Below are 57,671 nucleotides of genomic sequence, written 5' to 3' on the forward strand. Positions count from 1 at the left end.
GTGTTGTATCTCGCGGGATAACTTGGGTTGGTGTTGGTTTTGTATCTCGCGGGATAACTTGGGTTGGTGTTGGTTTTGTAGCTGGTGGGGCAGTTGGTTTTGTATCTGGTGGCGTAGTTGGAGTTGTATCTGGTGGCGTAGTTGGAGTTGTATCTGGTGGCGTAGTTGGAGTTGTATCTGGTGGCGTAGTTGGAGTTGTATCTGGTGGCGTAGTTGGAGTTGTATCTGGTGGCGTAGTTGGAGTTGTATCTGGTGGGGCAGTTGGGGTTGTATCTGGTGGCGGAGTTGGGGTTGTATCTGGTGGGGCAGTTGGAGTTGTATCTGGTGGCGGAGTTGGGGTTGTATCTGGTGGTGGTGTTGGGGTTGTATCTGGTGGGGCAGTTGGGGTTGTATCTGGTGGCGGAGTTGGGGTTGTATCTGGTGGTGGAGTTGGAGTTGGGTTTGATGTTGGTGGTGCGTCTGGCTGAGGTTGGGCTAAAGACACCTGTAAATATGGTTCTAAAGCAATAACGAAACTGCTAATAGCAACTAAATAAGCTTTAGAAACTAGCAATATCAGTTTGATAAATGGTTTTTGATTCATTGTCCACTCCTCTAAAATATCAACACTTAGCAAAGATGTAATATGCTCATTATCCAGGGTAAGCGCATCTTGTCAATAAGAACCCCTCAGTATCAATAAAACTAAAAAATATCGCCTTAAGGCTTGCGGCTTGCTTATTGACAAAATATTAGGCGTAGGCGTAGCCCGTCGTAGGTCTTACCCTGAGTCCTACGCCGTTCGCCGAGCGCGATGCCCTGAGCTTGCCGTTCGCGGAGCGTCTCATAGAGAAGGGTCTCGTAGAGAAGGGCATCGCTTTCAACGTTGGAAAATCAATCAAACGATAAATCCTGATTGTTTCGTTTATATATAAACAAAAGCAAGGCATCAGAAAGCGCTAGAACTAAAATGGCAGTAAGCTAATCGTCATTCATTTTTCCAGAATGATTCGCTTGTAGTAAGGACTTCAGCCCTGCTTTTATGCAACTTAAATGCTCATTAGCTTAGTTCTATACGCTCATAATAAGTAAATTTACAATCTTTAATTGATATTATTATAACAACTTATTTATTAATTCAAAAATATAGGAATCCTAAATCATTAAAAACTTTAACTAGGCTGGGCATTGCCCATGCTACTAGACAGAACAAAAAGTTAAAAATAACATCAACTTTCCTCGTATTTTATGATAATTAATTAGCGGGAATTAACTAGAAAACAGACTTCTGAAATAACACACTAGTTGCAGCAAGTCTGATTTTTTCCTTGCAATTTACCCTGATGCCAAATTCCACTTTTATGGATGCCATTCTGAGATATACAGGTTCCTTGACCATCAAATTTACTCTGCTTGAATTCACCTATGTATTCGCAGCCATTTATATAAATAAATTTACCTAAACCTACGTAAGAATTATTATTGAACTGACCTACATAGCGACTTCCATCTTTAAATATGAAGGTTCCCATACCATCATATTTACCTTGGTTGATTTTTCCTTCATATTTATTACCATTTGCCAAAATGTAAGTTCCACAACCGTTGGGCTGTCCATTTTTTAGTTCTCCATAATATTTATTATTATGATTTTTCTGATCTACCCAGTTGGGTCGAGTATTTGGGACTGGAGATATAGGTTCTGGGCATGTTTCTGCATCAGTTATAGGTTGTTTTATACCTGGTATTTCTGGCGTTGTCAACCCTGGCTGGGGTGTAAGTTCTCCTGCATTAGGTAATGGTTGTTTTGGAACGAGTGTCGGTTGTTCCGAATTAGGTATAGGTTGTCCCGAATTTGGAATACGCGTCAGATTAGTTGTGGGTTGTCTTGAAAAATTTATAAATAATAATCCGATCCCAAAAAGTAGACTTACTAAGACTCCGGCGCCAATCAAAAGTCTCTGGTTTGCTATAAAAAAATGTGATGGTGGTGAAATTGATGAAGGCGGTGGTGTTACCTGTATGGATTCAGATGATGCTGCTGTTAGGGCTTGCAACGCCTCACCTGCTGTTTGATAGCGTTCCTTAAAGTTAGAACGTATCATTTTATCTAACACATTTGCTAGAAACGGGCTAACTGAAGCCCGATCTCGCCAAATTATTTCAAAAGTGTCTGGATTTTTCGGTAGTTCTTGGGGTCTAATCCCAGTTAAAGCGTAAATTCCCAACATTCCCACTGCATAAACATCGCTGGATAACTTGGGATACCCATTTAACTGTTCGTTAGGCATATAGCCAGAAGTGCCAATAACAACAGAGACGTTGGTTACTTCTTGAGGATTGACTGTTAATTTGCTAATTTCCTTAACAGATCCAAAGTCTATTAATACTATTTTGCCGTCACTATTACGGCGCATTAAGTTTTGTGCTTTTATGTCTCGATGAATGATATTTTGATTATGAATAATTGTTAATACTTCTAAGATTTCTTTTAAAAGCTGTGTTACATTAGCTTCACTTAACTTATTACCAGAGAAAATTTCCTGACTCAAATCATGTCCATCAATATATTCTTGTACTAGATAAAATTCACCCTCTTCTTCAAAGTGGGCAAAAAGTTGTGGAATTTGACTGTACTCACGACCTAAGCGATATAAAGCTTTCGCTTCCTTGTTAAAAAAATTAATAAAGATTTGTAACTCTTCTGGGCTTTGCCTTTGCCGAAGATTTTTGACAACACACAGAGGATGGTCAGGTAAATCTAAATCTTCAGCTAAATAGGTGATTCCGAAGCTACCGCTTCCCAATAGCTTGATTATTTTATAGCGATTGCGGAGAATATGACTGGCAAGCATTGAATTTAACCATCAGTAAAGAGAAATGATGTTTTCATTTTGCCATACTTAAACTAACTAACAACTGTTCTCTAAACTCGCAGCTTTTTGCTATCTTTAATCAATCCACTGTAAGCAGACCCAAAGCGCAGTGCTTTATTTTTAACGTAGGGGTAGCCCACCGTACGCATCGCCTGTAAAAAAATATGTACTCAATCGTGATGCATTGAGTGGAGAATAATCATAGAGAAAAGAATATCCCTAAACTTCCTTCAATCGATGTCCAATATGAATACACTGTCGGAATCGAGAGTGAAACTTTATTTGTGTCGCACTGTACCAGGACTTACGCAATTGAAGAAGAATACATTCGTCAGAATTCAGGAGTCAGAATGCAATCAGTGGGGGATTCAGACCCGCCACTGATTGAAGACCACCAAATTTTCTTGTTTTGTGGGGGTCTTAAACGCCGTTTATTCATCCACCAGTCGCACAAAATACCCAAGTGAATTCTGGCGACTGGCACCTTTATTCTGTTTGATAACTACATGAATTGCCCTAAAGCGCGTGTAGTTTTGCGTAAGTCCTATATACTAGTGATTCAGGACTTTTGCGACGGTTTGCACATCCTTGTCACCTCTGCCAGAGCAATTGATGACAATGCGGGGGCTGCCTTCTAACTGAGGACAAAGGGTTTCTAGATAAGCGATCGCATGAGCAGTTTCCAAGGCTGGAATAATCCCTTCTAATTGCGAAAGCCTTTGAAATGCATCTAACGCCTGTTTATCGGTAACACTGTAATATTCGGCGCGACCAAGATCCATTAAATAACTATGTTCAGGGCCAACGCCGGGATAGTCTAATCCTGCGCTAATTGAATGAGCTTCGATTACTTGACCATCATCATCTTGGAGTAAATAGCTCATTGCACCGTGCAATACACCTATTCGCCCTTTTGTCAAGGTAGCAGCGTGCTTTTCTGTGTTTACACCTTCACCTGCCGCTTCCACTCCGATTAGGCGCACCGAAGGTTCATGCACAAAATCATTGAATAAGCCGATCGCATTGGAACCTCCACCCACGCAAGCCAGTAGAATATCTGGTAATCCTCCCCATTTTTCTAGAGACTGAGCGCGAGTTTCTACACCGATTATCACGTGGAAATCACGGACAATCATCGGGTAGGGATGGGGCCCGGCAACAGAACCCAGGATGTAATGGGTTGTTTCCACATTCGTCACCCAATCCCGAATTGCTTCAGAAGTTGCATCCTTGAGAGTTCCCGTACCTGCCTCTACTGGACGAACTTCTGCCCCCATCAACTTCATGCGAAACACGTTCAGGGCTTGGCGTTCCATATCGTGGACGCCCATGTAAATCACACATTTCAAACCAAACCGCGCACATACAGTTGCAGTCGCAACCCCGTGTTGACCTGCCCCTGTCTCTGCGATAATCCGTTGCTTGCCCATGCGCTTGGCTAGCAACACTTGAGCCAAAGCATTATTAATTTTGTGAGCGCCTGTATGATTTAAATCTTCGCGCTTTAAATAAATTTGCGCTCCCGTGCCATCTGGTCTAGCGTAGTTTGTTGTCAGCCGTTCAGCAAAATATAATGGGCTGGGCCGTCCCACATAGTCACGTAATAAGTTTTGCAGTTCCGCTTGGAAACTCGGCTCATTGCGATATTGATGAAACGCCGCTTCCAACTCAGTTAATGCAGGCATTAAAGTTTCTGGGACGTATTTACCGCCGAATTTTCCAAACCTACCCAAAGAATCTGGTTGGACAGTTGCAGCCGAAATCGTAGTGTTGATATCTTGTATGCTTACCATTGATTAAAATCCTTTTACGTTCAAGTATTTTTTACTCTCGTTCTAACTTTTTAGAACTTATGCCACATATGAAAAAACTTATGCCACAGATAAAATTCTCTTCCCGCTTTCTTTTCAAAGGTTTCGTAAGTATAGCCCAGTTTTCTGTGATTCAAAACGTCTATAGGCCGCACCAAATCGTCCGAGTCAAAATTTGGTAATAGAGATACTAAATCTCCTAATGCCGTAGCTTTAGGGGTAGACATACCGCCGTCCCAAGGCCACATTCGGTCTTTAAGATTGTGTCCATAAGGCTGACCATCAGCAGGATAAAAATCGCTACCTTGATGACCGTTGTCTTGCCATTCAGCCCAGAGGCGGTCTATATTCGCATGATGCAACCAAAACACTGGGTCATAAGGTGAACTGGGGATATTGCTCATTGTACCTAAAGGCTTAAACTTTATGGGTGTCCTACTCGCGTCTATCTCTACCCCACCAACTAAACCATGAATGTAATTGTGTATGAATCCTCCTGGGGTAATTTTACCTTGCTCATCTACAGAGATAAATCCTTCCAAAGCAGGGCGAAATAGAGAATAGTTATTAAGAGCAAGGGCACGCTCAATATCTTTTTTGGGCAGAGGGTAATCACTGGCAGGAGGTAATCGTAGAAAGCGTACAAGTGATGTACCTAGTGATATGTTGGTATCTGGGTCAATGTTTAAGACTGGATTCATAACCCAGCCATTTGCAGCAGAAAAAGCCCCAGACTGTACAGCGCCGCCTGTAAAATTTCCCTGATTTGGAATTTTGATGGTTACTCCTTGACCGTTAGAACCAAGAAAGTCATCCTTAAAAATCACATCAAGTGCTATGGGGTCAGTCAAATCCCAGTATGGGAGGCTAACAGTTGGGTCTACTGCTTGCAGAGCTTGTTCAAATCTGCGGATATATTCTCGATGCCAAGGGAAAAAGGCGGCATTTTCATGAGCAAGTTCCTGAACCGAACCATCGGAATGCCCTTTATGGTTATGAATCAAGCGTGTTGCCCCTAAATGTATGGCAACAAATTGGTCGTAAATACTGACCTTGCTACCTGCGGGAATTATCGTTTTTAAGGTTTTGATAGCCTTAACAAAGGCTGTTTTTTCTGCTGGTGTCAGGTCAGTTGCGTTCTTTCTGACAGCTTGGTGAGCCTGTTGTGGTGGAAAATTGTAATGCCAATGATATTTGTATTGTCCGTGATCAGTGCGATCGTGGGCAAAGACTGTAAGGGCGCAGGCGCTAACTAAAAGTACGCTATAAATTAATATTTTGACAGATTTCAGCAGGAGTTTCATTGTCTTAGGGATTTGCAAGAAATAAATTATCCAAGAAAACGAACCACAGAGGCGCAGAGAAGCCAGTGCGTTGCGGTGAGGCAGTCGCTCAGAGGGGGTTTCCCCCGTTGTAGCAACTGGCGCGGCACGGAGAAAGGAGCAAGAAAGAGAAATTAAGAAGTCAGAATTTAGAACTCCCTAAGTTGGGCAAGGCTGTTTCGTTCCCTAAAAAACTTTAAAAATCAAGGGTTATAGCAATTAAAAATTAGTTATTTTGTTACCAGCGTGCCGATAAAATGAACTATCTTACTGATATTTAAGTGCTTAAATGTTCATCTCAGGGTCACTTTTACTTACAATTTTCTCGCTAACCATCTTGACAAATCCTGTTTGAAAGGGAATGAAACAGCCCTGCCTATGTTGGGGGGTAAATTTATCTCACCTCTTGAAGAGATGGACTTTCGCGCCGACTTTCTGTAATGGCTGTTTTAAGTTCTTGACAAAGTTTTTCTACTGCTTGCAGTCCTTCAATTGGGCTACCTTCAGCTAACCGTTTAACAAAGGCACTACCAACAATCACCGCATCTGCACCCCATTCCATTACTTGGTGTGCTTGTTCTGGATCTGAGATGCCAAAACCAACGCCAATGGGTTTATCGGTGACACTTCGCAAATCTGTAATTAAATGCTTTACGCGGTTTTGGAGTTGAGAGCGGATACCTGTAACACCTGTAACGCTCACCAGGTAGATAAAACCCTGAGATTGACGAGCGATCGCTTCAATCCTATCTTTGGAACTGGTAGGAGCTACGAGTAAAATTACCTCAATTCCGAAAGATGCGGCGGTTTGTATTAATTCTTCTGCCTCTTCTAAGGGTAAGTCTGGCACTACCAGCCCTCGCACCCCAGCAGCGGCAATTTTTCCCAAAAATGACTTAATACCCCGGTGCAAAATGGGATTGTAGTAAGTAAATAGAATTATCGGCGCTTTCAGGCTAGGACTCACCCTTTGTAACATCTCTAGCACTTGCTCTAATTTAGTGCCTTTTTGCAAAGCGCGGGTTGCTGCTGCTTGAATCACAGGCCCATCTGCAAGAGGATCGGAGTAAGGAACGCCCAACTCGATAAAGTCAGCACCATTGCGATCTAAAATGCGTAAAGCCTCGGCGGTGGTTTCTAAGTTAGGATCGCCTGCTGTGATAAAAGGGATTAAAGCACACTGTTGGCGATCGCGTAAAGTTTGAAAGGAAGTGGAGATAAAAGTCATGCCGAAAAATAGTTAATAGTTGGTTAATAGTTGTGGAAGAATCAATATTTAGCAATCAGGGATGTCCAGCCGACATTTTTTGTCGTCGAGTCTTTGAACTCCATTAACGAGTCTTTGAACTCCATTTAATGAGTATCAGAGCTTTATTTTTTTGGCTCCCTTTAGAACTCAGTATTTAAAAGACTATGCACAGCTTGTTCTACATCGCTTTGTTTAACTAAGGACTCTCCGATTAAAACTGCACGGGCGCCAGCCTCAGCGACAAAAGATAAATCAGCAGGTGTATATAGTCCAGACTCACTGACGACGGTGATATCCAAACTTTGTAATTGTTGTTGACGTTCTGCTAAAAGTTGCTGTGTTGTTCCTAAATCAAGGGTAAAATCTTCTAAATTGCGATTGTTGATTCCTACTAAATGTAAGTCGTCAAGCTTTAGCACTCGATCGAGTTCCGCTAAGGTATGGACTTCTACTAGTGCATTCATCCCTAAATCGTGGATCACTCGCAAAAAATTTTGGAGTTCTTGATCTGATAAAATCGCAGCAATCAACAACACTGCATCTGCACCTGCTGTCCGTGCTAAATAAATTTGATAGCGGTCAATGATGAACTCCTTGCACAGTAGGGGTAATGCCACTTGCTGACGCACATTACGCAGATTATCAAAACCGCCCTGAAAAAACTTTTGGTCAGTCAGGACTGATAGACAAGCCGCACCGCCTCGTTCATAAGCTTGAGCAACAGCTACTGGATCAAAATCTGCGCGGATAATCCCACGGCTAGGTGATGCTTTTTTTACCTCGGCAATTAAGCTAGGTTGGTTGGGATTTTCCTGCAAAGCAGTCAGGAAATTTCGCACAGTCGGGGCTGCATTTAACTGTTTTCGCAAGGAGGCTAAAGGCAATTCTTGCTGCATTTGTGCAAGTTCTTGCTTTTTATGCAACACAATTTCTTCGAGAATATGGCGGGAAGTAACAACTTGGTTAATCATAAACTGCTAGGGAAGTGGCAGGAGATGGGTAAATCACTAATTATCTTGTATTCTTGTTATTCTCGTTTCTCGTCGGTTTCTCGTTCCCAGATTCCATCTGGGAATGCCTTCTATGCAGGCTCTGCCTGGCTGATACGACTAAAAACACTCTTAAACCAATTCGCAATTCGCAATTACGTTTTGTGACGGGGATTTTAATTAGGGATCAAAACCTGCTGCCACAAGAGGCAGGGGAATTAAACTGAACATACTTTGTTAATCTATGAGGCGGAGCCTCAAGGATGGCATTCCCATGCAGAGCATAGGAACGAGGCAACTCTTGACTAATGACTAATGACCAATGACTAATGACTCTTTAGTTTGCGTATATGCATACACCACATTTTTAATGATTTCCAAACCGACTTCTCCGGCTAAAGTCATGATTGATTCTGGATGAAACTGAACGGCAGCGATGGGAAGTGTCTGATGTTCAATGGCCATAATTACGTCGTCGTCAGAAATTGCTGTCACCTTAAGTTCTTTTGGCAAACGTTGCGGTAGGGCAAACAATGAGTGATATCTACCCACTGCAAAGGATTCTGGTAAGTTTTTGAAGGTGACAGAATTGGAATCGGTGACGAAAATACGTGAGGATTTACCATGTTGAGGATAGTTGAGAACTCCCAATTCTCCACCAAAAGCTTCAACGATGCCTTGCAGCCCCAGACAAACTCCGAAAATGGGAATTTGGCGATAAAGAAGAGCGCCGACAGTCTCTGAAACCCCAAAATCACTTGGTCTACCAGGGCCAGGAGATAAAACAACTAAGTCAGGTCGTTCTGTATCAAAAAGTGAATCAGAGAACCCGTGACGTAATGTGGTAACGGTTGCACCAGTTTGGCGAATGTAATTGGCTAGGGTATGAACAAATGAGTCTTCATAGTCTATTAATAAGATGCGTTTGCTAGGTTTTACACCTGGGATAGGTTTACTTAATTTTATAGACCTGGACTCATCAACTTTCTGACTCGTTTGCTTAACACGACGAATCGTGTCAAATAAAGCCGCAGCTTTGGTAATTGTTTCTTGTTCTTCTGCTTGTGGTATGGAGTCATAAAGGACAGTAGCACCAACTCGCACTTCGGCGATGCAGTCTTTTAATCGAATTGTCCGCAGAATTAATCCAGTATTTAAATTCCCATTGAAATTTAAATAACCAACTGCTCCACCATACCAACGTCGAGCGCTCTTTTCATGCTGTTCAATAAAATCTATTGCGGCTTTTTTGGGTGCGCCAGTGACTGTAACTGCCCATGTATGTGAGAGAAAGGCATCTAAGGCATCAAATTGCGATCGCAGTGTACCCTCAACATGATCCACAGTATGAATTAAGTGGCTGTATAATTCAATTTGGCGACGACCAATGACTTGTACTGAACCAGGTTCGCAGATTCTAGATTTGTCATTGCGATCAACATCAGTACACATGGTCAACTCAGCTTCATCTTTGTGAGAGTTGAGTAACTGACGAATTTGCACCGCATCGTCAAGAGCATCTTGTCCCCGGCTAATAGTGCCACTAATTGGACAAGTTTCTACCCGCTTACCTTCAACCCGCACAAACATTTCTGGAGATGCACCAATTAGATATTCTCCACCTAGATTAAAAATAAACCCATAAGGACTAGGATTTATTTCCTTTAAAGTTTCAAATAGCTTGCTGGGTTGGTCTTCATAGCCCTCAAAAAAGTTTTGACTGGGAACTACTTCAAATAAATCGCCTCGGCGGAAATAATTGAGTGCAATCTCAACTTTTTTCGCATATTCGCCTATTTTATGGTCAGCAGTTTGATTCGGTAAAAGATGTTTTCCGCGATAATCTACAGACTCACCTGTTCGAGCTAGATTCTTAGTGCTACCATGCACTGTTTCAAATTCATATTTTAGACAAAATGCACGTTGCTGATAGTAGTCAACAACTATCAATTCATCAGGTAGATAAAGCACTAAATCTCGCTGATCTGTAGAACGTTCCAAACGTTGATTAATTGGTTCAAATTGGAAAACTAAGTCGTAACCAAAAGCACCATATAATCCTAAATGTTCGTCTTCTTGACTAGAAAAAGTATGTAGGATTTCGCGGATAACTGTAAACGCTGAAGGTTGTTTACTCCGTTCTTCTTCAGTAAATAATTTTTTCGTAGGTTTAACAAAGCCTACAAGATAGTTATTATCTTGAGTAACTTTCTCAAGTTGTTTTGATTGGGATAAGCACTCTAAGAGGAATGGTAAAAGTACTTGCCCGCGTTCATTTAACGCTATGAAAGTAAAAGTATTTTCCTGTGTAGTCAATTCTAACGGTGGATTGACAAATCCGATGGCCCACCTCTTGTATCTCCCTGGATATTCGTAGCTGCTCCTTAGCAAGCCTCCACGCTGAGAATTTAAGTGGAACAGAATATCTTCGAGGGCAGTGTCCATCTTAACTTCTCTGATGGAGCGAGAAACGTTTACACCACCAAGGGTTTTGTAGGAACGGGAATCAAAAATCATGGGTAATTTTTCTGGAATATTTATTAGTTAGTCATTAGTCAAAAGCCATTACTGATTATTGGTAAGTCTCTTCAAATTAAAAATAAATCAAGATTAGGCGATTCCATTTAATTGAAGTTATCCAAATAGGCATATTCTTTTGAAAAATTGTCATGAAAAACTTTTTACTTCTTATTTAAGACTACTAGATATCAAGCAGATAATACATTGAAAAATTTTTCGATTAGGTGTCAATTTATTCGCTTTTTATACTACTTTTCTAATATATTTATTAGCAACGCTATTTGCAATTCGCCGCCTCCCTCAAAGGTAATAGATTATTTCACAAGTTCGCATCAAAACTCTACGCTACTGTGCGCTTTTATCTGCTACCTGGAGCATTTAAAATTCCACCCTTAATTCTCGCAACAGCGATATTGCTTTCCTGTACAAAAACAAATCCACCTCGTGAACTTCAATTGCTTTTCCAATGCGTTGTAGCAACGTTAAAGTCAATTCTCCACCCAAGTGTTCGCGGAACTCAGTTAAACCTCGGAACAAACAATGAGGATGTTCCAATTGTGATAACTTATCAGCTAGTTCTGGCACATACAACGTGAAACCCAACGCTGATAAAGTATTTAATATCCGTTGCCAGTCTGAATAATTCAGTAGTCCTACTAAATAGGAATAGGTGCTATCCAAAGCGATACCGATCGCAACTGCTTCACCATGACGCAAGCGATAATTTGTCAAATGCTCCAGTTTATGAGCCGCCCAATGTCCAAAATCCAGAGGACGAGACGAACCCATTTCAAAAGGATCGCCACTGTTGGCAATGTGTTCTAAGTGCAACTGAGCGCAACGATAGATGATCTCTTGCATAGTGTCCATATCTCGCTGCACAAGGGCTGCGGTGTGGAAATGGATAAAATAAAAAAAGTTAGCATCCTTAATCAGCGCCACTTTGATTGCTTCTGCAATTCCAGAACGCCAATCGCGATCATCTAGAGTTGTCAAAAAGGCAGAGTCATTTACAACTGCATAAGGTGGCGCAAATGTGCCCAGAAAGTTCTTTTTACCAAAGGCATTGATGCCGTTTTTTACTCCAACGCCGGAATCATTTTGTGCTAATACCGTCGTCGGAATGCGGATAAGGCGAATTCCTCGGTGAGCAGTTGCAGCAGCATATCCGACTAAATCCAACACCGCCCCACCGCCGATCGCTAATAAGTAGGAATGGCGACATAATCCGGCGGCTTCAATCAGTTCATGGATTTGCTCTAGCAAAGTGCGATCGTTTTTAGCAGCTTCTCCTCCCGAAATTATCATCGGTTGGGCTGCGATCGCTAGTATCTCTGCATAAAAGTTGGTATACGCTACTAATTGCTTAACCAATTCAGGTTGATACTGCAATATTCCTGCGTCTATTACTGCTACTACTTTCTTCGGCTTTGTCTCCCCATCTGCCGTAATTACTTGGGCTAACGTGGGGTTTTTCAACTCAAATAAATTTTGGGTAAAGTAAACCTCGTAGTTAAAAGTAACCGAAACACGTTGATGAATTAATGTACTTTTTTGCTTTATGTCAATCACCATATTTTTGCTGATATATCTATAAGTGCGGCACCATTCAAAGCTTGAAGGAACATTTCTACCGAGTCAGAACCATCTACCTTGACTTTATTATTGATCATGAAGAACGGCACACTGTTGATGCCATTTAACCGAGCAAATATGGATTCAGCCACAACTGCATCACCCACATCAGAATCATTTAATTGTAGGCGTAATTCCGTAGAATCCATCTGGTATGCTGTACCGATGGCAACAATAACGTTAATATCTGCGATATTTAAACCGTCTTCAAAGTAAGCTTTATAAATAGCTTCTACGACATCGTGTTTTACGTTTGCGGGTGCAAGTGCAATCAGTTGGTGAGAAAGCTTAGTATTGACAGCCAAACGGATTTTGTCAAAATCTAGCTTGATTCCAGCCGCCTCACCTGCGCGCCGCGTACTATCAAACAGATGTTGCAGTTGTTCCGTTTCGATACCTTTTCTGTTTTGCATAAAGCTGCGAAATTCGTAGCCGTCAGCAGGAATAGTATTGTCTAGAAGAAAGGGATGCCAGCGGATATGTACTTCTTCTTCTTGCCATTGTGCCAGTGCATCAAACAGATGCTTTTTGCCAATTCTGCACCAGGGGCATACGGTATCGTGAAAGATGTCTATCAGCATACTTTTTCTTCTTTAAATGCTAATATTTGTGTGCATCTGTGCTTGAAAATCTCGTTGAACCGTTTTAGAAGTTGTGTTTAAAGGCTGTAAAAAAGTTTTAATTTTCTCTTCAAAAAAGCTTTGAGTATTTTCAAATTCTTTAATTAATGCGTCTCTATCCTTCTTCGCCACCAGTCTCGCCAAACGGCTGTAAGTATTAGCTAAAAAGCTAATTGCATCACACCTTTCTTCTGTAGCTAGCATAATATCCACACATAAGTGGGGGTTTTGAGAAAACAAACGTTTAACAATGTCAAGTTCTTGTCGGTAGTTATGAGTTGACATTGTTAAGCTCTGCTCTATGTCAATTCTTGCATGTGCCAAGAAAACGCCAAGACTAAATCTACAAAAGTGCTGCGTTGCTTGAACAATCACCATCATTTTATCATGTTCTTCAGGTGTGCAAACAATTAACTCTCCACCTTTACTTTTAATAAAGTCTAATAACCATTGAAATGAATCATCGTTCCGACCTGGACACACCACCACTTTTTGTCCTAAAAACGATTTGATATTTGGCCCAAACATGGGGTGTAAGCCCATGACTGGGCCTGAATGGTGTTCGAGCATTGCTTGAGTTGGTTGTGTTTTAATACTCGTGATGTCACACAAAGCTGTAGTTGAGGCAAGGTATTTAGCTGCACGCTTGATAACATCAACCGTATGCTGAATGGGAACGCTTACTAAGACTAATTCTGCCTGACTCAACAGTTGATCTGCATACTCCCAATCCTCGTGTTCAAGAACGCTAACATTATGACCCACTATCGAAAGTTGCTCTTTGAATAATCTTCCCATCCTGCCGCCTCCACCGATGATCGTAATTTGTCGGGGACTGACATGATTTGTTGCATATTTAGGAATTAGAGTGGCATGACAACTCTTGAGCACACTTGCCCAAACAGACTCAGGAATACCAGCTTGAGCAAGTAGGGGAGCCACATCAGCCAGTTGTTCATCTAAAGAAGGAAGTTCTGATACTGCTAATAATGATAGGCGATCGCTCAGTAAGGCGATCAAGCTTTGGTCGTTTTTTTTCAGCTGATCTGAATAAGAGGATTTCAAAGGCATTTTTCCTGTCCCCAATTTTCAAATATCAACAAGTGATTTTTTAGAATTCATTTCGGGCAAGATATCCAAAGTTGTTGCTCCTTTGGCAATCACATCAGAAAATAACTCTTCATACCGATTTAACGCTTGCTCAAAGGAATAGTTTTCTACCGCAAACTTTCTTCCTTCACGCCCTAATTTTGCTGCTAATTCTGGCTGATTATATAAATCCAATACCGCAGTCGCCAAAGCATCTGCTGACTCTGGCTCAACGATAATACCACCGCCACTTTCTTTGATAGCTTTGGCAGCAGTACCAGTGGCGGGAACTGAACCCACAATTGGGCGACCACTGGCTAACAACAGTGGTATTTTAGAAGGCATATTGAAGGAAATTACATTGCGTTTTTGCACAATCAACCCGACATTCGCGGCTGTCAACATTTGCGGTAGTTTTTCTCGCGGTTGCAATGGTAAAAGTAAAACATTATTTGCCCCACAAGCAAGACAATGTTTTTGCAACCTTTCGAGAGCTTGAGATTCTCCGGCTACGACAAAAACAATTTCTTTTAGATGACGCAAGCGAGCTGCTGCTTCTACTACTGTCTCCAAACCTTGCGTCAGAGCAATATTACCTGAATAAAGCACTACAAATTTACCATCGAGTTGATGAGAAGCTCTCCAAGAGTTATTCTCTTTCGGTAAAGGGCGGATAAAATTTAGATTCACCCAATTTGGAATGCAGGCAATTTTATTAGCAGGTACACCTTTATTTATTAAATTATCTACAAAGCCATCCGCAATCACGCTAATAGTATGTGCAGTTCGGTAGGCAAATTTCTCTAGAGCTTCCAGAGTTGAAATCATCAACTTATTTTTAATAAGTCCAACACGCACCGCAGCTTCCGGGAGGATATCTTGCACATTCAGCACTACTGGGCAGTTGTATAGCCAACCGATTAAAGTTGCAGGTAAGCAAACTAGTAGCGGCGGAACTGTTAAGAGAATCACATCAGGTCGCTGTCCCTTGAGAGCTTGTGGCAAACTCGTAAAAACAAAGCTCAACTCTAGCAGTAGCCGATCTATAAGGTTAGGTTTAGACTTAATCCGCAGATAACTACGCTGAATTTTAACACCCTTTTTATGTTCAGTAACGTATAACTTACCCCGATAGCGATCGTAAATCTGACGCTGAGGATAGTTAGGCATACCTGTGATTACCCGTACTTGGTGCCCTCGCTTCACCAGCCCTTCTGCTAGTTCAGTCATCAAAGGTGCAATACCAATTGGTTCTGGATGATAGTTGTATGAATAAATCAGAATGTGCATGAGCTGTTAATGTCCTGGAAGCACCTTGATAATGTTGGCTTTGTTGTGTTACCCAGTTTTTATCTCCCTTGTTTTGAAAATTTCTTAGGAGAGCCAGTAGGGTGTGTTACGGCCGAGAGTACGGCACCAAAATTATTAAGATGGTGGGTTATATCCTTGGCTAACGCACCCTACGAAACTGTTACTCAAGCATCAAAACTCAGCACTGTTTTTGCAGTTCCTTCTCTAAACTGAAGACTGGCTTTTGTTGCCCACGTTTCTTCAATGTAACGGTAGCAGCCCCAAATCCGAGCAATGCTAAACCCAATATTGAACTAGGTTCAGGTACTTGAGTTGTGCCCTCTACATTTAACACTTGGACGCGACCTTGGAAGAAATCGCCCACATAAAGCTTGCCATCTTTGAGGCTTGTACCACCCGTCCAGTTAAATCTGCCTGGAGTGAGGTCAAGGGGATTGCCAAATGGGGGGTCAGTTAATCCTGGAGGTGGGACTGGTTTGCCTGATGCATCTAGGGCTGGTTGACCGTAGGAAGTCAGAAACTTACCGTTTTTATCAAATACCTGAACGCGGCTGTTGATAGAATCAGCTACATAAACATTATCTTGGTCGTCCACTTCGATGCCAATTGGCTGAAGAAGCTGTCCAGGTCCGCTACCTGTTGAACCAAATGCGTACAGAGGTTTACCATTTGGATCGAGTACTTGAATGCGGTTGTTATACTGGTCAGCTAGAAAGATATTTCCACTAACCGGGGAAATTCTTACACCTGCTACACCTTGAGTTTCTCCAAGTGCAGTGCCCACCTTGCCACCAATGACACCAATTTGCTTTCCGTCTGGTGTGAATTTAAGGATTCTTTCGCCGTTAAAATCACCAACGTAAACGTTGCCAGTTTTGTCAAATGTTACACCAGATGGCCCAAAGAAAAATCTACCTGGTATGAGACCGGTAAAATCTCCATTTGCAAAGGATCTAATAAACTTACCCTGAGAATCGAATTGATTCACACGGTTGTTGTGAACATCACCTGCATACAAATCCCCTGTTACGGGATTAAAGTCTACAGTTGTTGGCTCGTCAAACTGTCCTGGCCCTGTGCCGCCGGAGCCAATTGCTCCAATATACTGACCACTAGGACTAAACTTTTCAATTTTGTCACCAAGGTTGTAGTTAGGAGTACCATCCGGGTTAACACCGCGTCCATTAGCTATGTAGGTATTCCCTTGGCTATCCACCGTTATGCCTTGAGGAACAAACAGTTGTCCAGGGCCGAAGCCAGGACTGCCAATACTTGTGTCGTAAGTTAATGTTACAGCCTTGGCTTGGGCTGCTGTTGCCAACACCAAGAATCCAGTACCGAGAATGCCGATTGACAAATTTTTGACTAAACCCATGAGTTTAAAGTCCTGATTGTATGAGTTATACTCTTTTCTAGACTAATTTTGTTCCCAGTCCCAGTTTGGGAAATCGGAAATTTGGGCTGCTGCCTCTTGTTTGAAATACAACTTTCTGTGTGAGGCAGCAGCCTATTTTGTAAGCATTCCCTGACAGAGCCAGGGAAAGAGGAATTAGACAGTCTGTGCTTTGGCTAGCAACTCTTCATCCAACTTTTCTTGGCGTTTGCGCTTGGCGCGAGCAGCAGTTGCGCCTACACCAGCAAGTGCTAATAAGCCAACTATTGAACCAGGTTCGGGGACTACTCGTGTAACGATACCATCTACCCGAACAACCTCCCCTCGTCCTTTGCCGACACCCTGATTGGTAATATAAATCTTGCCGTCAGGGCCAATAGCAATTCCATCAGCCGAATCTAGCCCTTGACCGGCTGCAACGAGTGTTGTGCGAGTGCCATTAGGAGCAACTTCGATCAGAGAACCGGGTAGATCTGTGATGTCACCCCCTAACTGGGACTTGTCGCTGAACTGTAAAACTAGCAAATTGCCTTTCTTATCGAAGGTTAGGTCTGTGATGTGCGTAAACCCATCCAGAAAAACTTCTGGTTTATCATCCTTACCGATGCGCCAAATCCGTGATTTACCTGCTGGATAGGGAAAACCCGTATATTCGCCAACGTATAAAGCTCCATCAGGGCCAATTGCGCCACCAGTAGGTACTGCTTGAATTGCTATTTTTCCTCCTGGAAGCTCATCTAATAGCCCAGGAGGTAATTTTAATCCTGGTGGCAAGGCGGAGTTACTAATGATATTTTTAGGAATTGCGATCGCCTCAGACTTACTTCCGTCAAGTTTAATTTTGTAAGCAGCGTTGCCGCCCCCGTCAACGACATAAGCATTATCGCCATTAATAGTCAGGTCATAGGGATTGGTAACTACATCCCCTTTGTCTGGATTTTTGGTGATTTCATTCTTGGCAAAGTCAAAAATACTTTTGAGAGCTCCGGTCTTCAAGTCAACTTTGTACAGTTGTGCTAAAAGCGGGGTATTCAGTACTTTATCGGCTGTTGATGGCGGGAAACTACTAAGTTGATTTTGTGGGATAGGGGATTGAGTACCTAGTTTAAATGTTTCTGGATCACGGTTTCCTGGATAACCAGCATACCCAGTCAGAAGATAAGCATTCCCTTTAGAGTCGAATTCCACGTCTTCAATACCGGCCCCCTGATTGCCTGTAGGTTGTTCTGCTAGAGACTCAAAGTTATTAAGTAGATGCTGTGTGGTGCCGTCTGGTGAAACTTTCACGAGTGAACTAGTGTTACCAGCACAGATAGGCTGAAACAGAGTACTCGGAGATGGTTGACAATTTCCGTTACCGCCGATACCTGGCTCTGCTACGTAAAGACTGCCGTCAGGGCCAAAGCTAACACCCCGTGCATTACTGACTCCATCGACAATTGTCGTTAGGGTTGCAGCTTGTGCAGATAGTGTTCCACAAATAGCGGTAAAACAAAATGTAACAGATGTAAGAGCAAATGACTTGAGTTTCATACCTTTGGAGATTGAGAATTAAGTAATTTGTTTGTGGAAACTTTTATGGTTTTAAAGACAACGAATCCCAGTTTTGAGAAACGCAGAGTAGACAATGCCCCTTTTGAGAGGCACTGATATTGGTTTGAAACTCTTTAGTTGAGTGCCACAACTCTATCTATCTATGGGTGGTTGGCTAGCTCTCTTCTTGTGCAACAAACCAACGCCCAAAGCCCCGATCGCTAATATGCCTAAAGCAGAATCAGGTTCAGGGACAGATTTGGTATTTTCAATTCTGAGAACTTGTCCCTGTCCTGGACTATCGCCTCGGTTAGTGACGTATACTGCACCATCAGAACCAATAGTTAGGGAACTAAGTGACTCTAATCCATGCCCACTCAGAAGAGTTGTGCGTGTCCCATCGGTAGCAATTTTGATTACAGAACCATCAAGATTACCCTTCCAGGCTGACTGATTGGCGTACTGCAAAGCATACAAATTGCCCTCAGGATCAAATTGCAAGTCTGTGAGTTGGGTAAAACCATCTGCAAAGACTGTTGGTTTCCCATCAGCACCAACTCGATAGATTTTTGCCCCACCTTCAGGGAAGGGAAAACCAGTAAATTGGCTGACATAATAAGCACCATCAGGCCCTTTTACCACACTTGAGGGTACTGCTTGAGTTGCAAACTGTGATTGCGCCGCTTCACTTTTAGATGGCACCTGTGCTGGTTCATTGGATGGGGTATCAGAAGGTGGAAAGATGGGATTAGTCAATATGTCTTGTGGAAATGTGGTAATAGCTTGCAAACTTCTGCCATCAGTGTTAACACTGAGTAAATCATTTGCACCTGCATCAGCTACAACCAATTTCTTGCCATCTATTAGCAAACCCAAGGGATTGCTATCGACATCACCACCATCGGGATTGTTGGCGAGTTCGTAGTTAGCTAAATCAGCAACAGTCGTCCAGGAATTGGTATTAAAGTCGGGAGCGATGATTTTACCAAGGTCAGTATTACCTAAATTGCGATCGCGAAAGGCAGGATTAGCCCCATACCCAATCAGAACATAAGGCTTACCTTTAGCATCAAATTGGATGTCACGAGGACCAGCGCCTCCAGTACCATCTGGTAATGCTAAGGAAGGAAGTCCTGTAAGTATCCGCTCGGTCTTACCATTCTCAATTTTGGTAACTGCACCACTCGTGCCATAACATAAAGAATCCCCTTGACCGCTTGGTGGTGGAACACAAGCTCCACTTCCTCCTATTCCCGCCTCTGTAACATAGAGATTACCATCAGGGCCAAAGCTTAGACCACCGGCATTATATAAACCGTCGGCGATTACCGAAAATGATGTAGCTGACGCAGCTTTCATTCCAGAAAAAGCGGCAACACAAAAAGTGAGGAAAGTAATAGTAAGTTGTTTCAGTTTCATGTGTTGCAATATAGCTTTGGGTAAAATCGTGGGGAACTGAGGGGTGAGTTTTAAATGCAGAGGAACACTAGGGGAAGCACAGAGGAACGCAGAGGTTTTAATTAGTAACTAGTGGCTCTGGAGTTTTTGGTAGATAGCTCATTCCCCGATCAAATGATTTGAGGTTGCCAGCTTTGGCTTCCAGTAAACGTTTGATGTTCATGCTCTCAGCCCCAAAGTCTTCAATCTGAAGTTTGCCGTGGGTTACAGTTCCATCTGCTTTCCAGAATGTGATCCGATGCAGAATAAAACCAGAAGCTTCAGGATCAGCGAAAGCATAGGCGGTTGGGATAAGTAACGCTACAGAGCGCTGATAGTATTCGTAGTCTGGATAAAAGTGTTCCTGTTCAAGCAAGTAGTATTTACTCAGACTATGAACCCGCACAGAAACTTTTACCTTCTGGTCATATTCATCTTTGAATTCACCTGATTCAAGACCAATCTCGCCATTTAGTCGTAATAAATGCGCCCATTCATCTATATTTCGTAAGTCTTTTAAGTATTCAATGCCACTTTCAATTGGGGCATCAACATAAATGGTGTCAGTATCGATAAAGTGGCTTCCTTTGGCTGCTGCGGTCAGACCAGCTTTGCGTTCCAAATTACCTTTGAGGGAACGACACTCGGAAGTGTGTACTGTATGAATTCCCTGCATAATCATCTGAGTCTGCCGTTTTGGATCGACAAAGCTCAACCAGTGAAAGTACACGCCCTTTTCATCTGTCCCCGGCTCGATGTAGTCTGTAGGAAACAGCAAAACAGGGTAAACCTGAAAATATTTTTGATACTCTAATCCGCAGTGCCACTCAATGCCGTAGAAAAGCGGGTTTTCTAGTTTTTTAACGTGATAGTAAAGATTCTTGTGATAACCAGACGCAGTTCCCAGCCAAGTATCTTCGTCAATTTGCTCTTTCATCCGGCTATAAAGCGTCCATTCATCTAAGTTCTTTAAACTACAAAGGTAGTCAAAGGCACTCTCAGGTGAAGTAGCAATGTAAGCTGATGTTGCAAAGGTATTTTTTTCCACTTTTCCCTCCCTAAGATCATAAAAATTAAGCTGCGATCGCTTTAGTTTTGTTTCGCTTACCCCTCTGAATGCGGTCTTCTGCTAATCGTTTAGCAGCATCGTTGGTAGTAATTCCCTGCTGTTTGGCAATATCAAAAATTGCTCGGAGTGTGTCATAAATGTTATGCACTTGCTTAAAAGCTTTTTCTTCGTCATAACCAATCATTTCGTTGTAAACATTGATTAGCCCTCCGGCATTAATTACATAATCAGGGCTGTAAAGAATCCCTTTTTTGGCAAGCATTTGACTATGTAGTTGCTCATTCTCCAATTGATTATTCGCTGCACCAGCAATAATAGAAGCTTGGAGGAAAGGAATTGTATGACTATTAAGAATTCCTCCTAAAGCGCAAGGAGCAAATATATCTACATCAAGTGAGTAAATTTCAGTTGGTTCTACAATAGTTGCGCCAAAAAGCCGTTTTACCTCTTCCGCTTTTACTGGATCTAGATCGCTAACAAAAAGCTTGACATCATGCTCATGTAAGTGCTGACAGAGATTTTTACCTACATTTCCTAAGCCTTGAACTGCAACTTTCATGCCATCAAGTCTTTTGCTTTGCCAACGAGACTCTACAGCAGCTTTAATTCCGAGAAAAACTCCTAGTGATGTTATCGGAGCAGGGCCACCAGATTTTTCTGATACCCCAACAACATATTGAGTTTCTTGACTGATTGTCCGTACATCGTCAGGAGTAATATTTACATCTTGTCCGGTAATAAAACGTCCATTGAGACTATCAACAAAACGTCCATAAGCTCTCAACAGATCATCGGTTTTATTTTCAGGATTAGCGATAATAACTGCTTTGCCGCCACCAGCCGGAATGTTGGCACAAGCGGCTTTATATGTCATCCCACGACTCAGACGAAGTGCGTCTTTTAAAGCAGCTTCTTCGTTGACATAAGGAAATAGTCTTGTAGCTCCCATCGCTGGGCCTAAGCTCGTATCATGAATAGCAATAATTGCCTTGATTTCGGGATTTCTACCATGACAAAAGAGAACTTGTTCATGACCCATTTCTCTAACAGTTTCAAATAGGAGCATCTTGACCTCAAAGTAATAACCATTACAAAATGTAAAGATATAGACACAAAACCAGTCTCGACTATTAAGATAGGATGAAGTAAAGATAAAGTGCTCTTCAAAAATCAAAAATTTGAAATTCCAGTTTTTCTAGGTAGTTATTGGCTGGGAAAGGATTTTTATCGCTTCTAAATTCGCACTTTATCCTTACTGTTTTGATGATTAGACTAAGACTGCCGATGTAACAATCCAACCGATGTTTTTAAGTCGGCTTGATTTAGGTGTTTTAGTGTCTATAACAATTGGATGAGATTGCCAGCTTTTAAAATCAAACCATTGGAAACGAAACTTGCTTGGCTACACCTTTCGCCGGACTTGATTTAACTCCTTGTGCAGCCAAACTCTTATTACGTCCACCAGAAGGTGCTGGGCGATCAGCGTCAATCACGACATCGATCAGAAAGGGAACAGTTGATGCGATCGCTTGTTCTAATGCTGCTTCAATATCCGACTCTCTGACGACCACGATCGCTTCTGCTCCCATACCGCGAGCAATCATGGCGAAGTTAGTTGGTGGAAGTGTTGCGTCTGCGCCCTTTAATCCCAAGATTTTCATCCCTTGATGGCACATGTTGTAACGCGCATCGTTGAGTACAATCCAGATTGCGGGAATTTTGTATTTCACAGCCGTGCTGATTTCGTTATTCATCAGCATTGCTCCATCGCCGACAATACCTACAGCCTTGCTATTGTTCGCCAGTGCTGCACCCAACACTCCGGTGACGGCGTGACCCATTGCTCCAACTCCAGTGCTGACTCGGTAACGATTGGCTTGGGCAAATTGCAGTAGATGAGTTGACCAAGTAAAGGAGTTACCGCACTCTGCCATTACTATCGCATCGCTACCCTCAACAATTATCTTTTGAATTGCTGCCATCAAAACTTCTGGTCGCACAGGATAGTCTACGTCTGGAGCCGGTTCAATTGCTTTGTGTTCTGGACGAGGTAGAGAGATTGTGGAATGAGGAGCTTCTGGTAACTGCTGCAACAACTCTTGCACAAAAGCTTTAATGTCAGACCTAACCCCAAAAGTTTCAACGTGTGGATAAGCCACTCCTGGCACTTCCGGGTCAATATCTACATGTACAAAACCCGCTTTGGGAACTAACGCCGAATTCCAGAAGGAAGTCGGTTCCCCAAGGCGGGTTCCTAATACAAGTGTGCGTAGTGGAGGTTGCTGTTCCATATAAGTGAAGACGGAAGCATGACCGCCTAAACCTGTAACACCCACAAACTGAGGATGATCTTCGGGGAAGATACCCTTACCACGGGGCGAACACATGACGGCTGCTCCAGTTTTTTCTGCGAGTTGGCGGATTTCGTCTGCTGCATCACGCGCACCGAAGCCAACCCAGATGGCAAAGGGGCCAGATGATAATAACTCTACAGATTTAGCGATCGCTTCTTTTGAAGCAGTCATCGCAAAAGGCGAAACATCAAGTTTGGGTAAAGCTATATCCTCAACTAAACTTGTTTGCACAGCAGTGGGAATGCTCAAATGGGCAACAAATCCGCCTGGTTGTGCCAAAACTAAAGCCAGTTTGCGAAAAATCTGCGGGAGTTGAGCCGCAGATTCAATAGTGATTGCATAGTTGAATAGCGCTCCTGAGGTAAAAATTCCCCCACTCGGCAATGTGTAAGTGCTGGTTTCTTGAATTGCCCAGCGTCCACGCTGCGGTGCTGAAGTGCAAGCCGACAGCAAAATTACCTTTGCACCTTCACCACGAGCCGCAAATAATCCAGTCAGAGCGTTGGTGATCCCCGGCCCTGCTGTGGTAAAAACTACAGTGGGGCGACTATTGGCAAAGTATGCCTCGGTCGCTGCAAATGCGGCTCCTGCTTCATGGCGGAAGTTGAACACCTCTATACTGCTATTCGACAGCGCACCCCAAAGGCTTGCCATCGCACCACCGGCGACACCAAAAGCGTAGCTTACTCCCAAATTTTCCAACATTTGAGCGATTGTATCGGCAACTGAGAGCCTTGAGGCTGTTTCGTTGGGTAAAAAAGGCTGAATTCCGTTGTTATTCTCCGATTCATCAAGCTGATGCGAAACGTCAGACACAGACTCTACATATCTGTTTGATGGAATTTCCTTGTATGGCTCAGTGGTGATTAGAGGAGAGTTTGAACCAGTATAGTTTTGACTCATTGGTTTCACATAATTACATTAAGTTACACAAAGGCTCTTTAATTTACAATCACAGCAGTGCAATTTTTAATACAAACAACTCTGTTGTTTTTGACAGTTCTGAACGAGCTTCGTCGGTAGTAGAAATGGTTGATCACTGCTGACTGATGCTTATGAGCGCAGTACCAAAAAATTTTTGCTAGAAGCATAAACAGCTAAGGCTGTGCTTCTTGTAACCACAATAAAGGAGATAAAGACCGATGTGCAATCAAAAATCTTTTGATGAGGGTGTCAAATTTTTCGCTTCTGTTTTTACTGTGATCACTACAATGCTTAAATAGGTTGGCGAGGAAAAACTAAATCATCTAAAGGTATTTAAACTAGCAAATAAGCTTATTTGACTAGTTCTCAGAATCTTTACAAAAATTCACATACTTAAGTTTAATAATACCAATCTATTTGTTGACCCGCGTAGGAGGTTCTTAACTTATGATGATCACTGTGATCAAAACCTATTTGCAATGAAAAATCTTTTGATGGGGGTGTCAATTCTTTCGCTTTTAGCGTGATTGTGAGATTTTCAACTTAGTCACTCTAAAAAATTGATAGTTTGCGATCGTAGCTAAGATGCATTACCAAATTTACAATAGAAAATCTTTTGATCTGGTTGTCAATTCTTTTGCTTTAGGACTTAGACAACTTTTATAGCTTTTCCTAAAGGTTGTTTAGGGAAGCCAGCGCCCTAATCAGACAGTCCGGTCTTCTTCCAAGTGACTCCTCAAAAGCGACTGCCTGTTTAATAACAGATAACACTGTAATATATACTTAGTACATTACAATGTTTCTTTATGAAAAAACAAACACAATAATATACCTAAAAATATACGTATTTTTTTAATACCAATGTACTCCTTAAGACGGATGACTTAGCATATTTTTGTATAGTTAAATTCCTGAAAGAGTAAGTTAAGATAAATTAAGAAAATGTATTAATCAGTAAAATCTGTTCATTTAAGTCAAGCACTGCTAAATCGATTTATGTTGAGAATCAAACGACTCTACACCAGTAGTTTGCCAAAGTCCTTGATGGGTCAAATCCTTAAGTATAAAAAATTACTTTTTACAAGTCGAAACTTAGCAATTTTAGGTTGAGGAACCATTAGTTAGCTCTGGTGCAGGGCTAGTTTAAATTTAAAATACCTTTTCTACTTATAGATTAAGAGTTTTAAACTCTTATCTAATAAAGTTTATTGACTAATCTTGATTTGTCTAAAACTTTTGATTATATAAAAAGCTGTTTAAGTCAATCATAAATTCTAAATATTTAGTTTTTTTTTAGAAAAATTTGGTTCAATAATTCACTTTTATTGGTATGATAAGTTTTGTAAAGTTAGTAGTGTTTTTTAAATTACTAACTAATTTTATTTTTTAAAAGTTTAACAAGGCACCAAAGATTTTAGTAAGTTATGACTATTAACTAATTAACGCCTATGGTGCTGAGTGATTACCAGGAGGAAGTAGGAATATGAATTCTGGCGATTATACATTAGCTAGATCAAGCAATCAATGGGCGCTACAAGCAGAAGAACCAGAAGTAGAGATGAAGTTTGCTCACTTGCTAATAAATCAGGCTGTAGATGCTGCCTTCTGTTTAGGAGCAAACGCGCAGTTTCTTTACGTCAACGATGCTACTTGCCTGATGACTGAGTATTCCTGTGAGGAATTACTTTCCATGAGGCTAGACGATATAGACATAGATTTTTCTCTACACAATTGGTCAGATATTAGCTCACAGGGTTCCTTCACCTTTAAATCTCGCTACCGGGCAAAAGGAGGGCGGATTTTTCTGGTAGAAATATCTATTAGCTATGTAAAACACCAAAATATGGAATTTGGCTGTGCCTTTGCTCGTGAGAAAACTGATGAAATAGTAGAATTGAGCGTGCAAAAGTGGACTGATGAATTAAGGGATGCCCAAGAGAATTTGCAACAGGAATTTTCTCAACTCAAAACAAAAGAAGTAGAACTAGAAACATCTTTATCTTTACTTCGTTCTACTCTCGAATCAACTGCCATTGGTATTGTTGCAGTTAACTTTGAGGGAGATATTCTGAGCTGGAATCATAAATTTGTGGATATGTGGCAGATTCCGGAGTCCCTAATACTATCTAAGAAATGTCCTCGATGCAAAGCCTTTTTTGAGAACCAACTTAAAGACCCACAAACCTTTAGTCGGCTGATTTGGGAAGTTTCTAGCCAATCTGATTTCGAGAGTTACGACATTTTGGAGTTAAAAGATGGGAGAGTTTTTGCACACTACTCGAAACCTCAGTGGCTTGAGGGCAAAATTATTGGTAGAGTGTGGAGTATTTGGGACATTACTGAATCGAAACAGACTGAAAAAGCATTACGGCTGAATGCAGCTAGATTTCGGACTTTAGCAGAAACGACAGATGCTAGCACTTTTCTGATTCAAGGCACGCGACTTTGCTACATAAATCCAGCAGTGGAGAAACTTACTGGCTACACAACCGAGGAACTGCTAACAGGCTTTGAACTGCGCCGACTGATTAAAAGCAAAAAACGTCGGCAGGTACGCAACCAGCCGGAAGCAGGTAACTTTGAATACCAAGAGATAAATATTTTGACAAAAAACGGCACGGAGCGCTGGCTAGCTTGCGCGGTTGCCATGCTAGATGGAGTGCTAGATTTTGGGGGAAACCCAGTCGAACTGATTGCAGGCATCGATATTACCGATTACAAATATGCAGAATTAGGTCTTAACCAAGCTTTAGAACAAGCAAAACAACTTAGCGAACTTAGAGCGCGTTTTCTTTCTATGGTTTGCCATCAATTCCGAACTCCGCTGAATATTGTTTCATTTTCTAATAGCTTACTAAAGGAAGAAGTAGACAAACGTACACAGAAAAAAATCCAACCATTACTCGATCATATTCAAAAAGCCACCGAACAGCTCAGTCAGATGTTGGATGATATTTTGTTCTTCTCTAAGACAGAATCAGCAAAAATAAACTTTGAGCCAAAACCGCTTGAGTTAGTTCAGTTTTGTCATGATTTAGTTGCACAAATGCAGATGAGAATTAGCCAAAACCCGATTCATTTTGTAAGTCAACATAAGTCACTAACAGCTTGCATAGATAAAAAATTGTTAGAGCCTATATTGAAGAATTTGCTCGACAATGCAATAAAATATTCACCCTCTCAAATGGCAATTGATTTGAAACTCTATTGCAAAAATGAAAAATTAATTTTCCAGGTCAAAGATATGGGGATCGGTATTTCAGTAACAGATCAACAACGAATATTTGAGCCATTTTACCGTGGTAGTAATATTGATCATATACCTGGGACTGGACTAGGACTATCGATTCTTAAAACCCTTGTAGATTTACATCACGGTCAAGTGTCTGTAGAAAGTCAAATTTGTGTGGGCACTACATTTACTGTGATGTTGCCATTGACAAAATCAGAGTTGAGCAGTTCAGAGTTATGAGTGTTGAAATGAAGATAGTTGTTAATTAACAATTTAACAATCATAACTCTCGGAACCAAGTAATTAATCTCATGCGTATTTAGATACTCACCAAAGATTTTAGTGAGCAGCTTCTGCAAAAGTTATGGTAATTGAAAATGATGTCCGAATCGTCAAAGAAAATTCTCGTCATTGAAGATGATAACGTTACCCGCAATCTTTACTTAAAGGGTCTTGAGGCTAAAGGTTTTAATACGATAGGTGTTGACAACGGTCTTGCTGGTATCCAGCAAGCACAAAAGCGTATACCAGACTTAGTGATTTGCGATATCACGATGCCTGATATGGATGGTTATAGCGTTTTAACTACGCTACGCGAAGATCCTCTTACAGCAATTATTCCTTTCATTTTTCTGACTGGCAGTAGTACCAGAGCAGATGTTCGTAAAGCTATGGAATTGGGAGCAGACGACTATCTTAGCAAACCCTCTACACTAGAGGAATTGCTCAGAGCGATCGCTATTCGCTTGAAAAAACAAGCTACTCTTCAATACTGGTGCAATATTCAATTTGAAAAAGCTGCAAAATCAGTATTAGTAGATAATACTACAGCGATCGCTGGAGGTGTTGCCGTAGCCTCTAGAGAAGCCAACATTCCTTCTAAGTCAATCTTTCCTTACATACCCCAATTAAAAGAAGTTTTCGACTTTATCGAAGCCCATTATCATGAAGGAATTACTTTGTGTGATGTGGCTGTTGCTGTTGGTTACTCACCTGCTTACTTAACTAACCGAGTAGCAAAGCAGACAGGGGAGACTGTAAACTGCTGGATTGTCAAACGCCGGATGGCGGGAGCTCGTTTTTTACTCCAAAATAATAATCAGACAGTCGAGAAGATAGCGAAAGCATTGGGCTATCAGGATGTGTCTCATTTCTCCCGCCAGTTTCGCCAACATCACGGTTTACCTCCCCAGGCTTGGCGCAAAGAGTATCCTCAGTCAAGCGAAACGCCCTGCTACACCTAACAGCGCTGTTTCGGTGAGTTGGAAGTAGGCGACAAAAGTGACTCCACTGAGGAAGCACCGAAACGATAGCCTTTGCCGTAGACTGTGTAAATCAGCGCAGTTTCTTTACCTACCTCAATCTTACGACGCAATAGGCGAATTAATGCCGCGATCGCATTACTACTGGGTTGTTCTTCCTCTGGCCACAAATTTTGCGTAATCTGGGCATGAGTCATTAACTGTCCAGTGTGTTCCATAAAGTATTGCAATAACTGGCTTTCTTTTTGCGATAGCTCAATTATTCGGCCTTGGCGATAGGCTACTTGATTTTCACAATCAAGTTCTAAATCAGCTACAGTTAAATGTCCAGTGCTGGTTTCATAGGTTTGGGAACCGGAACGACGCAATAAAGCACGGACTCTGGCTAATAATTCCCGCAGTTCAAAAGGTTTAACCAAATAGTCGTCAGCACCAGCATCTAAACCTTGTACGCGGTCATCGAGAGTATCCTTGGCTGTGAGAAACAGCACCGGAGTGGTTTTGCCTTGGGATCGCAATTCCTGACAAATCTCTAACCCTGTTTTTTCTGGCAGCATCCAATCTAAAATTAGTAGATCATAACTGCCTACTTGTGCATGTTCGCTGCCACTTCTGCCATCGTAAGCGGCATCCACAATATAACCCTCACGAGTTAATAAGCGACTCAAAGGTTGAGTTAGTTCAACTTCATCATCAACTAATAAAATTTTCATGCTGCTTGTGGTTAGCATATGGAGACTAACTAGATAGCCATAAACTTGATAAAATCTGCTCAAAGTTCAGCAGTTCTAAGAAGTTTTTGAGTTGCATTGTATCGTCTGTGCTTATATTATGAAAATAAAGCCGAAAACCAAGGCTTAATAATCTGGTTTGTAAACCACAGTTGATTCAAAATTAGCCAGCCTTTAATCAGGTCGAACGGGACACGATTCGTTAAATTGGTTGAAAATAATGGTTGAACAATAATTAAAAGCTTCAAAAACATCTAAACGGTTAGTAGGGCGGGCTACTCCCGAATTTATGCTTGGGGACTGTTGGAGCCAACTCTCTTGGATGAAGCAAGAAGCAGACCCTCTAAAGAAAACTTTAGTTGAATGGCTAGCTTTTAATAAGTTTGGTCAAGTTCTGTATAGTAGATATTATTCAACTGCTGGGACGCCAAGGATACTAAGAAAAAGAATGCTGACTGTTGCATTACCAAAAGGGGAACTCCTTAAAAATAGCATCCGCCTGCTACAATCTGTGGGATTAGATTTTAGTGCTTTTTTAGATTCAGGAACTCGCCAACTTCAAATTCCTGACACTAAGGGACTTGCGAAAGCTTTGCTGGTGCGGGCACAGGATGTACCGGTTTATGTGGAATATGGTCAAGCACAACTGGGTGTTGTTGGTTACGATGTGCTGCGGGAGAAGCAGCCGCAAGTTGCCCACTTGGTGGATTTGCAGTTTGGGCAATGTCGGATGTCGGTGGCGGTAAAAGCATCTAGTTCTTACCGATCGCCTTTAGATTTACCACCACATGGTAGAGTTGCTTCCAAGTATGTAAATTGCGCTCGTGAATATTTTCACAGTCTGGATTTACCTGTGGAAATAGTACCGTTATATGGTTCAGTGGAACTAGGCCCAATTACTGGAATGTCAGAAGCGATCGTGGATTTGGTTTCTACAGGGCGGACTTTGCGCGAAAATGGTTTGATTGAAATTGCGACTCTGTATGAAAGCACGGCGCGGTTGATTGCTCATCCTCTGAGTTACCGCCTGAACACGGGTAATCTAAGTGATGTGATTGCCAAGGTGCGGTCAGCCGTTTTGGTCGGGGTTTAACAGTAGCCCTTTTAAGGTGAGCATACGTACTATCAGCCTTTTTTCGAGATTTCAGGCATCGGCAGGAATTGAACAAAGAATTTATCTATTAAACTCCAAATTTTGGGATTGTAAATTAAGCAATGCCTGAGCCAAAATACCAAAATTAGGTTCAAATACCATTTATTTGATAGTACAAATGTTCCCCTTAAAAGAGCTAGTCCTAATACAGTTTTTGTGAATTGGTATTAGATTAAAGCTTAATGCCAATTTTTTTGCAAGTTCCTAAAGCTTGCCGATACAAGTCTAAAGATTTGGGATTTTGATTATAGGTAACGTAGATTGCTCCAATGTTTTTCAAAATTATGCATTCACTCCGAACGGAGCTAGTTTGTTGGTGAATCACTAAAGCTTGCCCAAAAAACTCTAAGGCTTTTTTGTATTCACGCTGGTTATAGTAAACTGACCCAATACTGTTGAGAGTTGTACCTTCTCCTGATTTGTTGCCGATTTGTTTGTTAATTGCTAAGGCTTGCTCAATAAACTCTAAGGCTTTAGGGTACTGCTTCTGTCCATAATAAACTGACCCAATACCGTTGAAAGTAGAGGCTTCCTCAGCCTTAGTGCCGATTTGTTGGTATAATAGCTAAGGCTTGCTGGTAAAACTCCAAGGCTTTTTAGTCAAAAATCATCCAAGCCGTCTGACCATGATCCAAATCATTGACAAAATTTAAACAGACTTCCCTGAACAGCCAGAGGCGGGGAAAGGACTGATAATTATTAAAAAAGGTTAAGCTATTCTTGAAATAACCAAGCTACTTAGTGAATATTACACTTAGATTTTTTAAGAAAAGTCAATGAAAGCTGGACACATTGATACAGAAGTGGCGAGGTTAGAAGCCCTGCGCCAGTATCAAATTCTTGACACCGAACCCGAAGAAGCCTACGACAATCTTGCTAAGTTAGCGGCATTTATTTGTGGGACTCCCATCTCATTGGTAAATTTCATTGATGAAAACCGTCAGTGGTTTAAGGCAAAAGTCGGTTTAGATGTATTACAAATGCCCCGGAGTGTTGGGTTATCTTACCTTTGCCAAGAGCAGCGTAACGTTGTAGTGGTTCCTGATACCCTAGCTGATGAAAAATTGGCAAATAATCCAGTCGTAACTAGCTATCCATATGTACGTTTTTATGCAGGTGTACCCTTAATTACCCCAAAGGGAGATATGCTAGGAACTCTGTGCGTAATTGACGAAGTTCCACGGCAATTGAGCCAAAAACAAGTGGAGTCGCTTGTAGCCCTGAGTCGTTTGGTAATCGACCAACTAGAACTCAGGCTTTATGTAATTGAAGTATCTAAACTTACCGAGAAACTACATTTACAAAACATTACTGAAGGGCAAAAAACAGCAGAAACACTACGGAAAAGTGGAGAACGTTGGCAATTAGCATTACATGGTAATAATGATGGGATCTGGGATTGGAATCTTAAGACTAATGAAGTGTTCTTCTCAACTCGATGGAAGGAAATGCTCGGCTATAAAGACCACGAAGTTTCCAACGGTTGGGATGAATGGACAAAACGAATCCATCCCGATGAGCGAGATTCGGTACTTCAAGCTTTCCAAAACCACTTTGCCAAGAAAACACCGTTTTATGTCTGTGAATATCGAGTCCAATGCCAAGACGGCAGCTATAAATGGATTCTAGATCGAGGACAGGGACTTTGGGACGCATTGGGTGATATAGTGCGGATGGTGGGTTCTTATACTGATATCACAGATCGTAAGCTGGTAGAAGAGGAATTAAAGCGACAGAATCTGCGATCGCAACTATTTGCTGAAATCAGCCTGAAAATTCGAGAATCTTTACAAATAAACGAAATTCTTCAAACTACGGTTACTGAGGTACAAAAATTATTAAAAGCTGACCGAGTTTTAATTTTTCAACTGGAGATTAATGGTTCGGGAACAGTGGTGCAAGAAGCGGTGCTGCCAGGTTGGCCGGTAATTCTAGGAGAAAATATTTTCGACCCCTGCTTTAAAGAAGAATACTTAGAAAGATATCGCCGGGGAAGAGTTAGTGCTATTGAAGACATTGAAGTTGCTCATATCCAACCATGTCATCGAGAATTTCTTCAGCAGTTTGCCGTTAGGGCTAACCTCGTAGTACCGATTCTTGTCAGGGACACCATTTGGGGCTTGTTGCTAGCTCATCAGTGTGCTGCACCTCGACAGTGGAATAATTTTGAGACGGAGTTGTTACAGCAACTAAGTAATCAAATTGGGATTGCTTTATCTCAAGCGCAACTATTAGAAAAAGAAACCCAGCAAAGTCAGGAACTGGCTCGTTCTAATGCCGAATTGGAACAGTTTGCTTATGTCGCTTCCCATGACTTGCAAGAACCGTTGCGGATGGTGACTAGTTATTTACAACTACTAGAGCGAAGATACAAAAATCAACTAGATGCCAATGCCGATCAGTTTATCAGCTACGCAATAGATGGGGCCAGGCGGATGCAGACCTTGATCAACGATTTGTTGAACTATTCCCGCCTCAGCAGCCGTGGACAGCCCTTTATGCTAGTTGATTGTAGTCTTGTTTTAGAACAGGCGATCGCTAATCTTCAAATTGCAATCGCCGATAGTCGGGCAGTTGTGACTCATGATACTCTACCGTCAGTGATGGCTGATGCTACCCAACTGACACAAGTATTTCAAAACCTGATCGCCAACGCTATCAAATTTTGTCGTCATCAGCAGCCACGAGTTCAGATTGGCGTTATGAGGGGAGATGCAAATCCAGATCAGGAAAGTTTAAATGTTATCCCGTCGGCAGATGAATGGTTGTTCTGGGTGCGCGATAATGGTATAGGTTTGGAATCCCAGTATGCTGAACGTATATTTATAATTTTTCAGCGCTTGCACAGTAGAGACAAGTATCCAGGTACTGGAATTGGTCTGGCAATTTGTAAGAAAATTATAGAACGCCACGGCGGCCGGATCTGGGTTGAGTCGAAACCGGGTCAAGGCTCGACTTTCTACTTCACAATTCCAGATAGAGCCGGTAAGCAATGGTGGGAACCATAACAGCAATTATGCCTATTGAGGTTTTGTTAGTAGAGGATAATCCTGGCGATGCCCAACTCACACGCATCGCCCTGGAAGATAGCAAAATCTCGATTCACTTGAACGTGGTTGAAGATGGTGTAGAGGCAATGGCATTCTTGCGAAAACAAGAAAAATATGCTAAGGTAGCCCATCCACATATTGTACTACTCGATTTGAACCTGCCTAGAAAAGATGGGCGGGAGGTATTAGCAGAAATTAAAGGAGATAAAAACCTCAAACGAATTCCTGTAGTGATTTTGACAACTTCCCAAGCTGAAGAAGACATCCTCAAAGCTTATAACCTTTCTGCCAACTGTTACATAACTAAGCCAGTAGATTTCGATCAATTCGTTAAAATTGTCCAATCAATAGAAAATTTTTGGTTTGCGATCGTAAAACTGCCACCGGAGTAGTGGAAATGGCAGGTAAAAATATTAAAGTCTTATTAGTAGAAGATAACTTTGGTGACATCTTTTTATTACAGGAGTTTTTAAAGGAAGTTACGACAGTTGTAGTTAATTTGATCCCCGTTGAGCGGCTTTCGGAAGCACTCAACTACCTAGCAAACGAAATTTTTGATGTAATTTTGTTAGACCTCTCGCTACCAGATAGCCAGGGGCTTGAAACCTTTATAATCGCTCACCATCAGGCGAAAGCAACTCCGATAATTGTACTGACGGGTATAGACGATGAAACCCTAGCAATTAGGGCAGTGCAGCAAGGAGCGCAGGATTATTTGGTGAAAGGGCAAGTAACTGGCGACTTGCTGGTGCGCTCAATGCGTTATGCCATTGAGCGTCAACGGGCAGACAACGCACTGCGTCATAGTGAAGAGCGATTTCGAGTTGCCCTGAAAAACTCTCCAATCTTTGTCTACAACCAGGATAGGGAGTTACGGTACACTTGGGTTTACAATCCCTCCGATGGATTAATGGTTGAGGAAATGTTGGGTAAAAAAGACTTGGATATCATCCCAGTTGAAGATGCTCAACGTCTCACCACAATTAAACGTGGGGTGCTAACCACGGGTATAGGAACGCGAGAAGAAGTATCAATTAGAATCAAAGATACAACTCGATATTACGATTTAACTGTCGAGCCATTGCGGAATGAGTCGCAAGAAGTTGTCGGCGTGACTTGCGCCAGTATCGATATTAGCGAACAGCAAGCCGCACTACGCGAACAAAATGCGGCGCTACAGGAACGCAAATTGGCACAAGAAAAAATCCGCGAACAAGCAGCGTTACTTGATGTCACCACAGATGCTATTTGTGTGCGAGATTTAAACAATCAAATTATCTTCTGGAACAAAGGCGCAGAAACACTTTACGGCTGGCAAGCTACAGAGGCTTGGGGCAAAAATGCTAGTGAGCTTTTGTTTGACGAACCTTCACCAGAAATCGAAGCAGCTCTGTTACAAGTTCTTAGTAAAGGTAAGTGGCAGGGCGAGTTAACTAAACTGACTAAAATGGGCAAGGAAATCCTTGTTGCTAGTCGCTGGAGTCTGGTGTGCGATGAACAAGACAAACCCAAATCAATTCTCACCGTTGACACAGATATTACCGCCAAAAAACACCTAGAAGCCCAATTGTTTCGCGCTCAACGCTTGGAAAGTATTGGCACTCTAGCTAGTGGTATTGCTCACGACCTCAACAATATTCTGACACCAATTCTGGCAGGAGCGCAACTCTTACCACTCAAATTTCCTGATGCGGATAAACGGACTCGCCATCTACTAGAGATTTTGGAAATCAACGCTAAACGCGGCGCTGATTTAGTCAAACAAGTGCTGTCCTTTGCGCGGGGTGTGGAAGGGAAGCGCATCACTTTGCAACTCAAGCATTTGATTGTGGAAGTTGCCAAGATTCTGAAAGAGACATTTCCTAAATCTATAGAAATCAGCACTGATGTACCGCAGGATTTATGGATGGTTTCTGGAGATAGTACCCAACTACATCAAGTGCTGATGAACCTCTGCGTTAACGCCCGCGATGCTATGGCCAATGGCGGTAGTTTGAGTATCTCTGCCGAAAATCTGTTGATTGACGAAAATTATGCCCGGATAAACCTGGAAGCCAAAGAGGGGCCTTACGCAGTGATTAGTGTCTCTGATACTGGAGTTGGAATTCCTAGAGAAATCTTAGATAGAATTTTCGAGCCATTCTTTACGACAAAAGATGTGGGACAAGGTACAGGGTTAGGACTTTCCACCGTACTAGGGATAATTAAAAGTCACGGAGGTTTTGTGAACGTTTACAGCGAACCGGGAAGTGGCACTAGCTTTAAAGTTTACTTGCCATCTGTCGGCGGAATGGAAACATTCAACCCAGAAGATTTGCCACCACAGACAGGACATGGAGAATTGATTTTGATTGTGGATGATGAAACTGCCATTCAAGAGATTACCAGAACATCATTGGAAACTCACAACTACAAAACCCTAATTGCCAGTGATGGCATTGAGGCGATCGCGCTATACGCTAAAAATAGGGACAACATTAGTGTTGTACTAATGGATATTATGCTGCCCTCGCTGGATGGTTTAACTGCCATCCGTACCTTGCGAAAAATCAACCCCCAAGTCAGAATTATTGCCAGCAGTGGACTTATGTCTGACAATAAGCTTAGTGCAGTAGCTGCTATTGGTGTGAATACGTTTTTGTCGAAGCCCTATACTGTTAATGAATTATTGCTTTCTTTACAGAAAATCTTATCGTGAGTCAAGTCGCTTCTCTACGAGACGCCAAAGGCGAACGCTCCAATTAAAAATTATTAATTAAAAATTGCAAGACGCTCGAGGACTCGCTAAGGCTTCGCTATCAGTGGTTGCTCTGAACCCACCACTGATTGTAGACCGTAGAAATGCTGAAAATACTTAATGAATGGGTGAAAACTATGTTGTTTCTCGCCAATTTAAAGTTTTGGTCAATCTTAGTGCCTACCGTAGACAAGTAATAGTTTATTATGTCAATTTATACATGAGCAATCTTCATAAAAAAGTTATTTAGAGCCATTTAAAATGTCTTAAATATAAAGCAAAGGAGTTTCAAGCGAGTGTCTCAACTATATTCCAAGAAAACAGTAGGTTATGCAGCCTGGTGGATATCAGCATTAGCTGTACTGACAGTTTCGCAGATACCGAAAGCAGATGCAGCATCCATAACTTTCTCAGCCACAGGTACTAATCCACTATCAGGTGGAAACAGTATAGCCCTTGGGGCGAAAGCTGTCTTTGATGACTCAATTGCAGGTAAGTTGACACTGACCCTTACTAATACAGGCCCAGGTGCATCAGTCACTTCTGATGTTCTCACAGGAATCTTTTGGGATTATGCTGGATCTCCCTTAACAAGCTTAACGTTGTCTTCAGCCAAAGCTCCAACCGTAATCACGAATAATCTAACTACGGGAAGTAATGTCGATCTTACTAACGTGGGACTAGGTAAGGTTGAATGGGGTTTTGCAAAAACTACCGCTACCAGTGGACTTGGCGGTACTAGTGGCGTAGCTAACCCAGTAACTGAGCACTACGGTCTTGCTACAGCTGATTTTGGCATATCACCTGGTTTTGGTGTTTCGGGTGGACAGCAATTCAATTACGGTATTATTACTGGTTACGATAGTTCAAATCTAGCAGTAACTCTGGGAACTTTTGTGAAGAATTCTGCCACATTCGTTTTCTCAGGGCTACCTACCGGCTTTGATTCAACAAAGATTCAGAATGTTCGTTTTCAGTATGGTACTGGTTTAGATGAACCTAGTACTTATTATATTGCTCCGCCACCTCCACCGAGAACAGTACCTGATCCTAGTGCAACAGTTGCCCTCGGTTTATTTGCTGTAGGTGCGCTGAGGGTTGCCAAGAAAAAGCCTCTAGTCTTAGCTTAAATGAGAACTTGAGTACTAACTGATAACTGAGTTACGCCTTATAAGCAATTCTCAGAATGACAGGACTTACACAAAAAGGCAGTGAAAGCCTTGATTTAGCGTCGGGGCAATTGATCAATTGTCCCTACATTTCGTAGTTGATGTGTAAGTCCTAAACGAGATATAGCAGTGGACAGATAGCTTAGGACATTCGCAAATCCTAAGAGAGCGGCTGTCACAGCTATCTATAGCAGACTTGTCCTAACCATTATGGCAGCCGCTATAAAAGCCACTCTGTTTTTTAAGAAAATTGATACATATATAATATATTTAGTCAAGAGTCCAGACTTTATCTCTTGGCTAATTTTTTTTGATATAAACCTAGTTAGCCACTTGTGAAAATAAAGTCAATACGAGATAGTGCAGCTACAGCCAGTGGCTAAGTTCTAAAATTAAGAAGTATTAAATCAAATTGAGGACATTATGGCTGCAAAAGTCGAAATTTACACTTGGAGGACTTGCCCGTTTTGCATTCGTGCCAAAAGTTTGCTGAAAGATAAGGGAGTTGAATTTATGGAATATAGCATTGATGGAGACGAGGCAGCCAGAAGTAAAATGGCTCAAAGGGCAAATGGACGGCGCTCTTTACCGCAAATTTTCATCAATGACGATCACGTTGGTGGTTGTGATGATATCCACGCTTTAGACAGTCAAGGCAAGCTGGATGAGCTACTAACTTCTAGCAATAGCATATAGGTTCAGAAGGTTTTGCGATCGCTAGCGACAAGCCGCTGCAAATTAGACGGTAGTCGCTACAACTCCAGAAGGGAGAGCAACGCGTTGCCTTGTTTACGAACTTTTTTCTCACAAAAGCGATATCTGTCCCCAAGACTTTCCCCTCCAGGTTCTACTCCGCAGTAGATATATTACGTCAATTGGTGAGATCATCAAGAGATAATAATTGAATAACTATTTAATTTCTTGGTGATTGAGGTATAAAGGGTGAAACTGGCTTTTATCATTGATTCCATCCATCTGCTTGACCCGTGTCACGATACCAGCATTGCCCTGATCGAAGCAGCGCAAATCCTGGGACACGAAGTCTGGATAACTCAGGCAAATCTGCTGAGTGTGGTGGAGGGCAAAGCTTGGGCTGTCCTACAGCGAGTCGAACTTGTACCAGTGCAGTTGCTGGAGGGACGCTGGGTAGCAGTGAATCCTTGGTATAAGTTGATCGATTCCTCCTTAACTTCTTTAGAGACAATGGACGCCGTATTTATGCGGACAGATCCACCAGTCAATGATTCCTACCTCTATGCCACCTACATTCTCGATTACATTGACCAAAATAAAACCCTGGTGATTAACAGTCCTAGTGGCATCCGAGGGGCAAATGAAAAAATGTATGCCCTCCAGTTTACCAAAGCGATTCCAGAAACGATTGTCAGTGCTGATAAGCAGTTTATCCGGCAATTTGTCGAAGCAAAGGGGGCAGCAGTTCTTAAACCACTGGGTAATAAAGCTGGGGAAGGAATTTTGTTTTTGCAATCAGGCGATCGCAATTTTAACTCCATTGTCGAACTCAGTACCCTCCAAGGTCGAGTGCCAGTAATGGTGCAGACCTATCTACCAGAGGCAAAAGCGGGAGATAAGCGAATTATCCTGCTCAATGGCGAACCGATTGGTGCGCTCAATCGCCTCTCTAGCGGAACTGATTTTCGCAATAATATGGCAGCTGGTGGCACAGTCGCTCAAACTGAAATTACCCCAAGAGAGTATGAAATCTGTACCCAATTAGCCGAACGCTTACGCCAAGACGGCTTAATTTTTGTGGGTATTGACGTTATCGGTGGCTACCTAACTGAGGTTAACGTCACCAGTCCCACCGGAATTCGTGAGATTGACCGCCTAGATGGTACTCGCCTCGGTTATCAAGTTATTCAATGGATTGAACAAACTTAGTACTTACGCATTGACAAAAAATATCATCCATGAGATATGTAAGTTGCTTTTTGTAAGAATCAATATGTTCTACTTTAAGAGGAATGCCGAGCATGATTCACTTACAGACTTTCTGGGTGGTTTCAGTTGCTTTGATGTTAGCCGCTTTTGGAGTGCGTGCAGAGCCAGCGACAGCGCAAACTACTTATCCATTTAGCGCCAATTACGATATATTGGCAACCGCCAAAGACCTCACGCCAAACCTCCAACAGATATTTGTTCCAGGTTCAAGCGCTGATGCCCCATATGGACTGCTCCAAACTAATAGCCTGAGCTACTCCCAAACTAATTTTGCTATCAGGTTTCTACAGTTTCAACACTGAACCGACAGCTTTCAGCTTACAGGGTTTCCTTCTGGCTATATCACGTTTGCAGGAAGCGGCAGCAGTGACAAGTTGTTTGGAGCCGCAAGTGGTACTGGGTTGATTGACTTTGGAACCCTGACAGTGAAGTCTTCTGGTACTGTCAATATTATTGGGGGTGAGGGGATATTCAGGGGTGCTACTGGCACATTAGCCTTTTCCCAGATCCAACCACTCAGTTTACAGGTAGGTGTTGCCTTAAAAGGTCAGTTTACGGTGAATGGCTCATTCCAGACAGTTCCAGAACCAAAAACCGTTACAGCACTAATTGGTGTAGGTGCGATGGGAGTTTATCTGCTGATGCGCCGACACCGCCAAAGAGCCACTTCTGTTTGATCTTTGAGCGTACTACTAAGTAAATAAACATAATTAATTACACAACGTCATTGCGAATGCAGCGTTCGCGGTAGCGTCTCGTAGAGAAGCGGAATGTTCGCCTTTGACGTTGCCGCAGGGTAGCAATCACAAGGGCTGGGATTACTTCGCTTCTCTACGAGAGGCTCCGCTAACGCTCGCAATGACTGTAAATATTTTTGTTCATTTACTTATTTCATCCGTAGTTGGGCAGGTATTTCGGTTTTTTTGTGACAAAAGCCCAGTTGGACATCCGAGCCAAGAGACTCCTGCCCAAATTAATTCTATAAAGTAGCGTTGACGAGTTTTTTTACCAATTGGCAAAATCGGGGATGGCAATGCATTGCTTACCCCTGCCCTTGGTAAAGCCCTGAAACTAGCAGATTTTATACAGCACTCAGCTTGACCTGAGACTGCTAAGTTAATCTAAAATCGTTCGACTGAACGCTCACGACGTACTCCTTCTCTACGAGACGCTCCGCGAACGGAGAAGCAAGCTACGCCTAGCGTTCGGCAGGAAAGTCTCAAATCCAAAATTTCTTAATTCCTTGGTGTACGTCGGTTTCTCAGAAAATCAGGTATATCCAATCCAGGTTTTTCTTTTGGTTCTGGAATTGGAGTTGGAGTTGGGGTTGAGGTTGGGGGATTAACTGTAGGTTGCTGTGTTGTTGGTCGCTTCGTAGTATTAGGTGCTACCCGAACGTTAACCACGCTTTGTTGTGGCACAGCTTGCACTTCACCTGTAAAGCCGGTGGCAATTACAGTAATTCTCACCTCACCTTGGAGTCTGTCATCAATTACAGCCCCAAAAATAATATTGGCGTTGGGATCAACGACTTCATAGATTGCTTCTGCGGCTGCATTCACTTCATGCAAAGTCAGGTCAGTCCCACCAGTAATATTAAACACAACCCCTCTGGCACCTTCAATAGAACACTCTAGTAACGGTGAAGAAATAGCTGCGATCGCCGCTTCTCTGGCTCTAGATTTTCCAGAACTCACTCCAATTCCCATCAATGCCGATCCCGCATCTGCCATCACAGCTCGGACATCAGCAAAGTCAACGTTTACTAAACCGGGGATCGTGATGATATCGGAAATACCTTGCACCCCTTGACGCAGCACATCATCTGCATAGCGAAAAGCTTCTTGCACAGGTGTTTGTTCGGGGATCACTTCCAGCAGTTTGTTGTTGGGGATAATGATCAGTGTATCTACTCTACTTTTTAGCCCTTCAATACCTTGTTCCGCTTGGCTGGTGCGGCGGCGTCCTTCAAATACAAATGGACGTGTGACTACACCAACAGTGAGAGCGCCCATCTCTTTGGCTACTTCTGCCACGATTGGAGCTGCACCTGTCCCAGTACCACCTCCCATACCAGCAGTGATAAATACTAAGTCTGCACCCTCCAAAGCCGTAGCAATTTCGTCCCGTGATTCCTCAGCTGCCTTTTGACCGATGGCAGGATTACCACCTGCTCCTAAACCCCGCGTTAGCTTCTGTCCAATTTGCAATCGACTTGGAGCGCCAGCTAAGGTAAGAGCTTGGGCATCAGTGTTAATTGACCAAAACTCTACTCCAGAGACATCAGACTCGATCATGCGGTTAACAGCATTGCCACCACCACCACCGACACCAATCACTTTGATGTTGGCGACCCGACCAGGAACAATCTCGCCAATTCGGCTATTTTCCGCAGAAATCTTCTTATTATCGTGATTTTGTCCGAAGTTCAGCCCAGAGTTATTAAAGGGATTGGTTGAGTTAACTGCCAGAGAGAACCCCGGCTGTCCCGCAGATTGGGAATTTTTATAGGTAAGTCCTTGGTTATTATCAAGTGTCATTGGATTTGTCAAAGGGTAGATAAACGACTTTTTCAGGTGTTATTCACCTCAGAGTCAACTTTAGTTTGACAGTGCCACAATACTATGGCACTGTTCTTTATTGTTTTCACTACTGCCAAGCCTAACAGAATTGACAGTGCGAAAATTTGCTATGGGATAAGCTTTTAAAGCAGCCGATCGCACAGCCAATTCTAGAGAAGTATACCTACATTTATCTAAAATTGACCTGTATAACTTCAACCAGACATCAATCTCTTCATTCTTCTGGGCGGAGGGCATAACTTGTAAAGACACACTATAGCGCCTCTTCTCTGCCTCAACAATAATATTGTTAATAGGTTTCACCATTGGGGATGATTGCAACTTTAGACACAAAACTTACGTTATACTTACTTATCCTTAAGGTTCAAGCCAGCAAGAATTTACTTGTCAAACTATACCTGATTAACTTGTTCTTTGGGGGGTCTTAATGGACACTTTGTTGGAGCAATAGTCTATCCTACGAGAACCCGCACTAGTGGGGTGAAAAAATCAAGATTTTCTTAGAGGTTTCCTCACCCAATCGGAATTACGCCACAGAGTTATCCAGACTTATTGCCCAGAAGCAACGATTATGCAACTTTGGGCGATACCCTTACAGATTCAAACTTCGGTAAACTGTCTTTGGAAGTCTCCTCAACAGACCAAAGCCAGAGTGTTTTTGGCTCTGCACTTGGATGGCGGCGTAAATCGTTCTGATCAATGCCTCTGTTCGCAAGTCTGATCTTAATGAAAAACTCAAGCATTTTTCTCTTGTTCGCACTAGGTTTAGTCAAAGAATGTATGGGCAGAAGGCGTTTTGCACGCCATAGACCATCATGAGATTGTCCGACATCTTGCACCCTACTATTAGATGTTAGGGTAACAATTGAGAATGTTTTACTCGCAATGGAGATTTTATGATTGATCTTCTCATTTTAATTAGAAGTTAATGCCGATTTTCGTCCGGTTTGCCAGAAAACTGAAAATAATAAATATATTTATCAGCATAAAGCTTCTTAATTTACTCGGAGCTATAAATACATTAGACTTATCCACAAATAAACCTCAAAATAGCTGAAACCCTTACATAGCTGGCTTTTTAGCTTATATAAAACAGGAACCTCTAAAACCCTCTCCAGAGCTAGGTTTCAGCCAAATAAAGTTCTCATTTCCGGATAAGTCTATTAAACACGCTAGATTTTTTTAGGGATTTTGGGAGTTAATTTTTGAACTTCTTGGTTCATTTGTACTAAGGGAATTTCGGGATTTTTCAGATCAATATACTCTATTTGACCGGAATTGAGTTTTGCTCCTAAATGGCGCATTTGGGCGAGTACCTTAATTTGTTCAGACATCTGGGGGCCTGGAACGCCGAGATGCACATTTCCTAGTTCTGTTTTCAAAATTAAATTCGTTGGATTTTGGCAATTAATTTCCATTACTTTCACCGGACTTTGGCTGATAGCTTGATGAAGTTGAGTCCAGTAGAGGCAGTATTGTTTTGGCGAGCCAATTACTCTGAGATTGGGTAATTTCCTAGTAGGATTCAGTGATGTGTATTTTTCTAAAGGCATCCAGGCCCCACTTGCATCTAGTAAGCCGATTGTTACTTTTTTGTTGCCAGGTGTTTGAGTCACCGCTACAGGCACTCGTTCTTGGATGTCGATGATTAATCCAGGAGGAAACAGGCGGCGTCTGACGGTCGCTTGGGCAATAGTTGGTTGTTTTTTCAAAGAGTTGGCGATTGCCGACGGTTCAATCCGCCACAAAGACTGGGGGTAAGATAGCACCAACAATGACTGAGCTGTTTCATCCGACAGGAATTTATCGCCTGATTTCATCACTATTTGTTTGGGAGCTTTTAGCATCCACACTGGTTGGACTGCCATCCAGAATAATCCACCCGTCAAACCAATAATGGCAAAGGTTCGCCAAATAGCCTGAATAACTTTTATCCGTCTGTGCCGACGTAATTTCTGACGACGCTGGGCTAGATTTGTGCGGGAAACTGATATTATGCCAGCCATTCAAACCCCTTTGTGGTTGCAATCTAAATTCCTTGACGCGATCGTATCATTCCTAATTTCAGTAAACAGTGTTGGCATCTGTTAGCCGATCTCCTGAAAACTTTTTTATTTTTAGTAACACTTTACAGTAACTACACAAGAATTATGGCGCTAGCGATCGTTCCGATTAAAGTTTCCGGTGTCCATTTGTAACTGACCGTAGTCTTTTTGACAAGTTATTTTTAAAGATTTTCCCTAAAGATTACAAAATATTAATTTAGATGTTTAGGATTTTGTCTTCTTGACAAATAGAACGTGAAATGATAAGAAAGTATTCCGCAATCTCTGTATACTTTGCTATAATTAATACCAGTCCTATATCATCAGCTATCCAAACTAAAAACCATGCTCGGTTGTAGTTTTTTTTACTGATCACTAAGCCCTAAAGGTTTGTGGCCGGTCAAACAAAAGCTAGAGATTGTCAAAACCTCAATACCAGGTGTAAAACAGTACAGATATGTTTAAGGTTATTAGGGTCAATTAAATTTCTACCATACTACTGACAGCTACTGGTAGTAATTCTGCACCAAGTGCTGTCCTTTGCAAGATACTACCAACTTACGAGTTAATCGTATGCCTAAATATCTGATAGATATTATTTGTATAAAAAATACGAATTAAACTGCATCTACATAGACAGCTACATAGACATCTACATACACATCTACACACATGAAAACGACATTAAATTTGTCACGTTTTTATAAAGCATGTAACCCCAGCTACACGCTAAATATTAGTAACGTGCTAGACCGACAGTATTACATAGATTTTGCTGATGTACGTGGTTGCAAGATTGTCGAAGAATTGCAACGGACTATTGTTCGGATTTCTCCTGATGAGCCTACCTGTCAGTTATTTACCGGTCATATTGGCTGCGGTAAGTCAACGGAATTGCAGCGCCTGAAGACAGAACTGGAATTGGCGGGATTTCATGTGGTTTATTTTGAGTCCAGTCAAGACTTAGACATGGCGGATATTGATATCAGCGATATTCTGCTGAGTGTAGCGCGTCAAGTCAGTGCCAGTTTAGAAGGCATTAGCATCAAACTCAAAGCTGGTTACTTTACCAATTTGCTTAAAGAAGTAGGCGATTTTTTGCAAACCCCCATAGAACTTTCTGGACAAGCAGAATTGTCCTTGGGTATTGCCAAAATTACCGCCAAAACCAAAGATAGCACCCAGACGCGTAATCAACTCAGGCAATATCTAGAACCACGTACCAATAGTATTTTGCAAGCGATTAACGAAGAAATTTTAGAAAAGGCTGTTGAACAGCTAAAGCTGCGGGGTCAAAAAGGACTGGTAGTGATTGTAGATAATTTGGATCGAGTGGATATGCGTCCCTTAGCATCCGGGCGATCGCAACCAGAATATCTCTTCATCGACCGAGGCGAACAGTTACGCCGACTCAAATGCCACCTAGTTTACACCATTCCCTTAACGTTAATTTTCTCCAATGAGTATGAGACACTAAAAAATCGTCTGGGGGGAGGGATTGCGCCAAAAGTACTGCCAATGGTGTTAGTGCGGCAAAGAGATGGTAGTGACTACGAACCAGGAATGTCACTAGTGCGCCAGTTAGTTCTAGCAAGAGCTTTTCCAGAAGTTCCTTTGAATGGCAGGCTTTTATTAATTACAGAATTATTCGATCACTCCCAAACCTTGGATCGTTTATGTCGCGTTAGTGGTGGTCATATTCGTAACTTATTAGGTTTACTTTATAGCTGCCTACAACGACAAGATCCACCTTTTTCTCAGGACTGCCTAGAAGCCGTGATTAAGGACTACCGCGACGATCTGCTATTAGCTATTGATGAATTACAGTGGGAATTATTGTTTGAAGTAGTGCAGCAGCAGAGAGTTAAAGGTGAGTCTGACTACCAGAGCTTACTAAGAAGTATGTATCTGTTTGAATATCGTGATCCTGTAGGACGGTGGTTTGGCATCAGTCCAGCCTTGGCAGAAACAGAAAAAGTTTTGGCTTGGCAACAAAAGAAGTAACAGTACTGGGTAAGTCATTTGTCCTTTGTCCTTTGTCCTTTGTCATTTGTCGTTGGACTAATGCCCCATGCCCCATGCCCAATGCCCAATGCCCAATGCCCAATACCCAATGCCCAATGCCCAATGCCCAATAACCAATAACCAATGACTAATGACAAGCAGCTACACATTTACACCAAAGAAAATCAGCAAACTTTGCAAAGACTGATTAGAGCGATCGCGCTTTCTGAAGGTCAATTTGTCCTGATTTTAGTTCGATGTAACTATGTCCAATTACGTGAGCAAATGTTAGAGAATATTCGCTCGATCAGCAAAGACATCTATATCAGAGAAATCGTTCTCAATCCATCAACTACTTCCTTACATAGCACAATAGTCTCAGAACTATCTTTAGATAATCCTGCCGTCCTTACAGATTCTTTGCCATCTGCTGTGATGGTTTTCGGTATTGAGTCAACTACTGACCTGGAAAACTTACTTACAGGCATCAACCAAGCACGAGATATTTATGCCGCGACTTTTCCATTTCCAGTGGTGTTGTGGCTACAAGATGAAGTGGCATCATTGCTTTCCAAATTAGCACCTGATTTCAAAAGCTGGGCTGCAACTACTATTAAATTTGAAATGGCCAAAGCTGATTTAATTGCTTTGATCCGTCAAGAGGCAGAATCTCTATTTGACAAAGTTTTAGAAGCAGGTGCCGAAACATTTTTATCTAATGCCTTTCTCGATTTAGATCCCAAGTCCCAACACCGCCACGAAATAGAATCAGCCCGTAATGATTTGCTGCGCCTGTATGGCGTTCAATTAACACCAGGATTAGAAGCTAGTTTAGAATTTGTGTTGGGGCGAGATAAATATGCCAACGATCAAATTAATGGTGCTTTAGCCAATTATCAAAGAAGCCTAGCGTTATGGCAGCAGGAAGCAAGCAAAGTGGCAGAGTGGGAGAGTAATTTTTCTTTGCCCCTCTCATCTCCTCACATTGTGCCCCCTTCGTCTTTACTCAAGCAAGCAATAGTACTATTCCACCTGGGGCTGTGTTATCACCGAATGGCAGACTTATACCACAATACTAATAGTAACTATTGCGAACATGCTCTCTTGTGGTTTAAACAATGCTTGGAGCTATTGGAGGAGGTACACAGAGAAGACTTAGTTGCTAAATTTATTTTGCCTGCTTGTGAAATGCTGCAACGCTTACAAGCTTGGGATGACTTAAAAAAATTAGCTCAAAAGTCATTACGTTTACATAAAACTTATGGAACTCCGGCACAAGTTGCTCAAAATTATGGCTTTTTAGCAAATGTGGCGGCTTCTGAGTCAAATTGGTTACTAGCTCATGAATTAGCGAATACAGCACTTTCTATCTCCGAAGAAGCAACAGAAATTTCTCTGCGAGATGCTTTGCGAACACGACGACAAGAAAGTTGGTATCTTCTCTTGCTAGCACGTACACAGAGGCATCTGGGTGAGTCGGAGGAGGCGATTAATAACCTGGAATGGGCGAGGGTAGTTTGTGAGCTACAACATCAGCCATCACTTTACTTAGAGATTTTAGAGGAACTGCGATCGCTTTACTTTTTTGAGCGTCATGACTATACAGAAGCCTTTAAACTGAAGCAAGAAAAAATTCAAATAGAACATCAGTATGGCTTTCGTGCTTTCATCGGGGCAAGTCAATTGCAGCCACAACGCCCCAGAATTAACCCAGTATTGGAACTTCACAAAATACCGTCTATTCCTGAAGAAATTGCCCAAGAAATATCTGCTTCTGGACGGCAGCAAGATGTTAATCGCTTAATTGAAAGAATTACCCGCGCTGACTACAAACTTACAGTAATTTATGGGCCATCAGGTGTAGGTAAAAGCTCAATTCTCAAAGCTGGTTTAGTCCCAGCCCTAAAGGGAAAAGCTATCGGTGATCGTATTCCTATACCTATTGTTTTGTCTGTTTACACTGATTGGATTACAATCTTGATAACCAGTATCAACCAAGCGCTGGCATACACAGGAATATCAGTTAATCTTGACTCTACACCTAGTATACTGCTAGAAAGAATTCGGTTAGCATCTGAGCGCAATTATACAATAATTATTATATTAGACCAGTTTGAAGAATTTTTCTTTGTTAGTAATCCTCCCACACACAGAATAGAGTTTTATAATTTTTTCACTGAATGTTTAAATATTTCATTTGTAAAAATTATTCTTTCATTAAGAGAAGATTATTTACATCATTTATTAGAATTTGAACGTTTTAGCCAGAAAAATAGTACTGGATTATATGATTTAGGAGTAATTAATAAAAATATTCTTGATAAAGACATTCGCTACTATTTAGGAAAATTCTCTAGCCAGGATGCCAAAGCCATAATTCATAGTCTTACTCAACGTTCACATTATGAACTGAGTGATGAATTAATTAACCGATTAGTCCAGGATTTGACAGGAGAACTAGACGAAGTACATCCAATTGAATTACAAATAGTTGGTGCTCAACTACAAATAGAAAACATTACCACACTCGGACAATATAAGCTTTCCGGCGGCTCGACAAAATTGGTGGAACGCTGGCTTGGGGAAGTTATCAAAGACTGCGGTCAGGAAAACGAAGAGTTAAGTTGGAAATTATTATTTGAGTTAACTGATCAAAAGGGGACGCGACCGTTAAAAACTAAAGCTGATTTAGCGGCGGCATTAGTTAATAATCATGATATAGATACAATCTCAACCTTTGGCACAGTTGGGGAACTGATTTTAGAAATATTGGTGGGTTCAGGGTTGGTGTTGCGAATCAGAGAAGAGTTAGGCGATCGCTACCAGCTAGTTCACGATTATTTAGTTGAACCAATTCGCCAAAAAAACAATTATGTCATCCTTGCCGAATTAGAAAAAGTCAAACTTGAAAAAACTCAAGCTGAAGTTGCCCAAAAACTTAGTCAAAAGCAACTCAATTTGGTATTGCAACGGCGACTGCAAGAAGCACGGATCGCAGGCGCAATCCTGGCAATCATGGGAGGAACAATCGCAGCATTATGGTGGCAAGCCGACTTACAAAAAAGAGCAGCAATTAGCCAAACTCTACGAGCTGAACACAGTGAAACCAACTTGAAAATTAGTGCGATCACTGCTGGTAGCGAAGCTTTGTTTGCGTCTAATAAAGAGTTTGATGCCGTATTAGAAGGTTTGCGGGCTTGGAGAGGACTTAAACAGGCAGAGGTTGTGCAGCCAGATACCCGAATGCGGGTAGTGACAGCCCTGCAACAGGCAGTTTATGGGGTAACGGAGGTTAACCGCCTGGAAGGGCACACTGATGTTGTCTGGGGAGTAACTTTCAGCCCAGATGGTCAGTTGCTAGCATCAGGTAGCCGAGATCAGACGGTGAAACTTTGGCGTCCTGACGGAACCTTACTCCAAACCCTCAAAGGTCACACTGATGCTGTCACCTGTGTAAGTTTCAGCCCTGATGGTCAAACCCTAGCCTCCGCCAGCCTTGACAAAACAGTGCAAATCTGGCGCAAAAACCCGATTACAGGTGAATTTGACCCCAAGCCATATAAAACCCTCAAAGGACACGGAGATTGGGTTTATAGCGTTAATTTCAGTCCTGATGGGGAATTATTAGCTACTGGCAGTAACGATACAACCGTAAAACTGTGGCGCAAAGACGGTAGCTTAGTAAAAATATTGAAAGGACATCGAGGGTGGGTTAACTGGGTAAACTTCAGTCCCGATAGTCAATTCATCGCCTCCGCCAGCGACGACAAGACAGTGAAAATCTGGCGACGGGACGGTAGCCTCGTTACAACTTTGCAGGGACATCAGCAGGGTGTAACTGTAGCTGTTTTCAGCCCAGACGGTAAATTCTTGGCGTCAACAGGTCGAGATCAGACAGTGAAACTTTGGCTCAGGGAAAGTAACAGCACTAAAGACGGTTTTGACTTTCGTCCTTACAAAACTTTACGACACCATAGCGATATAGTGTGGAGTTTGAACTTTAGTTCCGATAGTAAAAAGTTAGCTTCTGCAAGTCAAGACAAAACTATAAACCTTTGGAGTATCACTGGTACTTTACTCAAAACCTTCAAAGGACACAGCGATGGTGTTGTCAGCATCGCTTTCAGTCCAAATAACAAATTGCTGGCTTCAGGAAGTTATGACAAAAGTGTGAAATTATGGAGTTTAGATCCCCCAATACCGTCTATTCTTCAAGGACATCGGAAGCGAGTTTTGAGCGTTGCTTGGAGTCCCGATGGCCGGATACTAGCTTCTGGTAGTAGCGATCGCACTATCAAACTTTGGGAGCGATACACTAGTAATGGCGAGGTCAAAACCCGACTCTACAAAACTTTAGTGGGGCACACAAATCAAGTTCCTAGTGTCAGTTTTGACCCAAAAGGTGAAATGCTGGCCTCAGGAAGTTTTGACAAAACAGTGAAACTTTGGCGGCTTGACGGTACTTTAATCATGACTCTCTATGGGCATAGCGATAGTGTGATGAGCGTGAATTTCAGTCCTGATGGTCAATTTTTGGCATCAGCTAGCAAAGATAAAACAGTGAAACTTTGGAACCGTCAGGGCAAGTTGCTCAAAACCTTAGTCGGGCATCGGGGTTGGGTAAATAGTGTAAACTTCAGCCATGATAGTCAGGTTTTAGCCTCTGCCAGTGATGACCGAACTGTTAAACTTTGGCAACGGGATGGTACTTTACTCAAAACTTTCTCGCCCCACGGCAGCTGGGTGATGGGTGTCAGCTTTAGTCCCACTGACGAGTTATTGGCTTCTGCCAGCTGGGATAATACCGTGAAACTGTGGCGACGGGATGGGAAGTTGTTAAAAACCTTATTAAAGGGGTACAGCGATAGCTTCAATGCCGTGACTTTCAGCCCAAATGGTGAATTGCTTGCCGCCGCCAGTTGGGACGGGACAGTAAAACTCTGGAGCCTTGACGGCAAATTAATTAAAAGTCTCAATGGGCATCGCGCTTCAGTATTAAGTATTAGTTTTAGCCCAGATGGTCAAACACTAGCATCAGCTAGTGATGACAAGACGATAATTCTGTGGAATTTACATCTTGATGATCTGCTTGTTCGTGGTTGCGACTGGGTGGGCGATTACCTCAAACACAACCGCAATCTTGAGGAGCGCGATCGCCTTCTTTGTGATGGTATAACTCGTAGTCCAGGGGACAAGGAACAATGATTTGTAGCAGTAAAAGAGTGAATTGACATGAACTCTTAAAGCATCAACCAGGAACCGCTCTTGGTTTAGCGGTTGATGAGACGATCTGAGTTGGTAATTTAGAGCTAGAAAATAATTTTCGAGATGATTCAGCCGCATGAGCGATCGCTCTCCAAAACTTCATGGCTATTTTCTTCGGGAGCCTCTTGTGGCAAATTCGCTAAAAATGCTTGTAGTCTCATCCGCTCAATGTAAGGCCAGCCTCCCTCAGACTCAATATCTTTCAGTAGTGAGTAGAGTTGCCGACGGTTAACAGGCAAACTCTCTTGAAAAACCCCATCCCGGATCTCTCGGTGTAACTGCTCCAATTGCCTAAGCATTGCCAAAAGAGCTACAGTATCGCCTTGACAAACCTGAACAGCATCATACACCACAGTTGCGATCGCTTGCTGTTTCCAAGACAACTCTCCTGATTCAAAATTTTGATTATTATTCATCCCACCCTTTCCGTATAAATAATCAGGTCAACTCAAATTTACCGGAGATTTTTAATTTTCCCTAGCTTGTCACTCTAGACAAGCAGTGATCACAAGTCCTGCTGAAGACAGAATTGGTGAATTCAGAATACCCAGCAGTCAAGTCAGGGCGAAGAGTCACGAAAAGAATTTTTTCTTCACACGCGTTTAAAATCGGGGTTTTAAACCTCGATTCTCGATCCAATACTTCGACAAGCTCAGTAACCATCGCATAGAATCCATTCTGGCTCCTGAATTCTGAATTCTTCTTCGATAAACATTCTGTAGGCTTGTATTAAAGTTTTTTGAACTCACCGTGTCTCCCTGTCCCCTTGTCCCCTTGCCCTAGTCGAGGTAAATATAACTAGATTTGTATCTTTATCAAAAGCAATTGCGATCGCTCCTAAAAGAGCGTAGTAACCTTTAGCATAGCCTCCACAGCAGCTAGATGTGATCTGGAGGAGACTTTTTTGATTAAGAGCACTTTGATTTTGAGTTAAAAAAAATCGTATGATCTGGCTGATTTCCCCATCAAACAATGGGTTGTATGTAGTAGCGTCACATACATGATACAAAAAGACTTGGGCGATGCCGCTTTTGCCATAGGCAAGAGCAAAGTGCAAAGCAGACAATCTAGATGCCCAAACACTTGGTTCAGCTCTGGAAATCAGAGTGAAGCCGTGTCCAACCAAAAATAGCTTTTCGCAGCAGAGTAGCGGCTTCTCATCAGAGATCAAAGCTTCGATGCAGTTTTACAACAAATCTATTAATTTTTGAGATTGAGGTTGACCATGAGGTATCGCGCTTTAATTGTTGCATTCTTGGCTTTGTGCCTGGGGCTAATAACTGCTTGTAGTGATGCTCCTGCTAGTACTAGTAATAGTAGAGATGTACTCACTTACGATCAAATTCGCGGGACTGGCTTGGCTAATAAATGCCCCCAACTAACAGAAACAACCCGTGGCTCTATTCCCATTGATTCTAGCCAGTCCTATGCCATCAAAGAACTTTGCTTGGAACCAACCAGCTTCTTCATCAAAGAAGAACCTGCTAATAAACGCCAAGAAGCAGAATTTGTGGCTGGCAAATTGTTGACCAGATACACTTCGACTATTGATCAGGTGCAAGGCAACCTAAAAATCAACTCAGATAATAGCTTGACCTTTGCGGAAACTGATGGTCTTGACTTCCAAGCCATCACTGTGCAACTTCCTGGTGGTGAGCGAGTACCTTTCCTATTCACCATCAAAAACTTGGTTGCTCAAACACAACCCAGTTTGAGCAGTATTAACACCTCCACGGACTTTGAGGGCACTTTCAAAGTTCCTTCCTATCGTGGTGCTGCCTTCCTAGATCCCAAAGGTCGTGGTGTTGTCAGTGGCTACGATAATGCCGTGGCTCTCCCCGCCCAAGCGGATGATGAAGAACTTACCCGCACTAACGTCAAGCGTGCTGAAAATCTCAATGGCAAGATTTCTCTGCGAATCGCTAAAGTAGATAACTCTAGTGGTGAAATTGCTGGTACTTTCGAGAGCGAACAGCCATCTGATACAGATTTAGGTGCTGGCGAACCTAAAGAAGTCAAAATTCGCGGTCTATTTTATGCACGGGTTGAACCGGCTCGTGGCTAAATCCTCGGAAGTAACGCATGTACTTACAGCAGTTTTCAGGGATCTAGACCACGACTGAGATGGGCAATGTTGAATAAGGAGTGGTGTAGTTCAATTACTTGAAAAGCGCTGTAAGTATAACAAAGGGCATCTTGCCCTTTTTTATTGGCTTGCGTAAACATACATAGTACTTTTTAATTTTTATTAGTAATTTTTAAAGATGGGATAAATCTCAGTTAAAGAGACACGTAATTTTACTGTAAATTCAATTTTTTCTGATCCAACAAAATCCTGAAGACTATTTTTTTGTTTTTTTAAATTAACTTGATCATTAATTAATTCAAATTAAGTACAATTTCGGTTTGATATTTAGTAATTAATTTTATATTTTATTTGTATGTAGTTCTAAAAAAACTATAGGTCATACCAAAGATAAATAACAAACTAAATACCGATTTAACACGATGTGCAACTTATTCTTGTCACCCCGCTTCCATTCCTCTCACACCAGTTGCTACAACTCTTAGCCACCCCCTGGCGTGTGGGGAGTGGCGTGGAAAAATAGGCAACGCACTGACTGACTCCCCCACAGTTCGAGAGGCTTTGATTCGGCTCCTGTTCCCTTGTAAGGAAACGGTTGGGGGTTAGGTTTGAGATCAAGTTGCACACAGGTGATTTAGCCAATTTAAATTTTGCTCGATTGTCAAACAACCTATGAAATATTTATAGAAAAACTTTGTTATCTACATAGTATTTGCTAGGAAATATAGGGCGATATTGTCTTTAATGTCGTGCGATCGCAGCTGAATTTCAAAGTGAACATTAATTCTTTTTTTGCTCAATAAATAGGGTGCTATGCCTACCACAGTCACCAATGAACTCAAACACGAAATTTGGCAGTTGTTGCGAGAATACCAGCAATCTCCGTCAGAAAATATCCGCAATCAACTGGTAGAACTCAATTTTGGGCTTGTCAGAAAAGAAGCTCACTACTGGACAAATCAATGTCATGAAACCTACGATGATTTGCTCCAGGTTGGATGTTTGGGTTTAATCAGAGCTATTGAAAAATTTGAACTTTCCAAAGGACATGCCTTCAGTTCCTATGCTCTTCCCTATATTCGGGGTGAAATTCAACATTATCTCCGAGATAAAGGTGTCACGGTGCGAATTCCTCGCAGGTGGTTAGCGCTACAACAGCAAGCAATAGGAGTTTCACGTTCTTGGCGTGAAAAACATAATCGTCAACCAACCGATTCGGAATTAGCAACAGTACTGGAAATTTCTCCAAACGAATGGCAAGAAATTAAATTAGCATGGATTAATCGCGCTCCCTTGAGTCTCGATGTGCCAGTCCAAGACGGAGAAGAAGGCTCTACCTGTTTGGGAGAATTGGTTCCAGATCCTCACTATCGCAGCTTTCAACTAGCACAAGAAGACCAATTTCGCTTACAACAAGCATTGGTTCAGCTAGAAAAACGCACCCGCGATGTGTTGGAATGTGTGTTTTTGCAAGATTTGACACAAAAACAAGTTGCGGAACATTTGGGCATCAGTGTAGTAACGGTTTCCCGTAGAGTCAAGAAAGGACTGGATTTGATGAAACAGCTTATGGGTGTGGCAGAAGATTGACTGCAAATAAACACCAATCCGCAGTTATGCTGGGTGGGCAGTGCTAAAAATAACCTTTTAAATCTAAAAAATTAGGTTATAAAGGGAAGATACTTTGCCTTTGATACAAATTTCAGGCTTGTTAATTTCCACTTTTCAATTTTCCAATGGCTTTTGAGAACAGCTCATGGGCGTAAATTCAAAAATTACAATTGCAGCTATTTTAACTTTGGCGATCGCTGGATGTGCTTCTGAAGATACACAAAAAGCCATTAATCCTGCACCAATTCCCAAAATAGCAGCAAAGTCGCCAGCAACGGCTCAATCCTTTAAGAATCCAGTGATACCTACCAGAGAGGTATCACAAGTTACTCCCGCATCTGTTAACTTGATTCAATCCACTAATGCTACAGAGCGGGCACGGCTAGTTGTGCTATCAAAAAATCGAAGTGACCCATTTGCACAACTTTTCGGGCAGACGGCTCCCGCAATGCCTCCAACATCTGGAAGACCTGTTCCCGTGTTGCCTAAGCTACCCACTAGATCATTAGCAGGACGAAAACTTCCAACACGCAGCATAGCTTTAAATCCAAAGAAAAATAACATTTCTTCTGTACCAAAACCAAAAAAAGTCAATCCTATCTTGACTTCAGTCTTGCCTAAGGTTTTGCCTCAAGTTGTCTCCAACCCGACTTTAGTATCTGTATTGCCAGCGCCAGCACAACCTGAGTTAGCAAGGGGAGTGCTTGTGACTGGTGTAGTTCTGATTAGTCAGGAACCACAAGCAATTATCAAAGTACCCGATGAGCCGACGAGTCGCTATGTGCAGGCGGGACAGCGATTAGCAGATGGTGTACTGATTAAACGTATTGAAATGAATCAGGGCTACAACCCCATCGTGATTCTGGAACAATATGGTATTGAAGTTGCCAAAATGGTAGGGGAAGGGGCTGTCAATTCAACGCCGTCAGCTGCACCTGCTAGCGGTAATCCTGTTTCAGTGACAACGCCCCCCTCAAATCCTTCTAATGTTGGAGCTTCATAAACATGGAGACTAAGGAAAAAATTGAATTCCCTGGTTTACCTTTAGCAGTCTATAGAGAGATAGCAGCTCATTTATGTCAAGTGGAAGGGGTAGAAGTAGATTTAATTCCCCAGTCATCCCAACAGTTTGATTACAATCAAAGTCAAATTGGTGGCTTGTCCATCTCGTGGACAGCAAACTCTGGCTCAGAAAGTCGGCAACGAGTTAGCCAAATTTTGGCTTACTATCAAAATCGCTATATAAATCTTATTTGATTTGCGAAAATCGAAGCCTCAGATTCCCGATTTTCCCAAGAAGTCGGGAATTTTGTTATTCACGAATGTTAATATCAATTTATTGAATTTAGCTGAAAACTTGCGTACTCAAAAAACTGCTGTCTTTCTAGAAAACGTCTACAAGTTTTACAACAATGTACCTGTAGTCAATGACCTGTCATTCAAAATTGAGGCGGGGGAGATATTTGCTCTACTTGGCCCGAACGGTGCGGGTAAATCAACCACAATTCGGATGCTGACTACACTCACGAAACCGTCCCAAGGACGGATAGAAGTAAGTGGATATGATGTGAAGAGCCAAGCAATGCTGGCAAAACAGAGTATTGGCGTAGTCTTGCAGCAAATTAGTGTGGATAACGATTTAACCGTTTGGGAAAATATGGAACTGCATGGGAGACTACATCACATTAGCAACCCGCAGCGACAAAAACTAATTAATCAATGGCTAGAGTCTCTTGAGCTAGCACAAAAACGTGATGATTTGGTAAAAACCCTGTCTGGGGGTATGAAACGACGGTTGCAGATTGCGAGAGCTTTATTACATCAACCGCAAATTTTGTTTTTGGATGAACCAACGGTAGGACTAGACCCCCAAACCAGGCGACGCCTCTGGGAAATTATTCGGGATTTGAATAAGCAGGGGATGACGATGCTACTGACCACTCATTATATGGATGAGGTCGAATTTTTATGCGATGCCTTTGGCTCTACCAAGCCAGGACGTATCGGTATTATGGATAGTGGTAAGCTGATTTCTTTGGGAACTTTACAACAGCTGCGTTCTGCTCACGGTGAAGGTTTGGTAATGAAGCAATTAAATCTGTCTGAAGTGGAGAGTGATGGCGCTCGTCGCTGGGAATATTTGTTTTTTCCATCCTTGGAAGCAGCAAATATCTACTTGAATGAACAGCCCGATAAAACCGGAATGATGGTGCGTCCCTCTAACTTGGAAGATATTTTTGTGGAATTAACGGGACGCCAGTTAGACTAACCTCATCCTCCTAACTGTCGCAGCATAGCTTCTACCCTTTCTACGCCATTTGAGTCATTGCGCCGCTTGTACAAGTCACGGGCTTTCTGTAGCAAGCTGTTTGCTTGTTTGGCTTGTCGTCGCTGTTTATACATCGAACCCATCAACTCATAAGTTTGAGCATTGTTCTTATCCAACTCGATTGCTTGTTGGTATGCCCAGGTAGCTGCACTATAGTCTCCCATACGCGATTGCGTCACAGCCAATCCTAAATAGGCATTAACGTTGTTACGGTTCAGCTGTATGGCACGACGGTAGCCTTCCTTTGCCCCAGGTGTGTCGCCCAAATTCGCTTTGATGTAACCTACAGCGTAGTAAAAATCACTATTGTTAGGGTTGATAGCGATCGCTCGACGATAAGCA

Annotated in this window: 44 protein-coding genes (1 of these 44 cut by a window edge); 19 read left to right on the forward strand and 25 right to left on the reverse strand. The window is 42.2% G+C overall.

Annotated elements, in window-relative coordinates; translation table 11 throughout:
• The 17 genes from PUQ00_RS03330 to scyA all read right to left on the reverse strand — a co-directional run.
• Positions 1–583: hypothetical protein (locus PUQ00_RS03330; protein ID WP_300413162.1), on the reverse strand; the 583-nt coding region annotated here is incomplete at its 3' end.
• A 697-nt stretch (positions 584–1,280) separates the two neighbouring features.
• Entirely contained in the window at positions 1,281–2,834 is a 1,554-nt protein-coding gene (locus tag PUQ00_RS03335; RefSeq protein ID WP_300413164.1) for a protein kinase, read from the reverse strand.
• A 572-nt stretch (positions 2,835–3,406) separates the two neighbouring features.
• Entirely contained in the window at positions 3,407–4,648 is a 1,242-nt protein-coding gene (trpB, locus tag PUQ00_RS03340; RefSeq protein WP_300413166.1) for a tryptophan synthase subunit beta, read from the reverse strand.
• A gap of 50 nt (positions 4,649–4,698) precedes the next feature.
• On the reverse strand, positions 4,699–5,970 hold the full coding sequence (locus PUQ00_RS03345) for a tyrosinase family protein (protein ID WP_300413168.1): 1,272 nt from the start codon (positions 5,968–5,970) through the stop codon (positions 4,699–4,701).
• A gap of 412 nt (positions 5,971–6,382) precedes the next feature.
• Positions 6,383–7,216 (reverse strand): tryptophan synthase subunit alpha, encoded by an 834-nt coding sequence (trpA, locus tag PUQ00_RS03350; protein WP_300413170.1) that lies wholly within the window; start codon positions 7,214–7,216, stop codon positions 6,383–6,385.
• Between the two features lie 161 nt (positions 7,217–7,377).
• On the reverse strand, positions 7,378–8,208 hold the full coding sequence (trpC, locus tag PUQ00_RS03355; RefSeq protein ID WP_300413172.1) for an indole-3-glycerol phosphate synthase TrpC: 831 nt from the start codon (positions 8,206–8,208) through the stop codon (positions 7,378–7,380).
• 330 nt (positions 8,209–8,538) lie between these two features.
• Positions 8,539–10,743: an anthranilate synthase gene (locus PUQ00_RS03360; RefSeq protein ID WP_300413174.1), complete on the reverse strand. Its 2,205-nt coding sequence runs from the start codon at positions 10,741–10,743 to the stop codon at positions 8,539–8,541.
• Positions 10,744–11,124: 381 nt separating this feature from the next.
• The gene (locus PUQ00_RS03365) at positions 11,125–12,321 is read right to left on the reverse strand and encodes a 3-dehydroquinate synthase (RefSeq protein WP_300413176.1); all 1,197 of its coding nucleotides are present in this window, start codon (positions 12,319–12,321) and stop codon (positions 11,125–11,127) included.
• Positions 12,315–12,962 carry a DsbA family oxidoreductase gene (locus PUQ00_RS03370; protein WP_300413178.1) on the reverse strand — a complete coding sequence of 216 codons (648 nt, stop codon included), beginning with the start codon at positions 12,960–12,962 and terminating at the stop codon, positions 12,315–12,317. Before PUQ00_RS03370 ends, PUQ00_RS03365 begins: the two co-directional genes overlap by 7 nt.
• Positions 12,963–12,974: 12 nt before the next feature.
• Positions 12,975–14,072 (reverse strand): bifunctional chorismate mutase/prephenate dehydrogenase, encoded by a 1,098-nt coding sequence (gene tyrA, locus PUQ00_RS03375; protein WP_300413180.1) that lies wholly within the window; start codon positions 14,070–14,072, stop codon positions 12,975–12,977.
• An 18-nt stretch (positions 14,073–14,090) separates the two neighbouring features.
• Positions 14,091–15,380, reverse strand: coding sequence for a glycosyltransferase family 4 protein (locus PUQ00_RS03380; RefSeq protein ID WP_300413182.1), 1,290 nt, complete (start codon positions 15,378–15,380; stop codon positions 14,091–14,093).
• A gap of 199 nt (positions 15,381–15,579) precedes the next feature.
• The gene (scyF, locus tag PUQ00_RS03385) at positions 15,580–16,776 is read right to left on the reverse strand and encodes a scytonemin biosynthesis PEP-CTERM protein ScyF (RefSeq protein WP_300413184.1); all 1,197 of its coding nucleotides are present in this window, start codon (positions 16,774–16,776) and stop codon (positions 15,580–15,582) included.
• Positions 16,777–16,950: 174 nt separating this feature from the next.
• Complete coding sequence (locus PUQ00_RS03390; protein ID WP_300413186.1) at positions 16,951–18,327, reverse strand: ScyD/ScyE family protein; 1,377 nt, start codon at positions 18,325–18,327, stop codon at positions 16,951–16,953.
• A 153-nt stretch (positions 18,328–18,480) separates the two neighbouring features.
• Complete coding sequence (locus tag PUQ00_RS03395) at positions 18,481–19,746, reverse strand: ScyD/ScyE family protein (protein ID WP_300413188.1); 1,266 nt, start codon at positions 19,744–19,746, stop codon at positions 18,481–18,483.
• Between the two features lie 97 nt (positions 19,747–19,843).
• Positions 19,844–20,812: a scytonemin biosynthesis cyclase/decarboxylase ScyC gene (gene scyC / locus PUQ00_RS03400; RefSeq protein ID WP_300413190.1), complete on the reverse strand. Its 969-nt coding sequence runs from the start codon at positions 20,810–20,812 to the stop codon at positions 19,844–19,846.
• A 25-nt stretch (positions 20,813–20,837) separates the two neighbouring features.
• A complete protein-coding gene (gene scyB, locus PUQ00_RS03405) occupies positions 20,838–21,899 on the reverse strand; it encodes a tryptophan dehydrogenase ScyB (protein WP_300413192.1) in 1,062 nt (353 codons plus the stop codon).
• A gap of 307 nt (positions 21,900–22,206) precedes the next feature.
• Positions 22,207–24,090, reverse strand: a complete 1,884-nt coding sequence (scyA, locus tag PUQ00_RS03410; protein ID WP_300413194.1) for a scytonemin biosynthesis protein ScyA — start codon at positions 24,088–24,090, stop codon at positions 22,207–22,209.
• A gap of 1,504 nt (positions 24,091–25,594) precedes the next feature.
• Here scyA and PUQ00_RS03415 point away from each other — a divergent pair.
• Positions 25,595–27,583, forward strand: a complete 1,989-nt coding sequence (locus tag PUQ00_RS03415; protein ID WP_300413196.1) for a scytonemin biosynthesis sensor histidine kinase — start codon at positions 25,595–25,597, stop codon at positions 27,581–27,583.
• 137 nt (positions 27,584–27,720) lie between these two features.
• On the forward strand, positions 27,721–28,587 hold the full coding sequence (locus PUQ00_RS03420) for a response regulator transcription factor (protein ID WP_300413198.1): 867 nt from the start codon (positions 27,721–27,723) through the stop codon (positions 28,585–28,587).
• Here the strand turns inward: PUQ00_RS03420 and rppA are convergent.
• On the reverse strand, positions 28,584–29,318 hold the full coding sequence (gene rppA / locus PUQ00_RS03425) for a two-component system response regulator RppA (protein ID WP_300413200.1): 735 nt from the start codon (positions 29,316–29,318) through the stop codon (positions 28,584–28,586). The genes PUQ00_RS03420 and rppA overlap by 4 nt on opposite strands.
• A gap of 466 nt (positions 29,319–29,784) precedes the next feature.
• Here rppA and hisG point away from each other — a divergent pair, with 466 nt between their 5' ends.
• The gene (gene hisG, locus PUQ00_RS03430; protein ID WP_300413202.1) at positions 29,785–30,429 is read left to right on the forward strand and encodes an ATP phosphoribosyltransferase; all 645 of its coding nucleotides are present in this window, start codon (positions 29,785–29,787) and stop codon (positions 30,427–30,429) included.
• A gap of 232 nt (positions 30,430–30,661) precedes the next feature.
• Here the strand turns inward: hisG and PUQ00_RS32695 are convergent, their stop codons facing one another.
• Positions 30,662–31,039 carry a tetratricopeptide repeat protein gene (locus PUQ00_RS32695; protein WP_366145946.1) on the reverse strand — a complete coding sequence of 126 codons (378 nt, stop codon included), beginning with the start codon at positions 31,037–31,039 and terminating at the stop codon, positions 30,662–30,664.
• A 226-nt stretch (positions 31,040–31,265) separates the two neighbouring features.
• Here PUQ00_RS32695 and PUQ00_RS03435 point away from each other — a divergent pair, with 226 nt between their 5' ends.
• From PUQ00_RS03435 to PUQ00_RS03470, 8 genes are all read left to right on the forward strand, one after another.
• Complete coding sequence (locus PUQ00_RS03435) at positions 31,266–33,497, forward strand: GAF domain-containing protein (RefSeq protein WP_300413204.1); 2,232 nt, start codon at positions 31,266–31,268, stop codon at positions 33,495–33,497.
• Positions 33,485–33,931, forward strand: a complete 447-nt coding sequence (locus tag PUQ00_RS03440; protein ID WP_300413345.1) for a response regulator — start codon at positions 33,485–33,487, stop codon at positions 33,929–33,931. The genes PUQ00_RS03435 and PUQ00_RS03440 overlap by 13 nt, the downstream gene beginning before the upstream one ends.
• A 5-nt stretch (positions 33,932–33,936) precedes the next feature.
• Positions 33,937–36,237, forward strand: coding sequence for a response regulator (locus PUQ00_RS03445; protein ID WP_300413347.1), 2,301 nt, complete (start codon positions 33,937–33,939; stop codon positions 36,235–36,237).
• Positions 36,238–36,572: 335 nt separating this feature from the next.
• Positions 36,573–37,406 (forward strand): XDD4 family exosortase-dependent surface protein, encoded by an 834-nt coding sequence (locus PUQ00_RS03450; RefSeq protein WP_300413206.1) that lies wholly within the window; start codon positions 36,573–36,575, stop codon positions 37,404–37,406.
• Between the two features lie 462 nt (positions 37,407–37,868).
• Complete coding sequence (gene grxC, locus PUQ00_RS03455; RefSeq protein WP_300413208.1) at positions 37,869–38,141, forward strand: glutaredoxin 3; 273 nt, start codon at positions 37,869–37,871, stop codon at positions 38,139–38,141.
• Between the two features lie 246 nt (positions 38,142–38,387).
• The gene (gene gshB / locus PUQ00_RS03460; protein WP_300413210.1) at positions 38,388–39,347 is read left to right on the forward strand and encodes a glutathione synthase; all 960 of its coding nucleotides are present in this window, start codon (positions 38,388–38,390) and stop codon (positions 39,345–39,347) included.
• Between the two features lie 92 nt (positions 39,348–39,439).
• Entirely contained in the window at positions 39,440–39,709 is a 270-nt protein-coding gene (locus tag PUQ00_RS03465) for a hypothetical protein (protein WP_300413212.1), read from the forward strand.
• A gap of 72 nt (positions 39,710–39,781) precedes the next feature.
• Complete coding sequence (locus tag PUQ00_RS03470; protein ID WP_300413214.1) at positions 39,782–40,084, forward strand: PEP-CTERM sorting domain-containing protein; 303 nt, start codon at positions 39,782–39,784, stop codon at positions 40,082–40,084.
• 558 nt (positions 40,085–40,642) lie between these two features.
• On the opposite strand, the gene ftsZ is transcribed toward PUQ00_RS03470, so the two are convergent.
• The 3 genes from ftsZ to PUQ00_RS03485 form a co-directional block, all read right to left on the reverse strand.
• A complete protein-coding gene (gene ftsZ, locus PUQ00_RS03475) occupies positions 40,643–41,947 on the reverse strand; it encodes a cell division protein FtsZ (RefSeq protein WP_300413216.1) in 1,305 nt (434 codons plus the stop codon).
• Positions 41,948–42,007: 60 nt separating this feature from the next.
• Complete coding sequence (locus PUQ00_RS03480; RefSeq protein WP_300413217.1) at positions 42,008–42,295, reverse strand: hypothetical protein; 288 nt, start codon at positions 42,293–42,295, stop codon at positions 42,008–42,010.
• 866 nt (positions 42,296–43,161) lie between these two features.
• Positions 43,162–43,995 (reverse strand): FtsQ-type POTRA domain-containing protein, encoded by an 834-nt coding sequence (locus PUQ00_RS03485; protein ID WP_300413219.1) that lies wholly within the window; start codon positions 43,993–43,995, stop codon positions 43,162–43,164.
• A gap of 711 nt (positions 43,996–44,706) precedes the next feature.
• Here PUQ00_RS03485 and PUQ00_RS03490 point away from each other — a divergent pair.
• The 3 genes from PUQ00_RS03490 to PUQ00_RS03500 are packed head-to-tail and all read left to right on the forward strand — an operon-like array spanning position 44,707 to position 51,243.
• Positions 44,707–46,038, forward strand: coding sequence for a P-loop NTPase fold protein (locus PUQ00_RS03490; RefSeq protein WP_300413221.1), 1,332 nt, complete (start codon positions 44,707–44,709; stop codon positions 46,036–46,038).
• Positions 46,020–46,172 (forward strand): hypothetical protein, encoded by a 153-nt coding sequence (locus tag PUQ00_RS03495; protein WP_300413223.1) that lies wholly within the window; start codon positions 46,020–46,022, stop codon positions 46,170–46,172. Before PUQ00_RS03490 ends, PUQ00_RS03495 begins: the two co-directional genes overlap by 19 nt.
• A gap of 10 nt (positions 46,173–46,182) precedes the next feature.
• Positions 46,183–51,243 carry a hypothetical protein gene (locus tag PUQ00_RS03500; protein ID WP_300413225.1) on the forward strand — a complete coding sequence of 1,687 codons (5,061 nt, stop codon included), beginning with the start codon at positions 46,183–46,185 and terminating at the stop codon, positions 51,241–51,243.
• A 128-nt stretch (positions 51,244–51,371) separates the two neighbouring features.
• Here PUQ00_RS03500 and PUQ00_RS03505 read toward each other — a convergent pair whose 3' ends face one another.
• Both PUQ00_RS03505 and PUQ00_RS03510 read right to left on the reverse strand, forming a co-directional pair.
• A complete protein-coding gene (locus tag PUQ00_RS03505) occupies positions 51,372–51,719 on the reverse strand; it encodes a hypothetical protein (RefSeq protein ID WP_300413227.1) in 348 nt (115 codons plus the stop codon).
• A gap of 329 nt (positions 51,720–52,048) precedes the next feature.
• Positions 52,049–52,429 (reverse strand): hypothetical protein, encoded by a 381-nt coding sequence (locus PUQ00_RS03510; RefSeq protein WP_300413229.1) that lies wholly within the window; start codon positions 52,427–52,429, stop codon positions 52,049–52,051.
• Positions 52,430–52,528: 99 nt separating this feature from the next.
• Here PUQ00_RS03510 and PUQ00_RS03515 point away from each other — a divergent pair, with 99 nt between their 5' ends.
• The 5 genes from PUQ00_RS03515 (at position 52,529) to PUQ00_RS03535 (ending at position 57,269) form a co-directional block, all read left to right on the forward strand.
• Positions 52,529–53,368, forward strand: coding sequence for a photosystem II manganese-stabilizing polypeptide (locus tag PUQ00_RS03515; RefSeq protein ID WP_300413231.1), 840 nt, complete (start codon positions 52,529–52,531; stop codon positions 53,366–53,368).
• An 834-nt stretch (positions 53,369–54,202) separates the two neighbouring features.
• Positions 54,203–54,979: an RNA polymerase sigma factor SigF gene (locus tag PUQ00_RS03520; protein ID WP_300413233.1), complete on the forward strand. Its 777-nt coding sequence runs from the start codon at positions 54,203–54,205 to the stop codon at positions 54,977–54,979.
• A 166-nt stretch (positions 54,980–55,145) separates the two neighbouring features.
• The gene (locus tag PUQ00_RS03525; protein ID WP_300413235.1) at positions 55,146–56,003 is read left to right on the forward strand and encodes a hypothetical protein; all 858 of its coding nucleotides are present in this window, start codon (positions 55,146–55,148) and stop codon (positions 56,001–56,003) included.
• 2 nt (positions 56,004–56,005) lie between these two features.
• Positions 56,006–56,257 (forward strand): hypothetical protein, encoded by a 252-nt coding sequence (locus PUQ00_RS03530; protein WP_300413237.1) that lies wholly within the window; start codon positions 56,006–56,008, stop codon positions 56,255–56,257.
• Positions 56,258–56,357: 100 nt separating this feature from the next.
• Positions 56,358–57,269, forward strand: coding sequence for an ABC transporter ATP-binding protein (locus PUQ00_RS03535; protein WP_300413349.1), 912 nt, complete (start codon positions 56,358–56,360; stop codon positions 57,267–57,269).
• Positions 57,270–57,271: 2 nt separating this feature from the next.
• Here PUQ00_RS03535 and PUQ00_RS03540 read toward each other — a convergent pair whose 3' ends face one another.
• A protein-coding gene (locus PUQ00_RS03540) for a tetratricopeptide repeat protein (RefSeq protein ID WP_300413239.1) crosses the window boundary here: on the reverse strand, positions 57,272–57,671 show its 3' portion. 281 nt of this gene lie beyond the right edge of the window; only the last 400 of its 681 coding nucleotides appear in the window; its start codon lies beyond the right edge, outside the window; it ends in the stop codon at positions 57,272–57,274.

The sequence above is a fragment of the Nostoc sp. S13 genome, from assembly GCF_029379315.1.
Taxonomy (GTDB): domain Bacteria; phylum Cyanobacteriota; class Cyanobacteriia; order Cyanobacteriales; family Nostocaceae; genus Nostoc.

What these genes read in the sequence shown, in the direction of transcription:
- PUQ00_RS03335 (WP_300413164.1), bottom strand. Translation starts at nt 2,834, where the DNA reads ATGCTTGCCAGTCATATTCTCCGCAATCGCTATAAAATAATCAAGCTA.
- trpB (WP_300413166.1), bottom strand. Translation starts at nt 4,648, where the DNA reads ATGGTAAGCATACAAGATATCAACACTACGATTTCGGCTGCAACTGTC.
- PUQ00_RS03345 (WP_300413168.1), bottom strand. Translation starts at nt 5,970, where the DNA reads ATGAAACTCCTGCTGAAATCTGTCAAAATATTAATTTATAGCGTACTT.
- trpA (WP_300413170.1), bottom strand. Translation starts at nt 7,216, where the DNA reads ATGACTTTTATCTCCACTTCCTTTCAAACTTTACGCGATCGCCAACAG.
- trpC (WP_300413172.1), bottom strand. Translation starts at nt 8,208, where the DNA reads ATGATTAACCAAGTTGTTACTTCCCGCCATATTCTCGAAGAAATTGTG.
- PUQ00_RS03360 (WP_300413174.1), bottom strand. Translation starts at nt 10,743, where the DNA reads ATGATTTTTGATTCCCGTTCCTACAAAACCCTTGGTGGTGTAAACGTT.
- PUQ00_RS03365 (WP_300413176.1), bottom strand. Translation starts at nt 12,321, where the DNA reads ATGGTGATTGACATAAAGCAAAAAAGTACATTAATTCATCAACGTGTT.
- PUQ00_RS03370 (WP_300413178.1), bottom strand. Translation starts at nt 12,962, where the DNA reads ATGCTGATAGACATCTTTCACGATACCGTATGCCCCTGGTGCAGAATT.
- tyrA (WP_300413180.1), bottom strand. Translation starts at nt 14,072, where the DNA reads ATGCCTTTGAAATCCTCTTATTCAGATCAGCTGAAAAAAAACGACCAA.
- PUQ00_RS03380 (WP_300413182.1), bottom strand. Translation starts at nt 15,380, where the DNA reads ATGCACATTCTGATTTATTCATACAACTATCATCCAGAACCAATTGGT.
- scyF (WP_300413184.1), bottom strand. Translation starts at nt 16,776, where the DNA reads ATGGGTTTAGTCAAAAATTTGTCAATCGGCATTCTCGGTACTGGATTC.
- PUQ00_RS03390 (WP_300413186.1), bottom strand. Translation starts at nt 18,327, where the DNA reads ATGAAACTCAAGTCATTTGCTCTTACATCTGTTACATTTTGTTTTACC.
- PUQ00_RS03395 (WP_300413188.1), bottom strand. Translation starts at nt 19,746, where the DNA reads ATGAAACTGAAACAACTTACTATTACTTTCCTCACTTTTTGTGTTGCC.
- scyB (WP_300413192.1), bottom strand. Translation starts at nt 21,899, where the DNA reads ATGCTCCTATTTGAAACTGTTAGAGAAATGGGTCATGAACAAGTTCTC.
- scyA (WP_300413194.1), bottom strand. Translation starts at nt 24,090, where the DNA reads ATGAGTCAAAACTATACTGGTTCAAACTCTCCTCTAATCACCACTGAG.
- PUQ00_RS03415 (WP_300413196.1), top strand. Translation starts at nt 25,595, where the DNA reads ATGAATTCTGGCGATTATACATTAGCTAGATCAAGCAATCAATGGGCG.
- PUQ00_RS03420 (WP_300413198.1), top strand. Translation starts at nt 27,721, where the DNA reads ATGATGTCCGAATCGTCAAAGAAAATTCTCGTCATTGAAGATGATAAC.
- rppA (WP_300413200.1), bottom strand. Translation starts at nt 29,318, where the DNA reads ATGAAAATTTTATTAGTTGATGATGAAGTTGAACTAACTCAACCTTTG.
- hisG (WP_300413202.1), top strand. Translation starts at nt 29,785, where the DNA reads ATGCTGACTGTTGCATTACCAAAAGGGGAACTCCTTAAAAATAGCATC.
- PUQ00_RS03435 (WP_300413204.1), top strand. Translation starts at nt 31,266, where the DNA reads ATGAAAGCTGGACACATTGATACAGAAGTGGCGAGGTTAGAAGCCCTG.
- PUQ00_RS03445 (WP_300413347.1), top strand. Translation starts at nt 33,937, where the DNA reads ATGGCAGGTAAAAATATTAAAGTCTTATTAGTAGAAGATAACTTTGGT.
- grxC (WP_300413208.1), top strand. Translation starts at nt 37,869, where the DNA reads ATGGCTGCAAAAGTCGAAATTTACACTTGGAGGACTTGCCCGTTTTGC.
- PUQ00_RS03465 (WP_300413212.1), top strand. Translation starts at nt 39,440, where the DNA reads ATGATTCACTTACAGACTTTCTGGGTGGTTTCAGTTGCTTTGATGTTA.
- ftsZ (WP_300413216.1), bottom strand. Translation starts at nt 41,947, where the DNA reads ATGACACTTGATAATAACCAAGGACTTACCTATAAAAATTCCCAATCT.
- PUQ00_RS03480 (WP_300413217.1), bottom strand. Translation starts at nt 42,295, where the DNA reads ATGGTGAAACCTATTAACAATATTATTGTTGAGGCAGAGAAGAGGCGC.
- PUQ00_RS03485 (WP_300413219.1), bottom strand. Translation starts at nt 43,995, where the DNA reads ATGGCTGGCATAATATCAGTTTCCCGCACAAATCTAGCCCAGCGTCGT.
- PUQ00_RS03490 (WP_300413221.1), top strand. Translation starts at nt 44,707, where the DNA reads ATGAAAACGACATTAAATTTGTCACGTTTTTATAAAGCATGTAACCCC.
- PUQ00_RS03500 (WP_300413225.1), top strand. Translation starts at nt 46,183, where the DNA reads ATGACTAATGACAAGCAGCTACACATTTACACCAAAGAAAATCAGCAA.
- PUQ00_RS03505 (WP_300413227.1), bottom strand. Translation starts at nt 51,719, where the DNA reads ATGAATAATAATCAAAATTTTGAATCAGGAGAGTTGTCTTGGAAACAG.
- PUQ00_RS03515 (WP_300413231.1), top strand. Translation starts at nt 52,529, where the DNA reads ATGAGGTATCGCGCTTTAATTGTTGCATTCTTGGCTTTGTGCCTGGGG.
- PUQ00_RS03520 (WP_300413233.1), top strand. Translation starts at nt 54,203, where the DNA reads ATGCCTACCACAGTCACCAATGAACTCAAACACGAAATTTGGCAGTTG.
- PUQ00_RS03525 (WP_300413235.1), top strand. Translation starts at nt 55,146, where the DNA reads ATGGGCGTAAATTCAAAAATTACAATTGCAGCTATTTTAACTTTGGCG.
- PUQ00_RS03530 (WP_300413237.1), top strand. Translation starts at nt 56,006, where the DNA reads ATGGAGACTAAGGAAAAAATTGAATTCCCTGGTTTACCTTTAGCAGTC.